This window comes from Streptomyces sp. NPDC031474, from assembly GCF_055581185.1.
In genome coordinates this window covers 1-55,834 of record NZ_JBVIJX010000021.1, presented here as the reverse complement: position 1 = coordinate 55,834, position 55,834 = coordinate 1, and the positions used below count along the sequence as shown (strand labels likewise).

53 protein-coding genes, 1 rRNA gene and 1 pseudogene (1 of these 55 cut by a window edge) are annotated in these 55,834 nt (G+C 70.5%); 32 read left to right on the top strand and 23 right to left on the bottom strand.

The genetic code is table 11. The features are described from left to right. The 5 genes from ACZ5SK_RS37470 to ACZ5SK_RS37450 form a co-directional block, all read left to right on the top strand. Positions 1–293, top strand: partial view of a LacI family DNA-binding transcriptional regulator gene (locus ACZ5SK_RS37470; RefSeq protein ID WP_079661410.1) — the 3' end only. 730 nt of this gene lie to the left of the window's left edge; 293 of the gene's 1,023 nt are visible here — the last part of the coding sequence; the start codon falls outside the window, past its left edge; the stop codon is at positions 291–293. Between the two features lie 151 nt (positions 294–444). Further along, entirely contained in the window at positions 445–1,569 is a 1,125-nt protein-coding gene (locus tag ACZ5SK_RS37465; protein WP_334578866.1) for a S1C family serine protease, read from the top strand. A gap of 48 nt (positions 1,570–1,617) precedes the next feature. Beyond that, entirely contained in the window at positions 1,618–1,878 is a 261-nt protein-coding gene (locus ACZ5SK_RS37460; protein ID WP_334578865.1) for a hypothetical protein, read from the top strand. 118 nt (positions 1,879–1,996) lie between these two features. Beyond that, the gene (locus ACZ5SK_RS37455) at positions 1,997–2,734 is read left to right on the top strand and encodes a response regulator transcription factor (RefSeq protein WP_334578864.1); all 738 of its coding nucleotides are present in this window, start codon (positions 1,997–1,999) and stop codon (positions 2,732–2,734) included. Continuing rightward, positions 2,731–4,182 carry a HAMP domain-containing sensor histidine kinase gene (locus ACZ5SK_RS37450; RefSeq protein ID WP_334578863.1) on the top strand — a complete coding sequence of 484 codons (1,452 nt, stop codon included), beginning with the start codon at positions 2,731–2,733 and terminating at the stop codon, positions 4,180–4,182. Before ACZ5SK_RS37455 ends, ACZ5SK_RS37450 begins: the two co-directional genes overlap by 4 nt. Here ACZ5SK_RS37450 and ACZ5SK_RS37445 read toward each other — a convergent pair. The 4 genes from ACZ5SK_RS37445 to ACZ5SK_RS37430 form a co-directional block, all read right to left on the bottom strand. Continuing rightward, complete coding sequence (locus tag ACZ5SK_RS37445) at positions 4,157–4,516, bottom strand: hypothetical protein (RefSeq protein ID WP_334578862.1); 360 nt, start codon at positions 4,514–4,516, stop codon at positions 4,157–4,159. The genes ACZ5SK_RS37450 and ACZ5SK_RS37445 overlap by 26 nt on opposite strands. Further along, positions 4,513–4,860 carry a DUF6247 family protein gene (locus ACZ5SK_RS37440; protein WP_334578861.1) on the bottom strand — a complete coding sequence of 116 codons (348 nt, stop codon included), beginning with the start codon at positions 4,858–4,860 and terminating at the stop codon, positions 4,513–4,515. Before ACZ5SK_RS37440 ends, ACZ5SK_RS37445 begins: the two co-directional genes overlap by 4 nt. Before the next feature lie 136 nt (positions 4,861–4,996). After that, positions 4,997–5,221, bottom strand: coding sequence for a DUF397 domain-containing protein (locus ACZ5SK_RS37435; RefSeq protein ID WP_457495351.1), 225 nt, complete (start codon positions 5,219–5,221; stop codon positions 4,997–4,999). Next, positions 5,202–6,044, bottom strand: coding sequence for a helix-turn-helix domain-containing protein (locus ACZ5SK_RS37430; RefSeq protein WP_334578859.1), 843 nt, complete (start codon positions 6,042–6,044; stop codon positions 5,202–5,204). Before ACZ5SK_RS37430 ends, ACZ5SK_RS37435 begins: the two co-directional genes overlap by 20 nt. A gap of 192 nt (positions 6,045–6,236) precedes the next feature. Here ACZ5SK_RS37430 and ACZ5SK_RS37425 point away from each other — a divergent pair, with 192 nt between their 5' ends. The 3 genes from ACZ5SK_RS37425 to ACZ5SK_RS37415 all read left to right on the top strand — a co-directional run bounded on the left by ACZ5SK_RS37425 (position 6,237) and on the right by ACZ5SK_RS37415 (position 9,049). After that, positions 6,237–6,488 carry a hypothetical protein gene (locus ACZ5SK_RS37425; protein ID WP_468577105.1) on the top strand — a complete coding sequence of 84 codons (252 nt, stop codon included), beginning with the start codon at positions 6,237–6,239 and terminating at the stop codon, positions 6,486–6,488. After that, complete coding sequence (locus ACZ5SK_RS37420; protein ID WP_334578857.1) at positions 6,485–6,787, top strand: hypothetical protein; 303 nt, start codon at positions 6,485–6,487, stop codon at positions 6,785–6,787. The genes ACZ5SK_RS37425 and ACZ5SK_RS37420 overlap by 4 nt, the downstream gene beginning before the upstream one ends. A gap of 126 nt (positions 6,788–6,913) precedes the next feature. Continuing rightward, positions 6,914–9,049, top strand: coding sequence for a pectinesterase family protein (locus tag ACZ5SK_RS37415; RefSeq protein ID WP_468577104.1), 2,136 nt, complete (start codon positions 6,914–6,916; stop codon positions 9,047–9,049). Positions 9,050–9,222: 173 nt separating this feature from the next. Here the strand turns inward: ACZ5SK_RS37415 and ACZ5SK_RS37410 are convergent, their stop codons facing one another. The 4 genes from ACZ5SK_RS37410 to ACZ5SK_RS37395 all read right to left on the bottom strand — a co-directional run bounded on the left by ACZ5SK_RS37410 (position 9,223) and on the right by ACZ5SK_RS37395 (position 16,188). Then, positions 9,223–9,669, bottom strand: coding sequence for a hypothetical protein (locus tag ACZ5SK_RS37410; RefSeq protein WP_468577102.1), 447 nt, complete (start codon positions 9,667–9,669; stop codon positions 9,223–9,225). 152 nt (positions 9,670–9,821) lie between these two features. Further along, complete coding sequence (locus tag ACZ5SK_RS37405) at positions 9,822–13,931, bottom strand: trypsin-like peptidase domain-containing protein (protein WP_468577101.1); 4,110 nt, start codon at positions 13,929–13,931, stop codon at positions 9,822–9,824. A gap of 5 nt (positions 13,932–13,936) precedes the next feature. Next, positions 13,937–14,245, bottom strand: a complete 309-nt coding sequence (locus ACZ5SK_RS37400; RefSeq protein ID WP_334578854.1) for a trypco2 family protein — start codon at positions 14,243–14,245, stop codon at positions 13,937–13,939. Positions 14,246–14,385: 140 nt separating this feature from the next. Beyond that, positions 14,386–16,188, bottom strand: a complete 1,803-nt coding sequence (locus ACZ5SK_RS37395; protein WP_468418350.1) for a bifunctional metallophosphatase/5'-nucleotidase — start codon at positions 16,186–16,188, stop codon at positions 14,386–14,388. Positions 16,189–16,369: 181 nt separating this feature from the next. On the opposite strand from ACZ5SK_RS37395, the gene mshD reads away from it, so the two are divergent. Beyond that, positions 16,370–17,296: a mycothiol synthase gene (gene mshD, locus ACZ5SK_RS37390; protein ID WP_334578852.1), complete on the top strand. Its 927-nt coding sequence runs from the start codon at positions 16,370–16,372 to the stop codon at positions 17,294–17,296. A 42-nt stretch (positions 17,297–17,338) separates the two neighbouring features. On the opposite strand, the gene ACZ5SK_RS37385 is transcribed toward mshD, so the two are convergent. The 5 genes from ACZ5SK_RS37385 to ACZ5SK_RS37365 form a co-directional block, all read right to left on the bottom strand. After that, positions 17,339–18,052: an ABC transporter gene (locus ACZ5SK_RS37385; RefSeq protein ID WP_468577098.1), complete on the bottom strand. Its 714-nt coding sequence runs from the start codon at positions 18,050–18,052 to the stop codon at positions 17,339–17,341. Then, positions 18,040–19,599, bottom strand: coding sequence for an ABC transporter permease (locus tag ACZ5SK_RS37380; RefSeq protein ID WP_334578850.1), 1,560 nt, complete (start codon positions 19,597–19,599; stop codon positions 18,040–18,042). Before ACZ5SK_RS37380 ends, ACZ5SK_RS37385 begins: the two co-directional genes overlap by 13 nt. Then, a complete protein-coding gene (locus ACZ5SK_RS37375; protein WP_334578849.1) occupies positions 19,596–20,501 on the bottom strand; it encodes an ABC transporter ATP-binding protein in 906 nt (301 codons plus the stop codon). Before ACZ5SK_RS37375 ends, ACZ5SK_RS37380 begins: the two co-directional genes overlap by 4 nt. Before the next feature lie 202 nt (positions 20,502–20,703). Further along, complete coding sequence (locus ACZ5SK_RS37370; protein WP_334578848.1) at positions 20,704–21,546, bottom strand: anti-sigma factor family protein; 843 nt, start codon at positions 21,544–21,546, stop codon at positions 20,704–20,706. A gap of 67 nt (positions 21,547–21,613) precedes the next feature. Beyond that, positions 21,614–22,165, bottom strand: a complete 552-nt coding sequence (locus ACZ5SK_RS37365; protein ID WP_334578847.1) for an RNA polymerase sigma factor — start codon at positions 22,163–22,165, stop codon at positions 21,614–21,616. 208 nt (positions 22,166–22,373) lie between these two features. Here ACZ5SK_RS37365 and ACZ5SK_RS37360 point away from each other — a divergent pair, with 208 nt between their 5' ends. From ACZ5SK_RS37360 to pstB, 11 genes and pseudogenes are all read left to right on the top strand, one after another. Next, positions 22,374–22,841, top strand: coding sequence for a GntR family transcriptional regulator (locus ACZ5SK_RS37360; protein WP_468577095.1), 468 nt, complete (start codon positions 22,374–22,376; stop codon positions 22,839–22,841). After that, the gene (locus ACZ5SK_RS37355) at positions 22,838–23,758 is read left to right on the top strand and encodes an ABC transporter ATP-binding protein (RefSeq protein WP_361702105.1); all 921 of its coding nucleotides are present in this window, start codon (positions 22,838–22,840) and stop codon (positions 23,756–23,758) included. The genes ACZ5SK_RS37360 and ACZ5SK_RS37355 overlap by 4 nt, the downstream gene beginning before the upstream one ends. After that, positions 23,755–24,789, top strand: a complete 1,035-nt coding sequence (locus tag ACZ5SK_RS37350; protein ID WP_468577094.1) for an ABC transporter permease — start codon at positions 23,755–23,757, stop codon at positions 24,787–24,789. Before ACZ5SK_RS37355 ends, ACZ5SK_RS37350 begins: the two co-directional genes overlap by 4 nt. Beyond that, the gene (locus ACZ5SK_RS37345; protein ID WP_468158115.1) at positions 24,786–25,793 is read left to right on the top strand and encodes a hypothetical protein; all 1,008 of its coding nucleotides are present in this window, start codon (positions 24,786–24,788) and stop codon (positions 25,791–25,793) included. The genes ACZ5SK_RS37350 and ACZ5SK_RS37345 overlap by 4 nt, the downstream gene beginning before the upstream one ends. A gap of 205 nt (positions 25,794–25,998) precedes the next feature. Then, complete coding sequence (locus tag ACZ5SK_RS37340; RefSeq protein ID WP_443041264.1) at positions 25,999–28,356, top strand: RNA degradosome polyphosphate kinase; 2,358 nt, start codon at positions 25,999–26,001, stop codon at positions 28,354–28,356. After that, a complete protein-coding gene (locus tag ACZ5SK_RS37335; RefSeq protein WP_334578841.1) occupies positions 28,337–29,482 on the top strand; it encodes a CHAD domain-containing protein in 1,146 nt (381 codons plus the stop codon). The genes ACZ5SK_RS37340 and ACZ5SK_RS37335 overlap by 20 nt, the downstream gene beginning before the upstream one ends. A gap of 190 nt (positions 29,483–29,672) precedes the next feature. After that, positions 29,673–30,080: pseudogene (locus tag ACZ5SK_RS37330) on the top strand (NUDIX hydrolase); the annotation flags it as partial. Between the two features lie 278 nt (positions 30,081–30,358). Beyond that, positions 30,359–31,492 (top strand): phosphate ABC transporter substrate-binding protein PstS, encoded by a 1,134-nt coding sequence (gene pstS / locus ACZ5SK_RS37325; protein ID WP_361702100.1) that lies wholly within the window; start codon positions 30,359–30,361, stop codon positions 31,490–31,492. 144 nt (positions 31,493–31,636) lie between these two features. After that, complete coding sequence (pstC, locus tag ACZ5SK_RS37320) at positions 31,637–32,656, top strand: phosphate ABC transporter permease subunit PstC (protein WP_334578838.1); 1,020 nt, start codon at positions 31,637–31,639, stop codon at positions 32,654–32,656. Continuing rightward, positions 32,653–33,717, top strand: a complete 1,065-nt coding sequence (gene pstA / locus ACZ5SK_RS37315) for a phosphate ABC transporter permease PstA (RefSeq protein WP_334578837.1) — start codon at positions 32,653–32,655, stop codon at positions 33,715–33,717. Before pstC ends, pstA begins: the two co-directional genes overlap by 4 nt. Positions 33,718–33,758: 41 nt before the next feature. Further along, positions 33,759–34,535: a phosphate ABC transporter ATP-binding protein PstB gene (gene pstB / locus ACZ5SK_RS37310; RefSeq protein WP_079661380.1), complete on the top strand. Its 777-nt coding sequence runs from the start codon at positions 33,759–33,761 to the stop codon at positions 34,533–34,535. Positions 34,536–35,612: 1,077 nt separating this feature from the next. Here pstB and ACZ5SK_RS37305 read toward each other — a convergent pair. After that, entirely contained in the window at positions 35,613–36,611 is a 999-nt protein-coding gene (locus ACZ5SK_RS37305) for an inorganic phosphate transporter (protein WP_334578835.1), read from the bottom strand. Between the two features lie 7 nt (positions 36,612–36,618). After that, positions 36,619–37,239, bottom strand: coding sequence for a DUF47 domain-containing protein (locus ACZ5SK_RS37300; RefSeq protein ID WP_079661378.1), 621 nt, complete (start codon positions 37,237–37,239; stop codon positions 36,619–36,621). Between the two features lie 215 nt (positions 37,240–37,454). Between ACZ5SK_RS37300 and ACZ5SK_RS37295 the strand changes: the two genes are divergently transcribed. Then, positions 37,455–37,787: a metal-sensitive transcriptional regulator gene (locus ACZ5SK_RS37295; RefSeq protein WP_334578834.1), complete on the top strand. Its 333-nt coding sequence runs from the start codon at positions 37,455–37,457 to the stop codon at positions 37,785–37,787. Positions 37,788–37,853: 66 nt separating this feature from the next. Here the strand turns inward: ACZ5SK_RS37295 and ACZ5SK_RS37290 are convergent, their stop codons facing one another. Together ACZ5SK_RS37290 and ACZ5SK_RS37285 are read right to left on the bottom strand one after the other, a co-directional pair. Then, positions 37,854–38,048 (bottom strand): hypothetical protein, encoded by a 195-nt coding sequence (locus ACZ5SK_RS37290; protein ID WP_468577091.1) that lies wholly within the window; start codon positions 38,046–38,048, stop codon positions 37,854–37,856. 121 nt (positions 38,049–38,169) lie between these two features. Beyond that, entirely contained in the window at positions 38,170–39,006 is an 837-nt protein-coding gene (locus ACZ5SK_RS37285) for an SCO4651 family lipoprotein (protein ID WP_334578833.1), read from the bottom strand. Between the two features lie 165 nt (positions 39,007–39,171). On the opposite strand from ACZ5SK_RS37285, the gene ACZ5SK_RS37280 reads away from it, so the two are divergent. Continuing rightward, positions 39,172–39,342 carry a hypothetical protein gene (locus tag ACZ5SK_RS37280; RefSeq protein WP_334578832.1) on the top strand — a complete coding sequence of 57 codons (171 nt, stop codon included), beginning with the start codon at positions 39,172–39,174 and terminating at the stop codon, positions 39,340–39,342. 175 nt (positions 39,343–39,517) lie between these two features. Then, complete coding sequence (locus tag ACZ5SK_RS37275) at positions 39,518–41,083, top strand: FAD-binding oxidoreductase (protein ID WP_334578831.1); 1,566 nt, start codon at positions 39,518–39,520, stop codon at positions 41,081–41,083. 50 nt (positions 41,084–41,133) lie between these two features. Here ACZ5SK_RS37275 and ACZ5SK_RS37270 read toward each other — a convergent pair whose 3' ends face one another. Beyond that, the gene (locus ACZ5SK_RS37270) at positions 41,134–41,844 is read right to left on the bottom strand and encodes a phosphatase PAP2 family protein (RefSeq protein WP_334578830.1); all 711 of its coding nucleotides are present in this window, start codon (positions 41,842–41,844) and stop codon (positions 41,134–41,136) included. A 169-nt stretch (positions 41,845–42,013) separates the two neighbouring features. Then, a complete protein-coding gene (locus tag ACZ5SK_RS37265) occupies positions 42,014–43,021 on the bottom strand; it encodes an NlpC/P60 family protein (protein WP_334581273.1) in 1,008 nt (335 codons plus the stop codon). Between the two features lie 237 nt (positions 43,022–43,258). Between ACZ5SK_RS37265 and ACZ5SK_RS37260 the strand changes: the two genes are divergently transcribed. Next, the gene (locus ACZ5SK_RS37260) at positions 43,259–44,005 is read left to right on the top strand and encodes a carbonic anhydrase (RefSeq protein ID WP_334578829.1); all 747 of its coding nucleotides are present in this window, start codon (positions 43,259–43,261) and stop codon (positions 44,003–44,005) included. 16 nt (positions 44,006–44,021) lie between these two features. Here the strand turns inward: ACZ5SK_RS37260 and ACZ5SK_RS37255 are convergent, their stop codons facing one another. Continuing rightward, entirely contained in the window at positions 44,022–44,771 is a 750-nt protein-coding gene (locus ACZ5SK_RS37255) for a trypsin-like peptidase domain-containing protein (protein WP_334578828.1), read from the bottom strand. 134 nt (positions 44,772–44,905) lie between these two features. On the opposite strand from ACZ5SK_RS37255, the gene ACZ5SK_RS37250 reads away from it, so the two are divergent. Then, complete coding sequence (locus ACZ5SK_RS37250) at positions 44,906–45,148, top strand: DUF397 domain-containing protein (RefSeq protein WP_334578827.1); 243 nt, start codon at positions 44,906–44,908, stop codon at positions 45,146–45,148. Positions 45,149–45,235: 87 nt separating this feature from the next. Here ACZ5SK_RS37250 and ACZ5SK_RS37245 read toward each other — a convergent pair whose 3' ends face one another. Further along, on the bottom strand, positions 45,236–45,790 hold the full coding sequence (locus tag ACZ5SK_RS37245; protein WP_334581272.1) for a GNAT family N-acetyltransferase: 555 nt from the start codon (positions 45,788–45,790) through the stop codon (positions 45,236–45,238). A 309-nt stretch (positions 45,791–46,099) separates the two neighbouring features. Between ACZ5SK_RS37245 and ACZ5SK_RS37240 the strand changes: the two genes are divergently transcribed. From ACZ5SK_RS37240 to ACZ5SK_RS37210, 7 genes are all read left to right on the top strand, one after another. Next, positions 46,100–47,461, top strand: a complete 1,362-nt coding sequence (locus ACZ5SK_RS37240; protein ID WP_334578826.1) for a S53 family peptidase — start codon at positions 46,100–46,102, stop codon at positions 47,459–47,461. Between the two features lie 417 nt (positions 47,462–47,878). Then, entirely contained in the window at positions 47,879–48,187 is a 309-nt protein-coding gene (locus ACZ5SK_RS37235) for a hypothetical protein (protein ID WP_004000049.1), read from the top strand. Positions 48,188–48,388: 201 nt separating this feature from the next. Next, positions 48,389–49,213 (top strand): DUF8175 domain-containg protein, encoded by an 825-nt coding sequence (locus ACZ5SK_RS37230; protein ID WP_361702092.1) that lies wholly within the window; start codon positions 48,389–48,391, stop codon positions 49,211–49,213. Continuing rightward, positions 49,203–50,558 (top strand): hypothetical protein, encoded by a 1,356-nt coding sequence (locus tag ACZ5SK_RS37225; RefSeq protein WP_361702090.1) that lies wholly within the window; start codon positions 49,203–49,205, stop codon positions 50,556–50,558. The genes ACZ5SK_RS37230 and ACZ5SK_RS37225 overlap by 11 nt, the downstream gene beginning before the upstream one ends. A gap of 23 nt (positions 50,559–50,581) precedes the next feature. Beyond that, positions 50,582–52,114 (top strand): SCO6880 family protein, encoded by a 1,533-nt coding sequence (locus tag ACZ5SK_RS37220; protein ID WP_443041343.1) that lies wholly within the window; start codon positions 50,582–50,584, stop codon positions 52,112–52,114. A gap of 14 nt (positions 52,115–52,128) precedes the next feature. Beyond that, complete coding sequence (locus ACZ5SK_RS37215; RefSeq protein ID WP_334578822.1) at positions 52,129–53,559, top strand: ATP-binding protein; 1,431 nt, start codon at positions 52,129–52,131, stop codon at positions 53,557–53,559. A gap of 15 nt (positions 53,560–53,574) precedes the next feature. Next, a complete protein-coding gene (locus tag ACZ5SK_RS37210; protein ID WP_468577087.1) occupies positions 53,575–55,122 on the top strand; it encodes a type IV secretory system conjugative DNA transfer family protein in 1,548 nt (515 codons plus the stop codon). Between the two features lie 5 nt (positions 55,123–55,127). On the opposite strand, the gene ACZ5SK_RS37205 is transcribed toward ACZ5SK_RS37210, so the two are convergent. After that, the gene (locus ACZ5SK_RS37205; protein WP_334578821.1) at positions 55,128–55,679 is read right to left on the bottom strand and encodes a GNAT family N-acetyltransferase; all 552 of its coding nucleotides are present in this window, start codon (positions 55,677–55,679) and stop codon (positions 55,128–55,130) included. Between the two features lie 69 nt (positions 55,680–55,748). After that, positions 55,749–55,834 (bottom strand): 5S ribosomal RNA (rrf, locus tag ACZ5SK_RS37200); the annotation flags it as partial.

Here is a 55,834-nt window from a genome sequence, read left to right as displayed (position 1 = left end):
CGCCCGCGATCTTCTGCTCCACCGACGACCAGGCGATCGGCATGCTGCGCGCGGCGCGCGAACTGCGCATCGACGTGCCGGGCGAGCTGGCGGTCATCGGCTTCGACGACATCAAGGAAGCGGGCCTCGCGGACCCGCCGATGACAACGATCGCATCGGACCGCCCGGCGATGGCCCGCGCGGCGGTCGACCTCGTCCTGGACGACGGGCTGCGGGTCGTGGGCTCGCGGCGCGAGCGGCTGAAGGTGTTCCCGTCGCGGCTGGTGATCCGCCGGTCCTGCGGCTGTCAGTAGCCTCCGGCGGCCTGTGGGCAGGCTTTATGAGGCTTGTCTGAGAGCGCTGCGCAGACGCGCGGAGCCGTCTTTATTTCGGACGAACGAGGTTCTGGCGGCGTTCTCAGGGAGCGCTCAGGAACCTCTCATGGTTGAGCGGGAAGCTTCTTCCATGACCGAGAGCATCCGCCGCAGCGGCGAGTACGAGAACTTCGAGAACCCGTACCAGGCCCCGTACGAGGGCGCGAACGCTTCTCCGGTGAACCCGGAGTGGCCGCCTCCGCCGGCTCACCAGCCCGCCGGGGGCGACGGTCACGGCGGCTACGGCAACCACGACGGCTACAGCGGCCATGGCGGCTACGGCGGCCACGGCGGAACCGGTCACCAGATTCCGGTCGCCGCCGAACCCGGCCCCCGCAAGAAGCGCACCCGCGGTCCGCTCGCGCTGCTCGCCGCCGTGGCGATCGTCGCGGCGGCGATAGGCGGCGGCACGGCCTACGGCATCCAGGAGCTGACCGGCAAGGACGAGGTGGTCTCCTCGTCCACCACCACCAACGTGGTGCCCTCCAGCAAGACGGGTGACGTGGCGACCATCGCGGCGGCGGTCAGCCCGAGCGTCGTCGAGGTCAGCGCCACGCTCAGCAACGGGACGTCCACCGGCTCCGGTGTGATCATCACCAGCGGCGGCGAGGTCGTCACCAACAACCACGTCATCTCGGGCGCGAACTCGATCAAGGTGACGACCAGCGACGGCAAGTCGTACACCGCGAAGGTCGTCGGCACCGACAGCAAGAAGGACCTCGCGCTGATCAAGCTGGAGAACGCCGCCGGCCTGAAGGCGGCGACCCTCGGCAACTCCGACGGCGTCAAGGTCGGGGACACGGTCGTGGCGATCGGCTCCCCCGAGGGCCTGACCGGCACCGTCACCAGCGGCATCATCTCCGCGCTGAGCCGTGACGTGACCGTCTCGACCGACGAGAGCCAGGGCCAGCAGCAGGGCGGCGGGGACGGCAACTGGCCGTTCCAGTTCGGCGGCCAGCAGTTCAACGGCGACACGGGCACGTCCACGACGACGTACAAGGCCCTCCAGACGGACGCCTCCCTCAACCCCGGCAACTCGGGCGGCGCGCTCATCGACGCGGGCGGCAACATCATCGGCATCAACTCCGCGATGTACTCCGCCGCGGCCGACTCGTCCTCCTCCGACGCCGGCAGCGTCGGCCTCGGCTTCGCCATCCCGATCAACACCGTCAAGGCCGACCTCGCCACGCTGCGGGCCGGCGGCTCCGACAGCTGACAAGGGCTCCGACAGCTGAGAACCCACCACCCAGTCAGGGAGTACGTCATGATCCAGCAGATCCAGCAGATCCAGCAGATCAAGCAGGTTTCGCACACGGTGACCGGTTTCGGTGCGGCCGACCTCGGCCTGGCCCTCGACGTGGCGTACGAGCTGCACCCGCCGGTCGCGCCGACCCGCGCGCCGGAGGTGGCGGTCCCGCAGCTCACGATCCCCACGGTCCCGCAGCTGATGGGCCTGCGCACCACGGCCGCCCGCCCGCACCTGCGCAAGGTTCAGCTGAACCGGCTCGCGTCACTGCGCGGCTGACCCCACCCCGACCCGCTCTCTACGCGCCCACGGGGAAGCGTGCGAGGCTGAGGACACTCAGGCACGATCAGCAGGTCCAGCCTCCCGTCGTCCCACCGCACCCGAGGAATCCACGCCCATGAGCCCCGCCGAAGGCGACCGTGACACCCAGCGCATCCTGATCGTCGACGACGAGCCGGCGGTGCGCGAAGCACTCCAGCGCAGCCTCGCCTTCGAGGGCTACGACACGGAGGTCGCCGTGGACGGAGCGGACGCGCTGGAGAAGGCCGCGGCCTACCGGCCCGACCTGGTGGTCCTCGACATCCAGATGCCCCGCATGGACGGCCTCACCGCGGCCCGCCGCATCCGCGGCGCGGGCGACACCACCCCCATCCTGATGCTGACGGCCCGCGACACCGTCGGCGACCGCGTCACGGGACTGGACGCCGGCGCGGACGACTACCTGGTCAAGCCGTTCGAACTGGACGAGCTGTTCGCCCGGGTGCGTGCGTTGCTCCGCCGCAGCTCCTACGCGGCGGCGGCCGGCGGGGTCGCGGTCGAGGAGGACGAGGCCCTCACCTTCGGCGACCTGCGCATGGACCTCGCGACGCGGGAAGTGACGCGGGGCGGGCGCGCGGTCGAACTGACCCGCACGGAGTTCACCCTCCTGGAGATGTTCATGGCACACCCGCGCCAGGTCCTCACCCGGGAGCAGATCCTGAAGGCGGTCTGGGGCTTCGACTTCGAGCCGTCGTCCAACTCGCTGGACGTGTACGTGATGTACCTGCGCCGAAAGACGGAAGCGGGAGGTGAGCCGCGTCTCGTGCACACCGTGCGGGGCGTGGGTTATGTCCTGCGACAGGGCGGCGCGGAGTGAACAAGGTCCTACGACGGCTGCGGACCCTCCCCATTCGGGCCCGGCTGTCGATGCTGGTCGCTGCCGCTGTGGCGTTCGCGGTGGCGGCGGTTTCGGTGACGTGCTGGTTCATCGTGCAGGGGAAGCTGTACGACCAGGTGGACGAGGATCTGACGCAGTCGAGGATGAAGGGGCCGGGGCAGTTCGCCCAGATGCAGAACGCGCTCGCCAACTGCACCCAGACTCCACGGCCGAGCAACAACCCGTTCCGGAACGACCTCTACACCCAGGTGGTCCCAGCCGACGGAACCCCTTGTGTCATCCAGGACTCCGAGGGCTCGATCAAGGTCACCCAGGCCGACAAGGATGTGATCAGGAACGCAAGCAGCGGCAAGTCCCTCATCCGCAACGGTACCGACGGGAACGGCAATTCCGTACGCGTGATGACCACGCCGGTCACCCTCGAGAACACCACGACCGGGGAGCAGTCCTACGGGGCAGTCATGGTCGCCGTCCCTCTGAAGGGCACCGAGTCGACCCTCAACGACCTGGCCCTCATCCTTCTCCTCGTTTCCGGTATCGGAGTCCTCGGCGCGGGAGCCGCCGGTCTGGCAGTCGCCCGTGCGGGTCTCCGACCGGTCGACAAGCTCACGGAAGCCGTGGAGCACGTCGCCCGCACCGAAGACCTGAGCGTCCGCATCCCCGTCGAGGACGACAGCGAAGACGAGGTGGCCCGGCTCTCCCGGTCCTTCAACTCGATGACCGCCTCCCTCGCCAACTCCCGCGAGCTGCAACAGCAGTTGATCGCGGACGCCGGGCACGAGCTCCGCACGCCCCTCACTTCCCTGCGTACCAACATCGAGCTCCTCACCCGCAGCGAGGAGACCGGCCGGCCGCTCCCCGAGGCGGACCGCAAGGCGCTGCTCGCCTCCGTGAAGGCGCAGATGACGGAGCTGGCGGCCCTCATAGGCGATCTGCAGGAACTCTCCCGCTCGGAAGGCCAGCACGGCGAACGCGTGCAGGTGGTCTCACTGGAGGACACGGTCGAGTCCGCCCTGCGCCGGGCACGGCTCCGCGGCCCGGAGCTCACCATCACCGCCGATCTACAGCCCTGGTACGTCCGGGCGGAGCCCTCCGCCCTGGAGCGGGCGGTCGTCAACATCCTCGACAACGCCGTGAAGTTCAGCCCCGAGGGCGGCACGATCGAGGTGGAACTCGGCAGCGGCATCCTGACCGTCCGCGACCACGGACCCGGCATCCCCACCGAGGAACTACCGCACGTCTTCGACCGCTTCTGGCGCAGCCCCAGCGCGCGGGCCCTGCCGGGCTCGGGCCTGGGCCTGTCGATCGTCGCGCGGACGGTGCAGCAGGCGGGCGGCGAGATCACCCTGGCCCGCGCGGAGGGCGGCGGCACGGTGGCGACGGTACGACTACCGGGGGCTCCTACCCCTCCGCCGGAGGTTCCTTAGGAAGTTCGTAAACCTGCCAGAAGACCTCCATCACCAGGATCTGCGGATCCGCAGAGCGTGGAACGAAGGTATAGACCAGCCAGCCATAGTGGTTGTCGAAGTACACGATGCGCGGTCCCTTGGGATCGCTGGACCGTACCGGCTCGACGTACATGGTCTCCGGCAGGTCGCGATCGGTGTCGATCCCGCGGAAATACGGGTCCTTCGCGATGACCAGCTCGGCGCGAACTTCGTCGACCATCTTCCGTACATGCTCCGGCAGTGCATCACGGCTGGCGAGCGCATCGAGCCGCCAGTCCATCTGCCAGGGCGGCCCCATGAACTCGTCGGTCACTCGCCGGGCTCCAAATCCCGCACGCTGTAGCGAATCTTCGCCACCTCTTCTAGGAGAGCCTTCGCCTCAGCGATGTCGGTCGCCTCTGCCGCACGGTGCTGAAGTTCGGTCACATGAGCGTCGAGCTTCGGATCACGTGCAATTGCGTATTCGCACCACCAGCGGGCCAGGAACGCGGACACGGGACCAACGTCGTAGGTGTCACCGATCGCCCGCTTCCAGTGCGCGTCGAAGTCGGGGAGAAGGCCGGGGGCGTCTTCAGCGATGGCCCTGCGCAGCGCCATCGGCGTCCGCTCGGGCATGGAGGGGACGGCCGAATCGGATTCCGCAGCGTGGGCAACCATGCTCGATGTCCTCCTTCGACACTCTGTGTCTACGACCATAGCCGCCTCGCACTCCGTGGATCAGTCGTTCGTGTCGTGGTCACGAGATCCAGCGTGTCGGCGGCGACGGCTCGAACATCAGCACTTCCGGCATATGTCACCCGAATGTGCGCAGACCGGCCTCCCCCTTGACCGCTGCCACGAACCGGGACCAGGACGGGCCCGAGAAGACCAGCGGGCGGGTCGTCGGGGTCTTGCTGTCCCGGACGGGGACTATGCCGGGGTAGCCGTCGGCGATCTCGACGCAGTCGTTGGCTCCCCCTTCGCTGTAGCTCGACTTGCGCCACATGGCGGTGTTGAGATCAGGGGTGTGCGTCTTCATGGTGTCCGTGCTCCTCAAGTACGTCCCTGATGAACGCGAGCGAGTCCGACGGGGACAGCGCCAGGTCGCGGAGCCGATCGTAGGACAAGCGCTGCCGCAGAACCTCGTCCGGATCATCGATCAACCGACTGCAACCGTTGCCTTCCTTGTAGGCAACGGCACTCCCGTCTCCTTGCCAGAGCAGGGTCAGCGACCCATTCATATGGTGGTGGACACCCGCTGAGAACGGGAGTACCTGCAACGCCACGTTGGGCCACGTCGCAGCGGCTTCAAGATGCAGCAGCTGGTCGTGCCAGGTCTTGCCCCGGGCCGCGGGACGCCGAAGCGCGAACTCGTCCATGATGACGCGGACGTCGGGCTGGGGCTTCTGCCCCAGGAGGTACTGCCGCCCGAGCCGTGCCGCCACCTGCTCCTCGACAGCCTCGTCGCCGCCAGGTGTTGTCTGAGCCCCAGACAACACCTCCCGCGCGAAATCCTCGGTCTGAAGAAGCCCCGGCACCCCTGGCGTGAACAGCCACATGATCCGCGCCGTCGACTCCCGCTTCATGTACTCCTTGTACTGGTCCCTGAACGCATCCAGCCGCGCCGCGCGCCAGTGCCGAACCAGCAGGTCACCGGCGCCGAAGTACCCGTCCAGGTCCTCCATGACGGTCACCTTGGACAGTCGCTCACCCGACTCCAGGCGGCTCAGATAGCTCTTGTCGTAGCCGGTGTCGTCGGCCAGCTGGCCCAGCGACTTGCCGGCCTTCTCGCGGAGGAACTTCAGTGTTCGGCCCAGTACGGCCCGGCCCGACTCCCGTTCTCCGTCAACCACTTCGGCCACGTCACCCCTCCCCGTTGCCTGGCGCTCCAGGCAACACCGAACCTCTTCCGCAGAGTACGTCGCACCTGTGACGATCAGGGCACGAACGGTAATCACCGCTCGTCAGGCCAGCCACGACAGACGACAGAAACCCCCGCGGCCGACTGCATTCGACCCGGGGGCGTGGCCGACGTACTCAGAAGGACCGCCAGCATGAGGGAACGTATCGCGGGTTTTCGCGAGTCGCTACTGCGCACACTTGCGCGAATCCTGCTGCCCACCCGGCACCCGCACCCGCACCCGCACCCGCACCATGACGTCCGGCCCGAACCACCCAGCCAGGAGCTGCTGCCGACGGCCCCGGTCGACGCGCGGCCCCCACGGATCCCGCATCTCCTCAGCTTCGAAAGGGTGCAAGAGCTCTACGAGCTCGAGAGGCGCAGGGAAGAGGAGGCCTCCGCGTGAGCGGCCTCCGGCTCCTGCCCTGGACCAGCCTCGACGGCAAGCCCTGCTACCTCGACACCGACAACGACCACAGCCGTCTCTCCCTCCTCGCCGACAACGTCGAAACCGCTCAACTCGCCTCTGCGGAACACGTACTCGGCGGTGCCAGAGCCGTGCTGGCCGACTGCGGGGCGGGGGAACCGGCCGTGCGCTTCGCGTTGACCAGGGCCATCGAGTCCCTGGGAGACGTACTGCGGATCGCGGTCAGCCGGGGCGGATGCGAGCGAGGGCGGGTGCGAGGGGACGACGGCGGCACGTGACAGCGCGGGCGCGGCGGGGGGCGCGCCCATCCCCCCGATACTTTCCCTGAGTTGGGCAACCTTTCTTCAACGTGCGGCGACTGTGCAGCGGATCGAGTCCCCCGCCCCGCACGGAAGGCACCCCCCATGAGCGACCACCGCCGCAAGTCGCCCGAGTCGACCGAGTCGGCCAAGTCGACGGCCAAGCCCCGGCACCGGAGAAGCAGGAGGGCTCTGGCCGTCGGCGTCCCCCTCGCCCTCACCGCCGCCGGCACCCTCGCCTACGGCACGGACCTCGGGCTGTTCGGTGCGGACGCGCAGGCGAACGCCTCGGCCGCGACCGCCGCCGCGCCCGCCTGGGCGACCGCCACCGCCGACGGCTTCGCCTCCGTCAACGCGCTGGGCCAGAACGGCACTTACGGTGGCCGGGACGGCAAGACCGTCACCGTGAAGACCCTCGCCGATCTCGAGAAGTACGCGACCGCCAGTGAGCCGTACGTCATCGTCGTGGCGGCCACGATCAACATGAACCCGGTCGGGAAGGAGATCAAGGTCCAGTCGAACAAGACGATCGTCGGGTCCGGAACGTCCGGGCAGATCGTCGCCGGCGGCTTCTTCCTCGGGCAGGGCGTCCACAACGTCATCATCCGGAACCTGACCATCCGGGATGCGTACCAGGGCACCTGGAACGACAAGGAACACGACTACGACGGCATCCAGATGGACGGCGCGCACCACGTCTGGATCGACCACAACGACATCCGCCACATGGCCGACGGCCTCATCGACAGCCGCAAGGACACCACCTATCTGACCGTCTCCTGGAACAAGCTGAGCCAGGAGAACAAGGCGTTCGGCATCGGCTGGACCGACAACGTCACCGCCGACATCACGATCCACCACAACTGGATCCGCGAGACCGAGCAGCGCAACCCCTCCACGGACAACGTCGCCCACGCGCACCTGTACAACAACTTCCTGGAGGACGTGGCGGGGACGGACATCAAGTCGTCCTACGGCAACTACTCGCGCGGCAAGACGAACATGGTCCTGGAGAACTCCTACTTCCAGGGCATGACCAACCCCGTCGTCCGGGACGCCACCGCCACCCTCGTCCAGCGCGGCAACGTGTTCTCCGGGACCAGCGGGAAGAACGAGAGCGGCGGCAGCGGCGCGGCCTGGGACCCGAAGACGTACTACGGCTACACCCTCGACAAGGCCGCGGACGTGCCCGCGCTTCTCAAGTCGGGTGCCGGACCGCGCAGTTCGATCGGCACGGCGACCGCCACCACGACGACCCCCACGACCACGACGCCGAAGGCCGCCGCCGTCACCACCCTCACCGTCGCCAAGGACGGCAGCGGGCAGTACTCGACCGTGCAGGCCGCCGTGAACGCCGTACCGGCGAACAACCCCTCGCGCGTCGTGATCGCCGTCAAGCCGGGAACGTACCGCGAGCTGGTCAAGGTCCCGGCGAACAAGCCGCACGTCACCATCCAGGGCACCGGCGGCAGCCGCAAGGACACCACGATCGTCTACAACAACGCGTCGGGTACGCCGAAGCCCGGCGGGGGCACGTACGGCACCGGCGGCAGCGCCACCGTGGCCGTCGACGCGGACGACTTCCAGGCCCGCAACCTGACCATCTCCAACGACTTCGACGAGGCCGCCCACCAGGACATCGCCCAGCAGGCGGTGGCCCTGCGCACCTCCGCCGACCGGATCTTCCTCGACGGCGTCATCGTCAGCGGCGACCAGGACACCCTGCTGGTGGACACCGCGTCCAAGGACAGGCTGGGCCGTGTCTACATCACCAACTCCTACGTCGTCGGCAACACCGACTTCATCTTCGGCCGCGCCACCGCGGTGATCGACAAGTCCGTCATCACCCTGAAGAAGCGCTGGAACGGCACCTCGGCCGGCTATGTCACGGCCCCCAGCACGGCCGCGAACCGCAAGGGCATCCTGATCGCCAACTCCACGGTGAGCGGTGACGTGTCCGACCGCAGCTTCTACCTCGGCCGCAACTGGCACGCGGGCGGCGACGCGAGCCTCGACCCGCAGGCCACCGTCCGCAACACCTCCCTCAGCGCCGCGATCAAGACCACCCCCTGGTCCGACATGGGCGGCTTCTCCTGGAAGGACGACCGCTTCGCCGAGTACAAGAACACCGGCGCCGGGGCCGGGGCCGCGAGCGGCGACCGCCCCCAGCTGACCGACTCCCAGGCCACCGGCCAGGAGGTCGCGGACTGGCTGGGCGACTGGACCCCCACGGCTTCCTGACATCCCCCTGCCCGCTGCTCCGTCTCGAGGTCTACGAGACCGTACTCGCCTCCCGCCCCGTCCTCGACCACGGTTCGGCCAGGCGGGTGTAGGCGGGGCAGCGGGTCATCAGTTCGTCGTGGGTTCCGGTGTCCAGACGAGTTTCCAGGCGGATTCGGGAACCAACCGCGTACTCACACAGGCCATATGAAGGCGAGGAGTCGCTCCGCGCTCTGCTTCGCCGCAGTGCTGAAGTCGTCACCGTCGACCACCGTGCGGAGGGCGTCGACGGCCGTCTGACGGAACTCCTCGCCGAGACCGATCAACGCCGAGGTGGCCCTGCCGCGGTCGGCGTCGGCGGACCACCTGTTGGCGACGACGGTCACGAGATGTTCGACGGCCAGTGGCCGGTACAGGTCCGCGAAACCTGTCAGGAACAGGGCCAGCTCCAGGTGGGCGGCAGGATCCGTCGTCGGGCCGCTGCACGCGGCCCGAAATGCCGCCACCGCCTGGTGGGCGTAGGAGTCGCCGAAGCCGGCCAGCACGTCCGCCGCCTCCCTGCGAACGATGGCGGACGTCCCGCCGCGTCCGATGACGCGCCGCAGCATTCGTGCGGCGGCCGGCTTGTGACTCTCGCCCATCCTCGCCGTGTGTACGGCCAACCTGATGCGGTCCTGGGAGGACAGGAACAGGCCTCCGAAGGCGTCGCGAAGGCCTGCCGCACTCTCGGAGCAGGTGTAGACGGCAGCTGCCCACGTGGACAGCTGGGCAGCCTCCCGAGGGGGAATGCTCCTCAGCACAGCCTTGGCGGCGGTCGACCAGTGCTCAGCTCCCAGCTCGTGGAGCGACTGCGCCGCGGTATGACGGTCTCGTGCGTCGGTCCTGCGTGCCGTGGCGACAGCGCGCAGAGCCCGGGTGGCCTCGTTGACGTGCTCTGTGCCGACGCAGAGCAGGGCACGGGCGGCCAGGAGCCTCTCTCTTCCGCCGCGGGGTCGCGGGCAAGCCGGCACAGGATCTCTGGTTCCGTGGGCACATGGCCGCCGCCGAGTGCCAACAGGCCGCGCGCCGTGCTCCATCCCGGCCGCCCGCTGTCGGCGCGCGGTCCGGTGTCGGCGCGCAGTGCCGCGGCGACCTGATCCACCCAGGCCTCACCGAGCGCGTGAAGCGTCGCGGCGACCGCCCGCCGGCCCTTGGCTCCCACCGCGGGGTCCATCAGGCTCCGGCACATCCAGGCCAGGACGGTCTCACGCGCACCGCCGCGGGTCCCGCGCAGCGCCTCGATCACCGGTCCCGAGCCCTGCGGCTCGGCCTCCGCGTCGAGGATCAGCGCTCGCAGCAGTGTCGCGTCGAGCGGGACGGGTTCACTGAGGACGACCAACGCGCGAGCCGCGGCGACAGACAGGTTCCGGCCCCCCTTCGCACCTCGGAGCGTGCTCCGGAGAACCGCGGCCGCCCTCTCCAGGTGTGGTGCGCCCAGTGCTCGCAACTCCGCCGCGGCCCTGGCCCGTTCGTATGCGTGGCTGCGCGGATCGGTCAGGACGCCGCACAGGGCATCCACCGCCTCGTCCGCCGCGGAGCCGCCGTACGCGGCCATCCGGATCCCGGCGCGCAGCCGGACCGCGGGAAAGGCCCCGCCAGTCCTCAGCACCTCTCGCCAGGCCTCCACCTCCTCGGCCGGTGTCTCCCGGGGCGCCCAGTCCAGGATCGCCTTCGCGTTTCTGCGGGCGTCCCTGCTGCTGTCGCGGGCTTCGAGTATGTCCTGGGCCCGGCGCCGCGCCTCCTGTGCGTAGGCCCCGCCGAGCCGCGCCAGATACTGCCCGGCATACGCGCGGTTACCGGAGTCCAGGGTCGCGTCGTCCATGATCGCGCGACTCGCCGCGGCGGCCGTGTCGGCGGCCTCGGAGCCGAGGTGGGTCAGCTCCATCGCGGCTCGGATCCGGTCCCGGTAGAGATCGGCGGTCGAGTCGGCTGCCATGGCTTTCAGGACGTCGGCGGCCTCCCCGACGTATGCCCTGCCGAGCGAGGCCATGAGCCAGGCAGCGTTCCGCCGGAGGTACGCCGCCGTCAGCGGGACGGCCACCAGGTCTCGCAGTGCGCTCGCCGCCATCGGCCGGTACGGCTCGCCGAGTTCGGCCAGCGCACCCACGGCGGACAGACGCTCGTGGCCGTCCTTCAAGGGGTCGGCCGCGATCCGGCCGAGCCGGATCGCGGCCTCGTGCGCATGCTCCTCCCCGAGCCCGAGGAGGGCCTCGGCCGCCTCCCGCCGCACGTAGTCGGCGGAGCGCCGATCGCAGACGGCTCTCAGCAGGAGGGCCGCTGCCTCCGTCTCGTGCTCGGGATGCGAGTCGGCCAGCACCCTGGCCGCCTTCACCAGTTCGGAATCCATCTGCCGGTCCAGGGAGGCCGCCGCCAGAATCCGCGCCGCGCTCGCCGGATCGTGGCCGATCAGGGCCCGGCCGGCCGCCACCCGGCGCCAGTCGCCGGACCGCTGTGCCGTCTCGGCCAGATACTCCGTCACCTCGGGATGCCGGATGCGGGCCAGCAGCTGCCAGGTGGGGGCGAAGGCGCGCGGGCGGCGCACCTCGGAAGTCCCGAGGAACCTCCGGTAGTGCCCGTCCTCCGCCGGACACCCCTCCGCCAGCAGCTCCCCCGCCAGCATCTGGTTCCCGTGCCCCTCCTCCAACAGCCGATCCAGCAACTCCCGCCCACCCGCGCGATACCGGTGGCAGTAGTGGACCAGCGCGGCGACATACAGATCCCGCAGCGGATGCTCCGTGAGCCCCGACGCGGCCAGCAGCGCCGCCCGCCACTCCTCGCGCCCGAGGTCGAAGTCCTGCGGAAGCCCCGCGACCAGCTTCTCCGCCGCCAGATGCTCGGCGAAGGTCGTGTGCAGGAACGCGACGCCGCCCCCCTCCCGTACGCCATCCCCCTCTCGTACCAGCAGACCCGTGGCGAGAAGGGCGTCGAGCACGACGTTGCGCCAGCCGTCCAGCGGTGGGACCGCGCCGAAGCGGCGGCCCATGTCGTCGGTGGCCGTCTCCTCCCACCAGCGCAGGGCCTCCCGGAGAAGGTCCTGCGCGCCCGTGGCGACCTGGGCGTGGGCGAGGTGGCGTACCAGCTCTTCCAGGTGGGCCCTCAGGTGGGCCACGGCTGCGGGCCCGCGGTGGATCCCTTCGGCGGACAGGGTCAGCCGGCGCCAGCGGTCGTCCGTCTGGTCGCGTTTGGCGGCCAGCAGCTGGACGCGGCACTGCTCGTACAGAGCCCAGCGGTTGTCGGGAAGCGGTGACGCGGGCGCGCTCTCGAAGACGAGGGCCGTGACGGTCGCGAGCAGCGGGTTGCGCAGGAGATCGCCCAGTCCGGCCGCGTCCACCTGCGCGAGGAAGCGCGCCGCGCCTTCCGGGCGGCCCGAGTCCTGGCAACCCGAGTCGTTGCAGCCCGCGTCCTTGCAGCCCGCGTCCTTGAACCAGGCGTGGGCGAACTGCTGCAGCCGCTGCCGGGTGAAGGGGGCGAGGAGGTACTGGTGGAAGCCGGACTCCTCGAACGCCTTGACGGCCTCTGGGTCGCGGCGCGTGGTGAGCAGTATCCGCAGGGGCGTCGACGCGGAGGCGGCCCCCTCGCGGGCGTGGTCGGTGAGGCGATGGATCAGCCGGTTGCGGCGGTCGAGGGGCACCTCGTCCAGGGCGTCGATCAGCACGAGCCAGGTGGCCCCCGGCGGCAGCCGCGGCAGGGTGCCGTCCTGCGTACCCAGGCCGGTGGCCGTGGCCACCGCGTTGTCCAGCAAGTCTTCGAACTCAGCCAGCGCGGGGGCCGTGACCAGCAGGGGAACCAGCCCTCCGGCCGCGGCCGGCGCCGCGAGGGCCGCGCGCCCCAGATCGAGACAGCACCTGTGCAGGAGCGTGGACTTCCCCTCCCCTGGCCCGGCCACGACGACCAGATGCCCGCCGTCGTCGGGGGCGAGCGCCTCGTCCAGGACGTCCTCCAGCCGCCGCGAACGCCCGGCCCGTGGCGTGTGCCCACCCGGTACGGTGCCGGCTCCGCCGTTCCTCGAGGGCTCCGCGCCCTCCTGGGGTGGTTCCGCCGGGCTGTCGAGGACCTGCCGGACATGGACGTCGGTCAGTCGGCGGGGCCTTCGGTCCTGACGGAAGCGGTAGGGGAGTTCGTCCGCGGCGTTCAGCTGCCGGCGCAGCACCCTGCGGACGGCAGGCGGGATCCAGTGCGCGGGCTCGGTCATCGCGGGGGTGCCGGCGGTCGCCTGCCGCACGGGGAGGGGCGTCGGCTCGAGGCCGTGCTCGCTCAGCAGCGCGACGAAGTCCGGGTCCCGCAGGTCGCACAGGTCCGTACCGGTGAGGTTTCTGCGGTCGCCGGTGGGCCGGTGACTGGTGACGACCCCGGCCAGCAGTCCTTCATGGACGGTGAGGATGCCCGCGCCCGAGTATCCGGCCCACGGCGACTGCTGCGGTCCCCGCGGCGGAGGGTCGCTGGTGGCGACTGACACCTGTAGCTGATGATCAGTGCGGTCCGACCCGAGTTGGATCGTGCCGTCCATCTGGTGGCCGCGCGGCCGGCCCCCTTCCAGCGTGAACCACGGGAAGCCGACCGCGTGCACGTCGATCCGCCCCAGGTCGTGGGGCAGGTCCGCGAACCCGATCGGCGGGAGTGAGGCGCGGTCCGCGTCCAGCGCCAGCAGGGCGATGTCCCGCCCCGCATGGGCCACCACCCGGCGAACCGCTGTGCGTCCGGCGGATCGCGCGGTCCGTACCTCGTAGCGCGCGGCCGGGTCTCGCACCGCGTGAGACGCGGTGATCGCCAGATCGCCCACCAGCAGCAACCCCGACGCCACGGCACGACGCCGACCGTCCGAACCGGTGGCGACGACCTGGACGACGCGATCGGCCCTGCTCATCGCCGTCAGTCTGCGAGCAGTACGGCGTCCGCCTCGCCGAGTCCGGTGAGCACCCGTCCGCCGTCGGCCGTCTCGGCCTTCAGCTGGAGCGACACCGTGTGGGTGGCGCTGATGGTCTGCGAGGCCTTCCCGTCGGCCGACACGACCCAGAACTTGACCCCGCCGCCGCCCTCCTCGGCCTGGGTGACGGCCACTTGGAGGTCGAGGTTGACCGTCTCCACCTGCAGCCGGACAGGGTGCCCGGCAGACTCCCGCATCGCCTCGGCCAGCTCGTCCCGGAGCGCCTTCAGGGCGTCCGCAAGCCCGATCTCCATCTCGTCCTCCCCCTTCGGCCCTGTGCGCGGCCGATCCCGGCATCGTAGTGGGCGGACGCATCGCGGCAGGCGAGTTGCGGCAGCCGGGCAGATCTCCTGCACGGCTGCCGCGGGTCTGCCCCGGAACAAGCGCGGTTCGGCTAGCCGACGATCGTGATCCGGTTCGCGACCGGCGGGGCGATCGGGGCCGTGGCCGAGGAGCTCGCCGTGAGGTACTGCTGCAGGGCCGTCAGGTCGTCGGTGCCGACGAGGTCGTTCGTGCCCTGGCCCAGGGTGGTGAAGCCGTCGCCGCCGCCCGCGAGGAAGCTGTTCGTCGAGACGCGGTAGGTCGCGGCCGGGTCGATCGCCGCGCCGTTCAGCCGGATGGAGTCCGTGACGACGCGGTCGGCGCCGCTCTTCGTCAGATCCAGCGTGTACGTCAGGTTGGCGGACGGCTGGAGGATCTTCGGCGCGCTCGCGTTCGTGCCGCTCACCTGCTCCTTGAGTACCTGGATCAGCTGGGCGCCGGTGAAGTTCTGCAGGTTCACCGTGTTGGAGAACGGCTGCACGGTGAAGCCCTCGGCGTAGGTGACCACGCCGTCGCCCTCACTGCCCTTGGCCGCGTAGGTGAGGCCGGCCCGGACGCCTCCCGGGTTCATCAGCGCGAGGTCCGTCTCCGGGTCGAGCTCACGGCCGTACCAGAGCTGGGCGTCCGCGATCAGGTCGCCCATCGGGGACTCGGTGCCCGTGTTGGGAACGTCCGCGGATATGTAGCCGATCGCGCGGTTGCCGACCGGCGCCGCCAGCGTGTTCCACTTGGTGATCAGCTCGGTCATGTCGGGCGCCTTGGCGACGGTCCGGGTGACCACGTGGTTCGCCGACTTGACCGCCGTGCGGGCGATGTCGCCGGTGAAACGGTCGTACGTCAGCGTGGTGTCCGTGTACAGACGGCCGAAGGACGCGGCCGAGGTCACCGTGCGCGGCTTGCCCGACGGGTCCGGGATCGTGCAGGCGTAAGCGGCGTGCGTGTGGCCCGTCACCAGCGCGTCCACCGCCGGCGTGATGTTCTTCGCGATGTCGACGATCGGGCCGGAGATGCCGGCGCCCGCGCCCGGGGAGTCGCAGTTGTAGTTGTACGCGCCCGAGGCCGGGAGGCCGCCCTCGTGGATGAGCGCCACGATCGACTTCACGCCCTGCTTCTGCAGCACCTTGGCGTACTTGTTGATCGTCTCGACCTCGTCCTTGAACTTCAGGCCCTTGACGCCCTCGGCGGAGACGACACCGGGAGTGTCCTCCAGCGTCACACCGATGAAGCCGATCTTGACGTCCTTCTTCTTCCAGACGTAGTACGGCCTCAGGATCGGCTTGTTCGTCTTCTCGTCCAGGACGTTCGCCGCCAGGTACGGGAAGTCGGCGCCCTGGAACTTCTTGTCGGTGTAGCAGCCGGCCGTCGGGTGGCAGCCGCCGTTCTGCAGGCGGGCCAGCTCCTTGGCCCCCTCGTCGAACTCGTGGTTGCCGACGCTCGTGACATCCAGGTCGAGCTTGTTCAGCGCCTCGATGGTGGGCTCGTCGTGGAACAGGCCCGAGATCAGCGGGGACGCGCCGACCATGTCACCGCCGGCCGCGGTGATCGAGTACGGGTTGCCCTTGCGCGCCTCGCGCAGATGGGTCGCGAGGTACTCGACACCGCCCGCGTCGATCGTCTTCGTCGTGCCGTCCGGCTGCAGTTCGGTGACCCGGCCGGAGGAACCCGACGGGGGCTCCAGGTTGCCGTGCAGGTCGTTGAAGGACAGCAGCTGCACGTCCTGGTAGCGGCTCGGCAGCGGCTTGCCGTGCCTGCCGTCGTGGGCGTCCGCCGGGAGGGCGGCGGCCAGGGCGCCGACGGTGGCGAGCGTGGCAGCGGTCGCGAGCAGACGGTACGTACGACGTCTGCGGCCGGGGTTCGGCTGGGATGTGGCTGGCATGCGCCCCCCTGTGAATCGACTGAGGTAAGTGGCAGGTAAGTGGCCCCGTTCGGGCGCAGCCTAGAGTCAACGCGCGTAGCGCGACAGGGGGTTCAGGGTTACATCCTGGTTTCCCTTTGCCCTCTCCTTTGCCCCCTCCTGTGCGCCCACTTTGCGGCGCCCTCCCCTTACCCTCGTACGCATGACCAGCGACGACACCGCACGGATCCCCGGCTCCCGATCCATCGAGACCCACTCCGAGCTCACCCCCGAACAGGTCGAGGCCGTCCTCGACCTGCTCGCGGAGGCCGCCCGGACGGACGGCCAGCAGGCGGTGTCCGAACAGGGCCGGCTGCAGCTGCGCGGAGGCGCCCGCGAGGGCGTCTCCCACCTCGTCCTCACCCTTGGCGACGAACTCGTCGGCTACGCCCAACTGGAGGACACCGATCCGGTCGAGGCGCCCGCCGCCGAACTGGTCGTCCACCCCTCCCACCGCGGTCACGGGCACGGGCGGGCGCTCGGCTCCGCCCTCCTCGCCGCCTCCGGCAAGCGACTTCGCGTGTGGGCCCACGGCGGGCACTCCGCCGCCCGGCACCTCGCCCAGGTGCTGGGCCTGTCGCTGTTCCGCGAACTGCGCCAGATGCGGCGGACCCTGACCGACCTGGAGCTGCCCGAGCCGGGGCTGCCCGAGGGCGTCACCGTCCGCACCTTCGTGCCCGGCCAGGACGACACCGCGTGGCTCGCCGTCAACGCCGCCTCCTTCGCCCACCACCCCGAACAGGGCTCCCTCACCCAGCGCGACCTCGACGACCGCAAGGCCCAGCCCTGGTTCGACCCCGCCGGCTTCTTCCTCGCCTTCCGCGGTGAGCAGCTCATCGGCTTCCACTGGACGAAGGTCCACGCCGAGGAGCAGCTCGGCGAGGTGTACGTCCTCGGCGTCGCACCCGGGGTGCAGGGCGGCGGCCTCGGCAAGGCCCTCACCACGATCGGCCTGCGGCATCTCGCGGGGCAGGGGTTGCCCACGGCGATGCTGTATGTCGACGCCGACAACAAGGCGGCGGTGTCGGTGTACGAGAGGTTGGGGTTCACCACGTACGAGACGGATCTGATGTACCGGACGGAGACGTGAGCGTTCGTTGTTCGGCCCTGAAGGGGCTTCCTCGCCTCGTCCTCAAACGCGGGACGGGCTGAAGAACCAGCGCCCCTTCACAGGCTCCGGTGTCCATATCGCGCTCAGTGTCACCGTCGTGCCCAGCACCACCGCCCATCTCAGCTGGGTCGCCACCCAGTAGGGGTCGTGGGGCGTTCCCAGCAGGCCCCACCTGTTGGGGACCAGCAGTGTCAGTCCGGCCGCCACTGCCAGCCAGATCGCCGTGCCTCTGCCCACTTGCGCCGTTTCGGTGAAGCGGACGGCGATCGTCGCGAGGGCGAGGGCGACGCCGGCCATCGCCGCCGCTTCCAGAGTGGCCGGGCCGAGTTCGGGGCGGGTCGGGGCGGGGATGAGGAGCAGGGCCGTCGCCCACCAGAGGAAGGTGAGCGGGACCACGAGGGCCAGGCGCAGGACGGTTCGCCAGGCGCGGCCCACCGGTGTCGCCGCGGTCGTGTTGCGGGCGGGGTCGTCCAGGAGAAAGGCCAGGCCCAGAGCTCCGGTGAGCGCGGTGAGGCGCAGCACCAGCCGGCCCAGGTCGGCGTCCGGCGCGTGCTCCGGCAGACGTACCGTCGCCGCCAGCAACAGGCCCATCCCACCGGTCGTGGCCAGCGCCGGCCAGGGGAGACTGCGCCACACCGGCGGCAGCAAGGACCGGAGCAGGGCCGCGGTGACCCGCCTCGCTTCCGGTTCGGCTTCTGGTTCGACTTCCGCTTCTCGTCCTCCTACTCCTCGCACTTCTCCGCCTCCTTCGGCACCGCGACGCCCAGCAGCTTCGCGGCCTGGGCGGTCGTCGTGCTCGCGGACGTCAGTTGCGCCCAGTGGGCCTTGACGCGGGCCGTCATCTCGGCGCGCGGGCCGGCAAGAAGTTCGCGGACCACCGCCGTCTGCGTCGCCGTCATGCTCAGTCCGTTCGTCGGGGCCAGGACCTGGCCCGAACCGCTGGTGGTGTCGTCCAGCCGCACGTGCTGGAACGTGGCCATCGGAGTGGGGTCGGCGCCCAGCACCAGCCACATGACGGTCACCGTGCGGGCGTCACACATCTCCTGAAGCGTCACGTTCTCCGAGCCGCCCACCAGGACCGAGGCGGCACCGACCGCGAACTCGGGGACGCGGTTGCCGCCCCACCGTGTGCCGACGGTCACCTCGCCCGGGGTGGCGGAGGGGTCCAGGGCGGCGTCGACCTCCTCACCGTTGTAGATGCGCTGGCGGACCGTCAGTGGAACCTGCGCCGCCGAACCTCCCGCCAGGGACTGGAGCCGGTCGACGACCTCGGCCCATTCCGGCCGCACGCCCTTCCACTCGGGGAACGAGCAGTACGTCGAGCCGCCGTACCGCGTGCACGACTGGACCTTCTGCGGGGTCTCGGACGCCGTCTTACGGGCCGCGTCCAGGTCCGCCGTGTCGCGCGGGATCTGGCCGATCGCGCCGGCCGCGGTGGCCGCGAGGGCGAGGGCGGTCGCCGCCTTGACCGCCCGGGTACGCCCGCCCGAGAGCAGGAGGGCCGCGCAGGCCAGCAGGACGCACGCCGCCGTCACATACAGCGCGTGCCAGCCGGCGGGGCGGCCGAGGAGGTCGGCCGGCACCGGGTCGCCGCCGCTGGAATCGGAGAACAGGATCGGGGAGAGCCAGCCCACCCACTTGCCCTCGATGCCGAGGAGGGCGGAGGCCAAGGTGATCAGCACATACAGGGCGATGACGAAGAGTATGGGGATGAAGGGGGAGGGCAGCAGGCGCGCCAGCAGCACGCCCGTGATGCCCGCCATCAGGACGCTCAGCGGCCCGACGGCCAGTTCCCCGAGGGAGCCGTGGCCGATCGCGCCGGGCTTCAGGGCCTCCCGGGTGAACTCGGCCGCGACGACGAGTGCGGTGAGTGCCGCGTAGGGGATCACGGACAGCACATGGGCGAGGGTGCGCCGCCAGGGTTCCATGGGCAGCACGCCGAACTGCTGGACCGTGCCGTGCTTGCGCGAGCGCAGTGCGGCGGAATTGGTGCAGATGAGCAGGGCGACGGCGAAGAGGAGGGGTGCCACCTGCGTCCGGCGGTCGACCGTGTTGAGGACGGGGAAGTCGTCCATGCCGTCTTTGCTCATCAGCCGCAGGACGACGAAGCCGACGTAGAGGGCGAAGAAGAACAGCACCGGGACCTGTTGGAGCAGTTCGCGGGTCTCGAAGCGGGCAAGGGCGAGGACCGCTCCGGCGTGGTGGCCCTCGCCTGGGGACTCGGTGCGCGTGGGGGCCGGCTCGCCGGCCGTCTGGGTGCTGGTGTTCAGGCCGGCGCTCATGCCGACGCCTCCGCGCTCTCGCCGTCGAGGGCGAGCAGATAGCCGTCCTCCAGGGTGGGTTCGAGGAGGTCGGCGCCGGTCGGCGGCTCGCCGATGTTGCGGAAGGCGCCGGTGCCGGTGCGCCAGCCTGCCAGGGCCTTCGGGTCGCGTTGCGCGCTGCTCCAGACCCGGCCGGCCGCGCGGGCCGTCAGGTCGGCCGGGGTGCCCTCGAAGCGGACCCGGCCGCCGGCCAGGACCACGACACGGTGGCAGAGCATCGCCACGTCCTCGGTCTGGTGGGTGGACAGCAGCACCGTGCGACCCTCGCCCGCCTGAGCGATCAACTCACGGAATCTCATGCGCTGTTCGGGGTCGAGGCCGACGGTCGGCTCGTCCAGCACGAGGAAGCCGGGGTCGCCGACGAGGGCGGCGGCCAGGGCGACGCGCTGCCGCATGCCGCCGGACAACCGCTTGATGCGCTTGCCGCGCACTTCCGAGAGGTCGACGGCCTCCAGCACGCGCCGCACCTCACGCAGCCGGGCGGCGCGGTCGGTGAGCTCCTTCAGGATGGCCACGTAGTCGACGAACTCGAAGGCGGTGAAGTCAGGGTGGAATCCCGGGCTTTGGGGGAGGTAGCCGAGGGTGCGACGCAGGTTGAGGCGGCCGGTGGCGGTGCCCGGGTCGTGGCCGAGGGCCGTGAACGAGCCCCCGTCGGGCGGCGCGGCCGTGGCCAGCACGCGCAACAGGGTGGTCTTTCCTGCGCCGTTGGGTCCGAGCAGCCCGGTGACACCAGGACCCAGCCGCAGCGACACCCCGTCGAGGGCGCGGGTGCCGCCGAAACGCAGGGAGAGGTCGGTGACCGTCACCGTGGTGGAGCCGGAGCCGGAGCCGGAGCCGGAGCCGGAGGCGGAGGCCGTGGTCATGGGGAACTCCTGAAAGTCGAACGGGCAGCCTGAGCCAGGAAGGCCCGGCCGGGGACCGGCGCCTGCGAGGCGGGAGCCCCCGAGGCGGGGACGGCGCTTGCGGGGCCGACGGCGGCGGGGCCGGCCGGGCCGAGAGACGCCGGAACCGAGGTCATGGGAACGCGGGCCGCGCGGGTGGGGGGTGTCGGGGTTGGGGGGCGGGTCATCGTGTGCCGCCTTCTGGGAAGCCGGCCAGGGGGCGGGCGTCGAAGCGGTCTCGGGACTGGTAGAGCAGCAGGGCGGCCAGGGCCGCCACCGCTGCCGCGGCCGACTGGCCCGCCGCGGTGAAGGGGGCGAGTGTGTCGTGCTCGGGCGTCCGGGCCGTCGCCACCACCAGCAGGGTCAGCCAGCCACCGCCGACCAGGGCGGCCGCGACGACCGGGCCCAGCCGCGCGGTCAGCGCGAGGCCCGTCGCGGTCAGGGCGAGCGCGGGCAACAGCCAGGCCAGGGCCAGCAGCCCGTATCCCGGAAGGGCCAGCGTCGCCAGCCCGTTGAAGACCAGGCCCGCGGTGAGCACCGCGACCGTACGGATCATCAGCAGCCGGAAGCCGTGCAGCGGGGCGACGACGGCCATCTCGTACGTCGGGTCCAGGGACGGTCCGTAGGACAGGGCGACGCCTGCGAGCGGGAGCAGCGGGGCGAGTGCGAGGAACAGCGCGGGCTGGTCCGCCACGCGCACCGCCAGCACCGTCATGACCAGCAGGAACAGCACCGACAGCAGCCAGGAGCGGCGCAGTACCGGCGTCGCCGCGAGCAGCCGCGCGGTGTGGTCGGCCACGCCGAGCCGCACCAGCAGCCGTTCGAGCAGGCTCGGGCGCGGCGCGTCCAGCTCGGCGTCCAGCCGCTCCCAGCCGGCGTCCAGAGCGACCGGGTCGGTGGTCGCCGCCAGCCGGGCCCGGCACTGCGCGCACCCGGTGAGGTGGGTGTCGGCGGACCACAGCAGGGGGGGCGCCAACTCGCCGTGCGCGTAGGCGCGCAGGTCTTCTTCCGCCACGTGCCACGTCATGCCAGGTCCTCCCTCGACTGCTCGCCGCCCACGCGAACGCGCGAGCCCACTCCGCACACGTACCGCCTCATGCCAGCGCCTCCCGCAGTTGCTTGCGGGCACGCTGGGCCCGCGTCTTGACGGTGCCGGGCGGGATGCCGAGCAGAACGGCCGCCTCCCGGGTGGTGAGCCCGTCGATGACGGTCGCCTGCAAAACGGCCCGCAGCTCCGGCGAGAGCCGGACGAGGGCCCCGGCGAGGTCTCCGTGCTCCACCCCCGCGAGCACGCGTTCCTCCGCCGAGGCCTCGTCACGGTGGCGCAGACGGGTCAGTGCCTGGCGCAGCCGGCCGCGCGCTCCGTCACCGCGCACGGCGTCGACGAGGCGGCGTGCGCCGATGCGCCACAGCCAGCCGGCGGCGTCGCCGGAGGCGCTCTCCTCGCGGTAGCGGGCGGTGCCGCGCCACACCGCGAGGAACGTCTCCTGAACGACGTCGTCGACTATCCCGGCGTCGGCACAGCGGCCGCGCAGGCGCGCGGTAAGCCACGGTGCGTACCGCCGGTACAGCTCCTCGAAGGCGTGACGGTCCCGGTCCGCCGCGATGGCCCGCAGCAGCTCCCCGTCGCTTGTCGTTTCGCTCACAACCCCTCATCGGACGAGCCCCGCCGATCGGTTCACGATTCCCCACACGATTTTTTCGGACCCACCGGCACCGCCCCCACATCCCCCAACGCCCCCACTGCCCCCGCCTGCCCCGCCAGCCCCCACCAGCCCCCACCAGCCGATCTTGACTTCCGTGCTCCGTTCCACCACCCTTTCACTACTCAATTAGTGAAAGGGTGGTTGTCCAGTGGTCGAATACCGCATCGACCGGCACAGCGGCGTCGCCACCTACGTCCAGATCGTCCAGCAGACGAAGCAGGCGCTGCGCCTGGGCATGCTGCAGGCCGGCGACAAGCTGCCCACCGCACGCGAGGTCGTCGAGGCGACCGCCATCAACCCGAACACCGTGTTGAAGGCGTACCGCGAGCTGGAGCGCGACGGGCTGGTGGAGGCCCGGCGCGGCCTCGGCACCTTCGTGCGGCGCGGGCTGAGCACCGCCCCGGCCGACTCGCCCCTGCGCACCGAACTGGACGACTGGGCGGTCCGGGCCCGAGCGGCCGGACTGGACCGCGACGACGTCTCCGCGCTCTTCACAGCCGTACTCGACGAACAGTTCGCCGTACCCACGGCACCCGCCGTATCCACCGAGCCCGCCGTATCCGACACCCTCACCGCCCGTGTAGAGCGAGAGCACCCCCAGGGAGACCCCTCATGACCGACACCGCCATGGCGGCAACCGCGCTCGGCAAGCGCTTCGGCCGACGCGGGGGCTGGGCGTTGCGCGACTGCACGTTCCGGCTCCCCGCCGGGCGCGTCTGTGCCGTCGTCGGGCCCAACGGCGCGGGCAAGTCCACGCTCCTCGCCCTCGCCGCCGGTCTGCTGGCCCCCACCGAGGGCCGGATCACCGTCCTCGGGACGGACCCGGCGTCCGCACGCGCGCGTGTCGCTTACGTCGCCCAGGACAAGCCGCTGTACCCGCAGCTCACCGTCGCCGAGACGCTGCTCGTGGGCGCCGACCTCAACCCGGGCCGGTGGGACGCCGGCACCGCCGAGCGGATCGTTTCCGCGGGCGATCTCGACCGGAAGCAGAAGATCCGTTCCCTCTCCGGCGGCCAGCGCACCCGCGTCGCACTCGCCCTGGCCCTGGCCAAGCAGCCCGAACTGCTCCTCCTCGACGAGCCGATGGCCGACCTCGACCCGCTGGCCCGGCACGAGCTGATGGGCACCCTGATGGCCTGCGCGGCGCAGTACGGCACGACGATCGTGATGTCGTCGCACGTGGTGGCCGAACTGGAGGACTCCTGCGACCACCTGCTGCTGGTGGGCGGCGGTCGGGTGCGCCTCGCCGGTGAGATCGACGACCTGCTCGCCGCCCACACGCGCGTGAGCGCACCGACGCAGTCCAGCGCCTCGGACCTCGCCCGGGACCCCGGCCGGGATCTCGCCCCGCACACGGTCGTCGAGTCGCGGATCACGGGCCGTCAGCTCTCCGCCCTGGTGCGGCCCGCGGGCCCGCTCGCCGACGACTGGCGCACCTCGACGCCCTCCCTGGAGGACCTCGTCCTCGCCTACCTGCGCAACCCGCAGGCCGCTCCGCTCACCCCGGCCATGCCCGAGGAGGCCGCCGTATGACCGCACTCGCCCTCTCCCCGGCCGCCTCCAAGGGCGCCCTCGAACGCCGTCCCGGACCGCGCTGGCTGCTGCGGCTGCACCGGGGCGCCCTGTACGCCTGGACCGGCCTCGTCGTCGTCCTCGCCGTCGCCCTGGTGTGGCTGTGGGGGCCGCTCACCGACAGTGCGGCCGACGCCTGGCGGCAGTACCGCGCCTGCCCCGACGACGGCCTCTGCCAGTACGACCAGGACGCCATCGTCCGCTTCAAGAGCGTGTACATGTACACGACCGGTGCGCTGACCGCACTCCCCTTCGCGGTCGCCGCCTGGGCGGGCGCCTCGCTGTTCGGCCGCGAGCTGGAGCACGGCACCGCACAGCTCGCCTGGACGCAGGGGGTGTCCCCGACCCGCTGGCTGGCCACCAAGCTCGCCGTGCCGACCGTCCTGGTCGCCGCGGGCACCGGCCTGCTGGTGGCGCTGCACCACCTGATGTGGTCGGCGGGCGTCCACCGCATCGACACCACCAAGAGCTGGTACGACAACCTCACCCTGCACACCAACGGCCCCACCACGGTCGCGTTCGCCCTGCTCGGCCTGGCCGGCGGCGCCCTGGCCGGTCTGCTGGTGCGCCGCACCCTGCCCGCGCTGGTCCTCGCCCTCGGCTTCGTCGGCGCCGCGCGCGTGCTCGCCGACCAGGCCCTGCCGCACCTGTGGCCGGGCGTCACCAAGATCTCCAGCCTCAGCACCGGCCCCGACGGGGCCGGCATCACCATCGACTCGGGCCTGGTCACCTCCACCGGCGCGCACATCCCCGACTCCGGCTGCGCGTCGACCCTCCCGGACGGCTGTGCCGCGGTCTACGAAAAGCTCGACGCGACCGGCTACTACGCCACCTACCACCCCGAGTCGCACTACTGGCCTCTCCAGCTGACCACGACCGCCCTCCTCCTGACGGTCGCCGCCGCCCTCGCAGTGGCCGCGTTCATCCTCCTCAGGCGCACCACCGCCACCACCGCGCGCGCGGGCGAGGCAGCCAAGGAGACCGCCGTATGACCACCGTCGCCGACGCCAGTCCCCAGGCCGCAATCGACCGCCCCGGCCCACGCCCCGGTACGTGGGGCACCGCCCGCGCGGTGCTGCGCGTGCACCGCGCGGCCCTCGTCGTCTGGGCCGGCCTCGTGGTGGTCCTGGGCGGGTGGCTGGTGTGGATCACCGAGGCCACCGGCGAGGACGCGCGCGCGGCCGCGGAAACCTGTGACCGTATGGGCCCGGACCTGTGCGACACGACCATCAGCTGGACCGGCTACAGCGTGACGGTCGACTGGATCGGCCTGCTGATCTCGTACCTCTTCCTCGCCGTGGCCGCGTACGCGGGCGGCGCGCTGATCGGGCGCGAGCTGGAGAGCGGTACCGCGCGGTTCGCCTGGACCCAGGGCGTCTCCCCCACCCGCTGGCTGGCCGCCAAGCTGGCCGTGCCCGCGCTCGTCGTGACCGTCGGCGCCACCGCCCTGGTCCCCGTGTACCGCTGGGCCTGGAGCGCCAACCAGGACCCTCAGTACCACGGCTGGATGTCCGACGACGCGTACCTCTCCCGCGGCCCGGCCACCGTCGCGTACGCCCTGTGCGCCCTCGCGATCGGCGCCGTCACCGCGCTCCTGCTGCGCCGCGCGCTGCCCGCCCTCGCGGTCTCCGTCGTCGCGACCGGGCTGCTCGGCTACGTCGTGGCGCAGCTGCGCGCGTCCTTCTGGCCCACGGTGACCGTCACCGCCGGCCAGAGCGGGGTACTCGACCCGCCCATGTCCGCGTGGGAGGTGGAGAGCGGCGTCCTGGTCCACGGCAGCCGGGTCCCGTCCCTCGACGTCACCAAGTGCTACGGCGGCTCGACCGCCCGGACCCGGGGCTGCTTCGACGACCTGGGCGTCACCGGCTTCTACACCACCTACCACCCCGAGTCCCACTACTGGCCGCTCCACCTCGTGGAAACCGGCATCGTGCTCGCCGTCACGGCCGCCGTGACCGCCGCCGCCTTCTGGCTGCTGCGCCGCCGCACGGCCTGAACCCGCGCGACCAGGGGTGCGTACGTCCCTCCACGGGGGGAAGGACGTACGCACCCCTTGCGTTTCCCGGCCGGCCGCCACCCCGCGAGCACCCTCCGCGCCACCCACGGGACACCCGCGAGCCACCCCCGCGAGCCGCCCCCCGATATCCCGCACGCCATGTCGCCGTAACCGTCGGTTCAGATGACCTTGCGACGCTCGGTGAATGAACCCCGCCGTGCCCGAGCATTCGCCGCCCCCCGAAGGGGATCAGCCCCCCAAAGGGACCGCCGCGATCCCGCCCGCACGTTCCGACGCGCCTGTCACGCTGCTGGCGCGGAAGAATGGGTTTATGAGCCAGTCAGACGCCACGGCACAGGTCCAGCACGCACAGCCCTCAGTGGGCTCCATAGCCGCGCACCGCCCGCACACCGTGTCGGCCGCGGTCTCCGACCTGGAACCCGACATCGACGCGGACCTCGACGCCTACGAGGAGTCGCCGTACGACGGGCCCGAGCTGCCCCAGGGTCGTTTCCTCGACCGGGAGCGCAGCTGGCTCGCGTTCAACGAGCGGGTCCTGGAGCTCGCCGAGGACCCGAACACCCCCCTCCTCGAACGCGCGAACTTCCTCGCCATCTTCGCCAGCAACCTGGACGAGTTCTTCATGGTCCGGGTGGCCGGACTGAAGCGCCGCATCGCCACCGGCGTCGCCACCCGCTCCGCCTCCGGTCTCCAGCCGCGCGAGGTGCTGGAGATGATCTGGGCCCGCTCGCGCGAGCTCATGGCCCGGCACGCCGCGACGTACCACGAGGACATCGCTCCCGCCCTCGCGGAGGAGGGCATCCACCTGGTCCGCTGGAGCGAGCTGACGGAGAAGGAGCAGGCCCGCCTCTTCACGCTGTTCCGGCACCAGATCTTCCCCGTCCTCACCCCCCTCGCCGTGGACCCCGCGCACCCCTTCCCGTACATCTCGGGGCTCTCCCTGAACCTCGCGGTCGTCGTGCGCAACCCGGTCAGCGGCCACCCGCACTTCGCGCGCGTCAAGGTGCCGCCGCTGCTCTCCCGCTTCCTGGAGAGCTCTCCCGGCCGCTACGTCCCCATCGAGGACGTCATCGCCGCGCACCTGGAAGAGCTCTTCCCGGGCATGGAGGTGCTGGAGCACCACGCCTTCCGGCTCACCCGCAACGAGGACCTCGAGGTCGAGGAGGACGACGCCGAGAACCTCCTGCAGGCCCTGGAGAAGGAACTCATGCGGCGCCGCTTCGGGCCGCCGGTGCGCCTGGAGGTCGAGGAGTCCATCAACCGCGAGGTGCTGGACCTGCTGGTGCGCGAGCTGAAGATCTCCGAGGCCGAGGTCTACCCGCTGCCCGGCCCCCTCGACCTCACCGGTCTCTTCCGCATCCACGGCCTCGACCGTCCCGAGCTGAAGTACAAGAAGTTCATCGCCGGCACCCACCGCGACCTCGCCGAGGTCGAGTCGGCGTCCGCGCCCGACGTCTTCGCGGCGCTGCGCTCCCGGGACGTGCTCCTGCACCACCCCTACGACAGCTTCTCCACCTCCGTCCAGGCCTTCCTGGAGCAGGCGGCCGCCGACCCGGACGTCCTCGCCATCAAGCAGACCCTGTACCGGACCTCGGGCGACTCCCCGATCGTCGACGCGCTCATCGAGGCCGCCGAGGCCGGCAAGCAGGTCCTCGTCCTGGTCGAGATCAAGGCCCGCTTCGACGAGCACGCCAACATCAAGTGGGCGCGCAAACTGGAGGAGGCCGGCTGCCACGTCGTCTACGGCCTGGTCGGCCTGAAGACGCACTGCAAGCTGTCGCTGGTGGTCCGGCAGGAAGGCGACACCCTGCGCCGCTACTGCCACGTCGGCACCGGCAACTACCACCCGAAGACGGCCCGGCTCTACGAGGACCTCGGTCTGCTCACCTCGGACCCGCAGGTCGGCGCGGACCTCTCCGACCTGTTCAACCGGCTGTCCGGCTACTCCCGCCGCGAGACCTACCGCCGGCTGCTCGTCGCCCCCAAGTCCCTGCGCGACGGCCTGATCTCGCGCGTCGACAAGGAAGTCCAGCACCACCGCGCCGGACGTCCCGCGCACATCCGCATCAAGGTCAACTCGATCGTCGACGAAGCGCTCATCGACTCCCTCTACCGCGCGTCCCAGGCGGGCGTGCCGGTCGACGTGTGGGTGCGCGGCATCTGCGCGGTGCGCCCGGGCGTGCCGGGGCTGTCGGAGAACATCCGGGTCCGCTCGATACTGGGCCGCTTCCTCGAACACTCCCGTGTCTTCGGCTTCGGCAACGGCGGTGAGCCCGAGGTGTGGATCGGCAGCGCCGACATGATGCACCGCAACCTCGACCGGCGTATCGAGGCCCTGGTCAGGGTCACCGACCCGGCCCACCGAGCGTCCCTGAACCGGATGCTGGAGACCGGTATGTCCGACTCCACCTCCTCCTGGCACCTCGGCCCGGACGGCGACTGGATCCGGCACGCGACGGACACGGACGGCGCGCCCCTGCGCAACATCCAGGAGATGCTCATAGACGCGCGGAGGCGCCGGCGTGGCACAGCGACACCATGACCTGACGGACCCCCAGGCCGGGCCCGTGACCACGGGGGACGCCCTCGCGGGCTACCTCCGTGACCAGGCCACGGAATTCCTGCGCGCCCTGCGCCTGCACCGCGAGAGCGGGGGCGCGACGGCGAACGGCTCGTCGAGCGGCGCGGCGAACGGCGCCGCGGGCGGCGCGGAGGAGCGCGTCGACGCGGTGCGCGCCCTGCGCCGCTCGGCCCGCCGCATCAGCGGCAGTCTGCACACCTTCCGGCCGCTCCTCGACGCCGAGTGGTCGGAGGGCATCCGCCCCGAACTGGCGTGGCTGTCGGGCACGTTGGCCCTGGAGCACGCGTACGGGGCCCGGCTGGAGCGGCTGCTGCTGGCGCTGAACCGGCTGTCGGGCACCGCCCCGACGCCCGCACCGCCGCCCGTCCCGGCCCAGCCGGCCGGCCGGAGCGCGGGTGACCGGGCCGCCGACCGGGTGGTCGACCGGGCCGCCGCCCACCGGCCGACGGCGGTCCCGGACCGCGGCAACCTGACCGTGGGCGCGGCGAAGGCGGGCGCCCTGCTGGACCGTCAGCTCACCCTCGCCCGCACCCGGGCCCACTCCACCGCCCTGCAAGCCCTCGGCTCCTCCCGTTTCCACGCCGTCGCGGATCAGGTGGCCGTCCTCGCCAGCGAGGTCCCCCTCACCCCCGTCGCCCCCACGACCGACCTGCGCCCGCTCGCCCGGGCGGCCGAGGAGCGCCTGTCCGACGCGGTCGCCGCGCTCCCGCTGCTGACCGCGGGCAGCCCGTACAACGCGGAGGCCCTGATCCACGGCCTCTCCCCGGAGCCGGCCCCGCATCCGCAGGACGCGCCCTGGCACCAGGTCCGGCTGCTGCTGCGCCTGCACCGGTACGCCTGCGAGGTCGTGCACGGCCGCGGCGTTCCACTGGACGTCCGCCTGCTCTCGGCCGGCCAGGCCCTCGACCGGCACCGCGACGCCTCGGAGGCGGCGTCCGCGGCGGCCCAGGCGGCCCGTACGCCCCGGATCGCGCCGGCGACGGCGTACGCGCTCGGCGTGCTGCACGCCGACCAGCGGCATGAGGTGGAGGCGGCGCGGTACGCGTTCCAGCGTTCCTGGCAGAAGCAGACGATCGGCACACCCTGAGCCACCAGGCGGTGAGTACCGGATGAGCACGGCGAAGAATCCCGATGGCACCACCGACACCACTGGCCCCACCGACTCGCGCCACACCAGCAACACCACTGGCACCACGGACCCGAGCCGCACCAGCAACACCAGCAACACGACTGACACTGCCGACACTGCCGACACCGCCGACGCCACTGACCCCACCGACACCGTCGTCCGGGCCGCCGGCTGCGTGCTGTGGCGGCGCTCCCGGTCTGGGGGTGAACTGGAGGTGTGCCTCGTTCACCGCCCCAAGTACGACGACTGGTCGCACCCCAAGGGGAAGCTGAAACGTGGTGAGGAACCGCTCGCGGGCGCGCTGCGGGAGGTCGAGGAGGAGACGGGCCACCGAGCCGCGCCCGGCGCCCGGCTGCCCACCATGGAGTACGAGGCGAACGGCCGTCCCAAGCAGGTCCACTACTGGGCGGCCGAGGCCGTCTCCGGCACGTTCACGCCGAACCACGAGGTCGACCGAGTCCTCTGGCTCGCGCCGCAGGCTGCCCGCGACCGGCTGACCCAGCCGAGGGACCGCATGCTCGTCGACGCCCTGCTGGACGTCCTCCACCTGGCATAACGGAGGCGGACGACCCGGCATGACAGGGACGGAGGACCGGGTGGCCGCCGGAACCGGGCCGTGTCCTCGACGTAAGCGTTCCGTGACCTAACCGCACCGTCCCCAGGGGTTCACCCGCCGTTCACCCGTGCCCGTAAGCGCCTTCACCTGATCTGCCTAATTTCGGCCTTACGCGGTGCGGTGCGCGACCCAGGCGGTCACGTCCGTTCCGACCAGACTTCGCACACTCCGCACGCCGCCGAATTCAGGACGGCGGCTCCAGGAAGGATCTTCCCCAAGTGAAGCTTCAGCGCATGAACCGGCGGGCTCTCTCCCTCGGTGCTCTCGCCGTCTCCGGCGCCCTGGCCCTCACGGCGTGCGGCTCCGACGACAACGGCTCCAGCAGTGGCAGCAGCAGCTCGTCCTCCGCCACCGCCGCCGCCGGGTCCATCAAGTGCGACGACGCCAAGGGCCAGCTCCTCGCCGACGGCTCCTCCGCGCAGAAGAACGCGATCGACGCCTGGGTGAAGAACTTCACGCAGGCCTGCAACGGCGTCCAGGTCAACTACAAGGGTTCCGGCTCCGGCGCGGGCGTCACCGCGTTCACGCAGGGCCAGATCGCCTTCGCCGGCTCCGACTCCGCCCTGAAGGACGACGCCGTCGCCGCGTCGAAGTCGGTCTGCTCCGGCGGCCAGGGCATCGACCTGCCGATGGTCGCGGGCCCGATCGCCGTCGCCTACAACGTCGAGGGCGTCGACAACCTCGTCCTGGACGCCTCCACGATCGCCAAGATCTTCAACGGCAAGATCACCAACTGGAACGACGAGGCGATCAAGAAGCTGAACCCGACCGCCAAGCTGCCCGACCAGAAGATCCAGCCGTACCACCGCTCGGACGAGTCCGGCACCACGGACAACTTCACCAAGTACCTGATCGCCACCGCCAAGGCCGACTGGCCCTACTCCGGCGGCAAGGCCTGGCAGGCCAAGGGCGGCCAGTCCGCGGCCGGTTCCTCCGGTGTCGCCCAGGGCGTCAAGTCGACCCCCGGCGCGATCGGCTACATGGAGCTGTCGTACGCCAAGGACGGTCTGGGCACCGTCGCCGTCAACACCGGTGCCGCGGCCCCGGTGAAGGCCTCCTCCGACGGCGCCACCAAGGCCGTCGCCGCCGCGCAGGTCGTCGGCACCGGCAGCGACCTGTCGCTGAAGCTGGACTACAACACCAAGGCCGACGGCGCCTACCCGCTCACCCTCGTCACGTACGAGATCGTCTGCGACAAGGGCAACAAGGCCGCCACCCTGCCCGCCACCAAGGCGTTCCTGCGCTACATCGCCAGCACGGACGGCCAGGGCATCCTCTCGGGCATCGACTACGCGCCGATCCCCGACGCCATCATCTCCAAGGTCCGCACCACCATCGAGGGCCTGAGCTGATCTGAGCGGTGCGGTCCGGTGCCGGGGAGCCCCCGGTCCGGACCGCACCCGTCCGGTGCACCGCCGCCAGGGGCCGTCCACAAACCCGGCCCCACCCGAGCCGCCCACACAGACCGCAGGCGGCTCCGCAGACCGGAGACCCCCATGGACATATCGACGCAGAAGTCAGACACAGACGACACCCCGCCACCCACGAACCCGTCGACGGAGACCGCCGAGCAGAAGCGCGCGGCCCGCGGCGCCACCCGACCCGGTGACCGCATCTTCCTGGCGCTCTCCCGCGGCTCGGGCATCTTCCTGTTGGTGATCATGGCCGCCATCGCGGCCTTCCTCACCTACCGGGCCTACCTCGCCATCAGCAAGGACGACGCCAACTTCCTCACCACCTTCGAGTGGAACACCGGTCTCGTCCCGCCGAAGTTCGGCATCGCGGTCCTGGCCTTCGGCACGGTGGTCTCGTCGATCATCGCCATGGTCATCGCCGTTCCGATCGCGGTGGCCATCGCCCTGTTCGTCACGCACTACGCCCCGCGCAGGCTGAGCAGCCCGATCGCCTACGTGATCGACCTGCTCGCCGCCGTGCCGTCCATCGTGTACGGCCTGTGGGGCGCCCTGGTCCTCGTACCGCACATGGACGGTCTGTTCGGCTGGCTCAACGACTACTTCGGCTGGACCGGCGTCTTCTCCTGGGACGAGGGCGCCCCGCGCTCGATGCTGACGGTGGGCATCCTGCTGGCCGTGATGGTCCTGCCGGTCATCACCAACGTCAGCCGCGAGGTGTTCCGTCAGGTCCCGCAGATGCACGAGGAGGCGGCCCTGGCGCTCGGCGCCACCCGCTGGGAGGTCATCCGCATGTCGGTGATCCCCTTCGGCCGCTCCGGAGTGATCTCGGCGTCGATGCTGGGCCTCGGCCGCGCACTGGGCGAGACGATGGCGGTGGCCACGGTCCTCTCCCCCGACTTCGACATCCACGCCAGCCTGCTCAACCCGGGCGGCGGCACCTTCGCCCAGAACATCGCCAGCAAGTTCAACGAGGCGACGGAGTTCGGCCGTGACGCGCTCATCGCCTCCGGTCTGGTCCTGTTCGTCATCACCTTGCTGGTCAATGGCGCGGCGCGCATGATCATCGCCCGGCGCGCGGAGTACTCGGGGGCCAACGCATGAGCCACACAGCAGCAGTAGCAGACAAGGCCCCCAGCACGCTGCGAGCGGCCAGCCTGCCGAAGTGGTCCCCCTGGGCCATCGCCGGCGGCTCCCTCGTCCTCGCGGTCCTCATCGGCCTCGTCGGCGGCCTGGACAGCAAGGTCCAGTGGGGTCTGATCGCCGGCCTGCTCTTCGTCTTCGGCACCTACGGCATCGCCGCGAAGGTGGAGGGCCGCCGCCAGGCGAAGGACCGGGTCGCGACCAGCCTGGTCTGGGTGGCGTTCATCCTGGCGGTCATCCCGCTGGTGTCCCTGCTGTGGACGACGATCCAGCGCGGCACGAAGGTCCTCGACGTCTACTTCCTCACCCACTCGATGGGCGTGGTCGCCGACTCCGAGCCCGGCGGCGGCATCTACCACGCCATCATCGGCAGCCTGGAGCAGGTGGGCCTCGCCACGGCGATCGGCGCCCCGGTCGGCATCCTGACGGCGATCTACCTGGTCGAGTACGGGCGCGGCAAGCTGGCGAAGGCCGTCACGTTCTTCGTGGACGTCATGACCGGCATCCCGTCCATCGTCGCGGGCCTGTTCATCCTCAGCCTCATGCTGATGCTGGACATGCAGCCGTTCGGCTTCGCCGGCTCGCTGGCGCTGGCGATCCTGATGATGCCGGTCGTCGTACGCTCGACAGAGGAAATGCTGAAGCTGGTCCCGAACGAGCTGCGCGAGGCGTCTCTCGCCCTGGGCGTCCCGAAGTGGCGCACGATCCTCAAGGTGGTAGTCCCGACGTCGATCGGAGGCATCATCACGGGCGTGATGCTGGCGATCGCCCGTATCGCGGGCGAGACGGCTCCGGTGCTGCTGCTGGTCTTCGGCAACCCGTTCATCAACAACAACCCCTTCGAGGGTGCGCAGGCGTCGCTCCCGCTGTACATCTACCAGCAGTACTCGCAGAGCGCGGGTTCGACGGCGGCCTACGACCGTGCCTGGGCGGCGTCGCTCACGCTGATCGCCTTCGTGATGATCCTGAACCTGGTGGCCCGCGGCATCGCCCGCTGGAAGGCCCCGAAGACCGGTCGCTGACGCGGCCATACAGCGACTGATCGGGAAGTGAAGTAGAAAACATGGCCAAGCGAATCGACGTAAGCGGACTGACCGCCTACTACGGCGCCCACAAGGCGATCGAGGACATCTCGATGACGGTCGAACCGCGCTCGGTGACGGCCTTCATCGGCCCCTCCGGCTGCGGCAAGTCGACGTTCCTGCGCACGCTGAACCGTATGCACGAGGTGACGTCCGGCGGCCGGGTCGAGGGCAAGGTGCTCCTGGACGACGAGGACCTGTACGGCCCGGGCGTGGACCCGGTGTCCGTCCGCCGCGAGGTCGGCATGGTCTTCCAGCGCCCCAACCCCTTCCCCACGATGTCGATCTTCGACAACGTGGCCGCGGGTCTCCGCCTGAACGGCAGCTACAAGAAGAGCGAGCTCGCGGACGTGGTCGAGAAGTCCCTCAAGGGCGCGAACCTCTGGAACGAGGTCAAGGACCGCCTGAACAAGCCCGGCTCGGGCCTGTCCGGCGGCCAGCAGCAGCGGCTGTGCATCGCGCGGGCGATCGCGGTGGAACCGAAGGTCCTGCTGATGGACGAGCCCTGCTCGGCCCTCGACCCCATCTCCACCCTCGCCATCGAGGACCTGATCGGCGAGCTGAAGGAACGCTTCACGATCGTCATCGTGACGCACAACATGCAGCAGGCGGCGCGTGTCTCGGACCGCACGGCCTTCTTCAACCTGGCCGCGGTCGGCCAGCCCGGCAAGCTGATCGAGATCGACGAGACGGAGCGCATCTTCTCCAACCCGTCGGTCCAGGCCACGGAGGACTACATCTCCGGCCGCTTCGGCTAAACCCCCAAACCCCTCGCGGTGCTGCATGGCGGTGCCACCGCGAGGACGCAAAGAGCCCGCCCCCCGGCTCCCGGGGGGCGGGCTCACGTCTACCCCCGGCGGATGGCCGAGGGGTGGAAATCTCTCACCGGGTGACGAGAGGGGCCGGCTCCGCCGGGCGCAAGGAACAGCAAGACGAGGGCATTTGCACCGAGCGCAGGCCAGAGGGGACCGGCTCCGCCGGAGATACGGGGGCCAGAGGGGGGACCGGCTCCGCCACGGCCAAGGCACAGCGAGGCGAGGACGGCCCGGCCGGCCAGGGCGAGAGCACGGAGATGGCTCCGCCGGGGTGGAAACACGGCCCCCACAAGGGACGCAGGGGACGAAGTCCCCGCCAGGGGACTGGAGCGGAGCCGCAGAACGAGGACACCCCGGGGACACACAAACGGAGCCCCGCAACAGCCGCAGGGGACGAAGCCCCCGCCAGGGGACCGGGGCAGAACCCCAGAACGAGGACACCCCGGGGACACACAAACGGAGCCCCGCAACAGCCGCAGGGGACGAAGTCCCCGCCGAGGGACCGGGGCAGAGCCCCAGGAAGAGGACACCCCGGGGACACACAAGCAGAGCGCCGCAACAGCCGCAGGGGACGAAGTCCCCGCCGAGGGACCGGGGCGGAACCCCAGAACGAGGACACCCCCGGGGGGGCACACAGGCCACCTGGGTGGGGGCATGGCCCCCGCGCAAGGGGTGCAGGGGACGAAGTCCCCGCCGGGGGACCGGGGCAGAGCCCCAGGAAGAGGACATCCCGGGGCGCACACAAGCGGAGACCCGCAACAGGTGTGGGCGACGCAGTCCCCGCCGGGGGGCCGGGGCGGAGTCCCAAGGCGCGGGCAACACACCAACCCACCAACACACCAACCCACCAACCAGCTGGACCAATGCGCGCACCGCTCCCGCCGGGGTGCGCAGGGTGAAGCCCCGCGCAGCCCGCGCAGGGGGCAGGGGACGCAGTCCCCGCCGGGGGTCGGGGCGGAGCCCCGGGGTGTTGGGGGACCCTTCGACTTACCGAGTCGGGTGGGTGGGTGGGCAGGACGGCTACAGGAACGCCAAGTTCACTACCCAGAACGCGCATGCCGCGACCACCGCAGCCGCCGGCATGGTGACGAACCACCCCAGGACAATGTTCTTCGCGACTCCCCACCTCACGGCATTGACCCGCTTCGTCGCCCCCACACCCATGATCGCCGACGTGATCACATGCGTCGTGGAAATCGGCGCCTTGAACAGAAACGCCGTGGTGAACATGATCGACGCACCGGTCGTCTCCGCCGCGAACCCCTGCGGCGGATCAAGCTCAATGATCTTCCGCCCAAGCGTGCGCATGATGCGCCACCCACCCGCATACGTCCCCAGCGACAACATCACCGCACAAGCGATCTTCACCCACACCGGAATCGGATCGTCGGCCCCCTGAACATCACCGATGACCAACGCCATCACCACGATGCCCATCGTCTTCTGCGCGTCCTGCAGACCGTGCCCCAGCGCCATCCCCGCCGCAGAAACGGTCTGAGCTATCCGAAAGCCCCGCTTCGCCTTGTGCGGATTGGCCCGCCGGAACAACCACAAAATAGCCGTCATCACCAGATAACCGACGACAAGCCCCACCACCGGCGAGACGAACATCGGAATGACGATCTTCTCCAGCACCCCGGACCAGATGACATCCGTGCCCCCGGCGAGCGCGGCGCCCACCATGCCCCCGAACAGCGCGTGGGACGACGACGAGGGCAACCCGAAGTACCACGTGACGAGATTCCACACGATCGCCCCGATCAACGCGGCGAACAGGATCCCCATCCCCTTCGCCCCGTCAGGAGTCTCGATCAGCCCGCTGCTGACGGTGTGCGCAACGCCACTCCCCAGAAAGGCGCCGGCGAGGTTCATCACAGCGGCCATGGCCAGCGCGGCGCGCGGCGTCAGCGCCCGCGTCGAAACCGACGTGGCAATGGCGTTCGCCGAGTCGTGGAAGCCGTTCGTATAAGTGAATCCGAGCGCGACGACAATGGTCACGACCAGAGCAAAGGTGTCCATGAAGTGCTCAGGACTCCTTGACCGCGATGGTCTCCACCGTGTTGGCCACGTGCTCGAAGGCGTCGGCGGCCTCCTCCAGCACATCCACGATCTGCTTCAGCTTGAGCACCTCGATGGCCTCGTACTTGCCGTTGAACAGATGCGCGAGCAGCTTCCGGTGGATCTGGTCGGCCTGGTTCTCGAGCCGGTTGACCTCGATCCAGTACTCGGTGAGGTTCTCCATGGTCCGCAGGTTCGGCATGGCCTCGGCCGTCAGCTCCGCCGCCCGCGCCAGCACCTCGATCTGCTGCTCGACCCCCTTGGGCAGCTCCTCCACGTTGTAGAGGACGACCAGGTCGACGGCCTCCTCCATGAAGTCCATGATGTCGTCGAGGGAGGATGCGAGGTTGTAGATGTCCTCACGGTCGAACGGCGTGATGAACGAGGAGTTCAGCTGGTGGAAGATCGCATGCGTGGCATCGTCACCTGCGTGTTCCGCGGCCCTCATACGCTCTGCGATCTCGGCCCGGCTGGCGGGGTCCGCCCCGAGCAGTTCCATCAGGAGTTTCGAGCCCGTGACGATGTTGTCCGCGGATGCGGCGAACATGTCGTAGAAGCTCGTCTCCCTGGGGGTCAGACGAAAGCGCACGTGGGGTCCTCAAGATGCATCGGTTTCGGTCAGGCTGATGCTAGGCGCATCATCCGGCCACGGCTAACGGGCCGCCCCCCAGTGTCACCCATGAAGGAGAGCGACCGGCAGGGGGGCGACCGACGAAGTCCCTGCTGGGGCCGTATACCCGCCGAAGTTCGGTACCATATACCCAGTAGGGGTATGGGTCTGGAGCTGGAGCGCTGGAGGACAGGATGACGACCACCGAGGCCGGCGCGGAAGCCCCCGCCCCCGAAACGGGACAGGTCCACGGCTACCACAAGCAGAAGGACGAGCACCTCAAGCGCCTGCGCCGCATCGAGGGCCAGATCCGCGGCCTGCAGCGCATGGTCGACGAGGACACCTACTGCATCGACATACTCACCCAGGTGTCCGCCTCCACCAAGGCCCTGCAGTCCTTCGCGCTGCAGCTCCTGGAGGAGCACCTGCGCCACTGCGTCGCCGACGCGGCCGTCAAGGGCGGCGACGAGATCGACGCAAAGGTGGAGGAAGCGACCAAGGCGATCGGCCGCCTACTGCGCACCTGACCCACCGGACCCGGGCTCCCCACGCGCCGCCCGACCGCGCTCCCTCTCCCCTGCCCGCGCCCGCCCCTACTCCCTCACCCCTGCCCGCGCCCGCTCCTCGACCTGCTCCTCCCCCACCCGCAGCACCTGATCGATGCTCTCCAGACTGAGCCGTTCCTCACCTGCGGCCGAGGCCGCGATGATCAGCTCTCCGCACAGCTCGATCTCGGCGAGGGCCACGTGGTCCTGAACTGCCGTACCGCCGCCCGGAGCCACGCGCATCACCTCGTCTCTGCCGTCACCGACTTCCTAGAGTAGGGAGCGCTATACACCGCGCGCATGGCACGGACGGGCTAGTCCTTGTGCCCACCCTGTGGCTGAATCTGTCCGCTCCGAGCGAGGTTCATTCCTGCGCGATCCGCCCCGCGTAGATGTCCCCGGCGGCCGGCAACCGCACATCGACGGGAGCGCCGAAGTCGTACAGCAGCGTCGTGGAGGCGACCGCGACGGCCTCCTTCTGCTTCCCGTTGACGAAACTGAACCGGTGCCGGACCTTCCGGATGCGCCCTTCGTCGTCGAGGTAGACGTCGAACGGCACCCGAGCCGTGGCGAACCCTTTCGCCGCCGCCCGCAGCGCATCCCGTCCCCCCGCGGACGCGTCCTCGGCGGCCACCGCCAGATCGGCCGTCCCGCGATAGTGCCGCACCGCCGTCCCGGCCACCTCGGTCCTTCCGACGTACGTCGCCGTCCGTGTCCCCCGCAGCACCTCGGCGGCGGCGAACGGATCGGTGGCCCCGCCGGTCACCAGGTTCCCGTCGGACAGGGTCGCCGTCGCCACCCGTACCCACTTGTCGTCCGGCACGCCGGCCCCACGGTTCTTCATGAACAGGGCCCCGGGCGCGAGGAGTTCGGTGATCGGCCGGTGCTCGCTCGCCCCGGCCGGGTCCTGCGGCAGCAGCACCCTCAGCTGCCCGAGCTGCTTGCGGTAGTCGTAGACCCCCTGGCCCCGGATGGTCACCCGGGTCCCGCCGGTGGCCATCTCCATCGACGTACGGGCCTTCGACGTGCCCGCCGCGACGAGGGTGTCGGCAGCCCGGTGCAGTGTGGCCACGGGATCGGCCGCCCGGCCGTCCTCGGCGGCGGCCCCGCCCCCGGAGCATCCGGCGGCGCCCGCACAGATCCCCGCCACGATCCCCGAAAGAACCGCCGCACCCACGTGCCTGCGCTGCCGCTCCGCCATGGCCTGCCTACCCCCAGCCGGTACGTCCGTCACGGGCCCCCTGTCGTTCCGGTTAACGACGGGTAGGTGCCCCCGTCACGCGGAGCCCTGAGGCTTGTGGCCGGATTGCGTGCGGCTTGCGACCGCCATACGGGTCTTTTACCGAGCCTGGGTACCGTTGTCTGCGTGACACAGCAAGACGGCCCGGACCCTTCCCGCACCGACGGGAACCACAGCACCACGACCGTCGAACAGGGCCGCTTCTGCCTGGCCCGCTGCACCTGCGGCTGGCGCGGCCCGGCCCGCCGCGCGAGAAGCCTGGCCAGATCGGATGCGGAGAGCCACCTCCACGGCTGACCGGCTGACGTCACGGACGACCGGCTGATGCCACGGACGACCGGCTGACCGACTGACCGGCTGATGTCACGGACGTCACTGTTCCGTCACCGCCGACGCCCGCCGGAACCCGTGGTCCCATGGTCCCCGTCTCGCTGCATGAAGCCGACAGGCGGTCGAGGGAAGGCGCAAGAACATGGAACGGCGTACGTTCATCGCAGGCGGCACGGCAGCGGTCGCAGCGACAGTGACCGCCTGCAAGGCGACCGGGGGCAGCGCACACGCCGCCACCTCGGCCACCGGGAGCGCCGACGGCACCGGGCCGAACAGCCCCCTCACCACCACCAGCGTCTCCGCCCCCGCCAACTGGACCGCGCTGGCCCGCGATCTGGACGGCGCCCTCGTCCGCCCCGGCGACGCCTCGTGGGCGACGGCCCGCCAGCTCTACAACACCCGCTTCGACGGCCTCAAACCGGCGGCGGTGGCGTACGTCGCCCACGCCGACGACGTCCGCACGGCCCTGGCGTACGCCCGCGCCCACCGGACGAAGGTCGCGATCCGCAACGGCGGCCACTCCTACGGCGGCTGGTCCTCGGGCGACGGCCGGCTGATCATCGACGTCTCCAAGCTGAACCGGGTCCGCGCGAGCGGCACCACGGCCGTGGTCGGCGCGGGCTCCAAGCTGATCGACGTCTACCGGGCGCTCGCCGCGAAGGGCGTGACGATCCCGGCGGGCTCCTGCCCCACGGTCGGCGTCTCCGGTCTGGTCCTCGGCGGCGGCCACGGCGTCGTCTCCCGCGCCTACGGCCTGACCTGCGACAGCCTCACCCAGGCCACGATCATCACCGCGGACGGCAGGCAGCTCACCGCCAACGCGACGACGAACAAGGACCTGTTCTGGGCGCTGCGCGGCGCCGGCAACGGCAACTTCGGCGTCGTCACGGAGCTGCAGTTCAAGACCCACCCCGCGCCCCAGGCGGTGACGGCCTACCTCACCTGGCCCTGGGCGAAGGCGGCCGCGGTGATAAAGGCCTGGCAGGAGTGGGGTCCGTCGCAGCCCGACGAGATCTGGTCCTCCCTGCACCTGGAGAACGGCAGCGGCACCCCCACCGTCTCGGTGGCCGCGTTCTGCATCGGCACCTACGGCCAGCTCCAGAACGCGGTGGACCGCCTCGCCGACCAGGTGGGCGCCCGGGCGTCGTCCGTGTCCCTGCGCCGCCGCGGCTACAAGGAGGCGATGGAGGCGTACGCCGGCTGCTCCTCCTTCACCACCGACCCCCAGTGCCACCTCCCGGGCTCCACCCCCGGCCGCGCCGCGCAGGGCAAACTGGGCCGGGAGACGTACACGGCCCGCTCGGACTTCTTCGACCGCTCGCTGACGGCGGCCGGCATCCAGACCCTGCTGAAGCAGATGAGGACGGTCCAGGGCGGCGCCGGCAGCATCGCCCTCATCGCCCTCGGCGGCGCGGTCAACCGGGTCTCCCCCACGGCGACGGCGTTCGTCCACCGCCGCTCGCGGATGCTGGCCCAGTACATCGTGTCGTGGAAGGCGGGCACGGCCGGTACGACGGCCCAGTCCTGGCTGAACACGGCCCACAAGGCGATGACCCCGTACGCCTCGGGCGCGGCCTACCAGAACTACGCGGACCCGACGCTCACGAACTGGCGCAAGGCGTACTACGGCGAAGCGCTCCCGCGCCTGACCCAACTGAAGAAGCAGTACGACCCGACCGGCTTCTTCACCTACCCGCAGGCACTCTGACCACCGCCACTCCGACCGCAGGCACTCCGACCGCAGGCAATGAGCTAGGCCTAGGCGGCGAGGTCCCGTTCCTCCGCGGCGACCTCGCTCCGCGCGCCCGGGATGAGCCCCTCCCGGTCGCCGGTCCGAGCGGCCCGGCTGCGCACGATCCACCCGACACGGGGCGAGCGGTCGACGGCCTTCAGCACGGGCGTGAGCATCATGGAGGCGACGGGCGACAGCAGCAGGGCGACGGCGGTCCCGAGCGCGAACCCGCCGACGACGTCCGTCGGATAGTGCACCCCCATGAAGACCCGGCAGAACCCTTCGAGCAGGGCGATCCCTATCCCCGCGAGCCCGAACTTCCTGTTGGCGACGAACAGTCCGACGGCCATCGCCATGGTGAGGGTGGCGTGGTCGCTGACGAAGGAGTAGTCGGTCTTGCCGGAGACGAGCACCTCCAGCCCCTGATGGTCACGGAAGGGCCGGGGCCGCTCCACGAACCCCCGTATCGGCACGTTCACCAGCACGGCGATCCCGGCGGCGAGCGGCGCCCACACGAGCGCGGCGACGGAGCCCGCGGCCTCCTCGGCCCCGCCGGGCCTGCGCCGCACGCCCCACCAGCACCACACGATCAGCAGCACCATGGCGAGCAGCAGCCCGTACTCGCCCACGAACTCGACGGCCCGGTCGAGCCAGTGCGGGGCGTCCTTGGCCAGGCCGTTGATGTCATAGAGCAGGTCGACGTCGGGGTTCGACCCGGATTCGGCGAGTCCAGCCATGGTGCTGCGGCCCCTTCGTCGTGTGCTGCCCGGCGCACCTCACATGCGCCCGCCTCAACAGGAACGCACGGCCCCGGTTGATACGTTCCACTCTCCACTGAATGATCACTCAGACGTTATCGAAGAGAGACAGATCCCCGCAGCTCAGAGGCCGGGTCCGGGGCCTGTCTCAGACCGTCGTGGGGAGCGCTTTCGCGCCATCTTCGGTGACCCGGGTGGCCCCGAAGTACTCGGCCGTGTCGATGGGGTCGAACCGGATGACCGCCCCCGTGTAGGGCGCGTCGATCATGTAGCCGCCCCCCACGTAGATCCCCACGTGGTGGATGGCCCGCGAATTGCCGAGGTCGGTCGAGAAGAACACCAGGTCCCCCGGCAGCAGCTCGCTGCGCTTGGGGTGCGGGCCGGCGTTGTACTGGTCGTTGGCGACCCGGGGCAGGGTGATCCCGACGCTTTCGTAGGCGGCCTTGGTCAGCCCGGAGCAGTCGAACCGTCCTCCCTGGTCAGCGGTGCCGTTCCCACCCCAGAGATAGGGCGTGCCGAGCTTCTTCTGGGCGAAGTAGATGGCCCCCGCGGCCTGCTTGGAGGGATCCACCCGGCTGACGGGCGCGGCGAAGGACTCCTCCAGCGTCGTGATCGTCTTCACATAGTTCTGGGTCTCCTTGTACGGCGGTACGCCGCCGTACTTGATGACCGCGTCCGGCCCCGCGTTGTAGGCCGCGAGCATGTTCTTCGTGATGTCGCCGCGGACGGACTTCACATACGACGCGAGCTGGCAGTCGTACGACGCGGCCGACGGAATCGCGTCATTCGGGTCCCAGACGTCGCGGTCGCCGTCCCCGTCTCCGTCGACTCCGTGCGTGGCCCAGGTGCCCGGGATGAACTGCGCTATCCCCTGCGCGGCAGCGGCGCTCTGCGCTCTCGGGTTGAACCCGCTCTCCTGGTAGAGCTGGGCGGCGAGCAGTGCGGGGTTGATGGCGGCGCAGAGGTTGCCCCACTTCTGAACCAGCGTCTGATAGGCGGCGGGCACGGCCCCCTTGGCCAGCGACCGGGACGCCCCGCCCACGCCGTTCACCATGTTCCCGCCGACGACGTACACCCCGATGACGAGCGCCATCATGAAGGCGGCTCCGGCGCCGACGGCAGCGGTCGCCACGATCCACGTCCTACGCACCGTCAACCGCCCCTCGCCGCCCGGGAGTCCGCCCACGCCAGTGTAGAGGCGGCCTCCGCGCCACGGGGTGATCACACGGTAGGACGGCTCGATCCATGGATCCCGCATGCCGGGGCAGGCGGGTCAACGGCAGCCCCGGGCCGCGTCAAGCATCGCCCAACGTTCGCTCCCGCCTTCCCCATTCATGCCCATGATTCGGCAACAGCAGCGATCATTTTCGGCCTCGGTCCTACGTTCCACCCCGTGAACTCTGAGGACACCCCCCGAAGCACCCCCCACGGAACCGCCCGTCGCGCCCTTCTGCGCGGCGGCATGGCCGGCGCCCTCGCCGTCGGCGGCGCGGCCCTCGCCACCGCCCCCGCGTCCGCCTCCACGCCCGCCACCGGCCCCCGGACCGCCACCCGTCCCGGCACGGCCGACGAAGTCCTGCGGGAACTGGCCGCGGGCAACCGCCGCTGGCGCACCTTCTGCGAGCGGCACCCGGACGAAACCCCCGCTGTACGGCAGAGCCTGACAGCAGGTCAGCATCCGTTCGCCGTCGTCCTCGGCTGCATCGACTCCCGCGTGCCGCCGGAGCTGGTCTTCGACCAGGGCCTCGGCGACCTGATGACCGTCCGCACAGCGGGCGAGGTGCTCGACGAGGCCGTACTCGGCAGCGTTGCCTACGGCGTGCTCGAACTGGGGATCCCGCTGCTCATGGTGCTCGGTCACCAGTCGTGCGGCGCGGTCAAGGCGGCCGTACAGGCGGACCTGACCGGCGACGAGCTGCCCGCCCACATCCAGTACCTGGCCGACCAGATCATCCCGTCCATAGACCGCACGCAGCAGGGCGACGCCCGCGTCGACTCCACCATCGACGCCAACGTCCGGGCCGTCCGCGCACGCCTGGCCGCCGTGCCGGACCTCGCCGCGAAGATATCCGCCGGCGAGCTCGCGGTCGTCGGCGCCCGCTACGAGCTGACCACCCAGCTCGTCCACACCCTCGCGTAGCCCCTTGGGACCTGCCCTAGGGGGCGGAGGTCGCGTCCTTGTACAGTTCCCCGGCCTCCGCCCCCAGGACCACGCTGTACGAGATGTCGGGCGTGGCACCGCCCTGCTCGTGACCGCCCAGGACGCCCACGACCTCGTCGTAGCCGTTCACCCAGGGGCTGCCGCTGGTGCCGCCGGTGAAGGCGGGGCAGGTGATGCGCTGCTGGGTGGCGCTGTGGGCGGTGGGCCGGTTCGTACAGCGGATCGGCGCCTCGACGGAGTCGGGGTAGCCGGTGACGGTGACGGCGGTGGCCCCGGTTGTGGTGCGCGTCACAAAACGATTGCCGCCGACAACGTCCTCGACGTTTTTGCCGTCCTTCTCCACGAGGACGGCAAAGGCCACGTCACTGTCCTCGTCCTGCCCCTTGTTCCACCCGTCGGGCATGAAGGACCGCTTGATCTTCCAGACCCCGTAGGGGGCCTGTCCGGCCCGGTAGCCGGGGACGAACGCCAGTTCGCCGGACACGCTGCTGAGGCAGTGCGCCGCGGTGGCGATGAGGTCGTGCTGCGGACTGTGCACGACGGACGCGGTGCAGAAGTGCTCGCCGGTGAGTCTGCCGGCGACCGCGTCGTCGGCGCTGAACAACGCGCCGACCCGTGCGAACTTCGGGGTCGCCACCGCGACGGCCGTGACCCCCAGGGGGCCGGGCGCGCCGTCGGCAGTCGCTTCGGAGGCGGAGGTGACGGCCAGCATGACGACCGCACCGAGCAGGGCGTTTCGCTTCATCGGGTTCACTGTGTCCCACGAAGGTGAGAGAAACGTCAGAGACATGCATTCCCATACGACGCTACCCGCACTTGGCCCTCAAAACCTCCCGGCTTTGTCTGCCGGGCCTCATCACCCCCTGAAGGACACTCTCCGTGGCTGAAATCCCCCCCGACCTCATCTGGACCCGTGCCGCCCCGCCGGACGCGACCGGACCCGGCCCGTGGATCGAGATCGCCTTCGGCCCGGGGGACGACGGCGAGGCGCCCGTCTACCTGCGGGAGACCAGCGACCCGGACACCGTCGTCACCACGAACCGGCGCAAGTGGGACGCGTTCGTGCTGGGCGTCCAGGCAGGCGAATTCGACCACTTCGTGGAAGGCGTCGAGCTCGACTGACCTCACGCCCCACCCGGCGCCCCTTGCAACAGCACCCCTTGCACAGCACGCCTCGCACAGCAAGTTCTCACAGCCCACGCCTCAGACTCAGACATCGCCCCGCACCACCGCGTGCAAGTGCTGGTCGTGCCACCCGTCCGCGTGCAGCAGGGCGCTGCGCATGGTGCCCTCGTACGCGTACTGCGCCTTTCGCGCCACTCGGCACGACGCCTCGTTGGCGACCGCGTGGCACAGGCGCAGGCGGTGCAGGCCGAGGTCGTCGAACGCCCACCGGGTGAGCCCGCCGACCGCCTCGACGGCGACGCCGCCGCCCCGGGCGGCCGGCAGCAGCCAGTAGACGATCTCCGCGCTGCCGCCGTCGAGATCGACGTCGTTCCAGCCGGCCAGCCCGACGACCTCACCGCCGTCGGCACGGGACCGGGCGATCGCCCAGATCGCGCCGGTCTCCGCCCGCCAGCGCTCCCGCATCCGCTCGATCCGCCGTACCGCGGCCTCCCCGTCGGGCACGGCGAGCAGGTTCCACTGCCGGATCGCCGGATCGCCCGCGGCCGCCACCAACGCGGACGCGTCCCCCGCCTCCCAGGGCCGCAGCTCCAGCCCGGCGCGCGGGAGCGCGAGCACCGGCTGCTCGGCACGGGCCATCCGACCTGCGGGGACGACAGGAGGCACGGCGGACACGGGGGCGTTCACCGCGGCATCGTGCCACAGGCGTCCCGTGCCGGGGATCGGCACCCCGAGGTCAAGTTCCGGCCATCCTCGCACCATCGCCCCGCCATTGATCAGCAATCCCCCAAGCCCCTTCAGTAAGGCGGAAGTCAGGATTCCACCGCCTGTCTTGTTGTCGCGTACTCAACAAGGGAACGTCGTCCGCGGGCCGCCGCCCCCACCGGCAACCACGCCGGTGGTCCCCCACCCGCAGGCCTCTGTCCACCTCACGCAGGAGGCTGTACGTTGCGTACGCCCACCCCCAACACCCCCCACATACGCGGCAGATGGCACCGAATAGGCTCCGCCGCCGCAGCCACCGCCGCCCTCGTCATCGCCGGTCTCGGCACCGCGGCCCACGCCGACGCCGCCACCCCGACGCCTTCCAAGGTCAGCGCCGGCGCCATCGCCGCCCAGGTCGCGAAGGCCCACGTGACCTACACCCAGCAGTGCGACCAGACCCCGAAGAAGGGGTTCGCGTCCTGCAACGCGCTGCGCGTCACCGGCGGCACCACCGCCTTCCAGGAGGAGCAGGCCGCCAAGAAGGGCATCGCGCCCAAGACGGTCTCGCCGAACGCCGCCACCGACTCCCCCAGCGGCTACGGCCCCTCCGACCTCCAGTCGGCCTACGGCCTGACCGACGCCGCGTCCTCGGGCGGCTCCGACGAGACCATCGCGATCGTCGACGCGTACGACGACCCCAACGCGGAGTCCGACCTGGCCACCTACCGCGACTACTACGGCCTCTCCGCCTGCACGACCTCCAACGGCTGCTTCAAGAAGGTCAGCCAGACGGGCTCCACGACCTCCCTCCCCACCGCGAACAGCGGCTGGGCCGGTGAGATCTCGCTCGACCTCGACATGGCCTCCGCCGTCTGCCCGAACTGCAACATCCTGCTCGTCGAGGCCAAGTCCTCCTCGATGGCCAACCTCGGCACCGCGGTGAACCGCGCCGTCACCCTGGGCGCGAAGTTCGTCTCCAACAGCTACGGCGGCTCCGAGTCCTCCTCCGACACCAGCTACGACTCCTCGTACTTCAACCACCCGGGCGTCGCCATCACCGTCAGCGCGGGCGACGAGGCGTACGGCGCCGAGTACCCGGCGGCCTCCAAGTACGTGACCTCCGTCGGCGGCACCAAGCTGTCCACCAGCTCCAACAGCCGCGGCTGGACCGAGTCGGTCTGGAAGACCAGCAGCACCGAGGGCACCGGCTCGGGCTGCTCCTCCTACGACGCCAAGCCGACCTGGCAGACCGACACCGGCTGCTCGAAGCGCATGATCTCCGACGTCTCGGCCGTCGCCGACCCGGCGACCGGCGTCTCGGTCTACGACACCTACGGCGCCGACGGCACCGGCTGGAACACCTACGGCGGCACCAGCGCCTCGGCCCCGATCATCGCGAGCGTCTACGCCCTCGCCGGCACCCCGGGCAGCAGCGACTACCCGGCCTCCTACCCCTACGCCGCGGCCGGCACGTCCGCCCTCAACGACGTGACCAGCGGCAACAACGGCACCTGCTCGACGAGCTACTTCTGCACCGCCAAGTCCGGCTACGACGGCCCGACCGGCTGGGGCACCCCGCAGGGCACCGACGCCTTCACCGGCTGACCCTGATCCTCCGTCACACATTTCCCCGTCACACAGAGCAGCCACAGTGGGCCGTGGGGGCCACACGTGGCGCAAGGCGAGCGGGCCGCGGCATCCAGCCGCGGCCCGCTCGCCGTTCGTCATGAGACCATCGATGAGAACATCGAAACGTACGCTCACCCGACCAGCCGTCAGAAACGGTACGGGGCCGTGAAGTGGGCTAACGACGGAACCACACCACAGGTTCCGCTCCGGCCTCATTGCCCGGCGTAACGTGCCGTGATACACAGAGTGACCGTACGAGTCAATCGTACGAATCCTGACCGACAATGACGCCAAGTCGACATACGGACGGCGACTTCGTCGGCGACAATGAGGCGTGACCTCTGCACACCGGCAGGGGAACTGCGGAACTACCCACCAGGGGCGGTGACTTACATGCTGTTTGCGGCCGACAAGGGCGATATCAACACCATCATCGGCGGGATCGCTCCGGACTGGGGGCCCTTCGGCAGCCTGGGCAACGAGGCCAAGGTGATGATCGAGGTCGTGATGGCGGTCGCCATCCTCATCTGCCTCGGCATCGCCATCTGGGGCGCGGCCAAGCAACGCATCGGCGCGACGGCCCTGCGGGACACCTTCAGTGCGGAACAGGGCAAGGGCCTCATCATCGCGGGCCTGACAGGCGTCTTCATCATCGGCTCACTCGGGACACTGTTCACGATCGTGTACGGCATGGCCGTGTAACGGCGTCCCCCGCACCACCCCCAGTCCCGTCCGGGCGCGCCCGGCCCGCCGTCCCCACCCACCTGTCGTGCCCACCGGCTGAGGTTGCGTTTCCCTGATGTCCCTGATGTCGAGTCACCACACCGCGCCCGCGCGGGAACCAGCACGGCTACCGTCGTACTTCTACGCGGTCCGCAACGGCAGCGAGGGGGCGTACGCGGCATGACTCCCGGCGACGAACACGACTACGGCGAACCCGCGGGCACCCGCGTCCGCCTACCCGAGACCGACCCCTACGGCGGCGCCCGCAGAGGCCCCCGCTCCTCCTCCCGGAGCCTGGTCACGGTGGTCGGCGTCGTCGTCGTCCTCATCGCGGCAATCGCCTTCGCGAACCGCGGAGGAGACGATTCCTCTTCAACGACGACCGACGGCCCCGCCGGCACCAACAACCCCAAGTCCTCCAGCACAGCAGCCAGCGGAACAAAACCGGTGAAGTCGAAGACCAACGGCATCCCCTCGGGGTTCGCCCACACCCAGCAGGGCGCCCAGTCCGCCGCCGCCAACTACGCCGTCGCGCTCGGCTCGACCGGCATGTTCCAGAAGAACAGCCGGCACGCCCTCGTCGACAACCTCTACACCACCGCGGCCGCGACCAAGCTGCAGGGCGCCATGGACCAGGCGTACTCGACCGACTTCCTCGCGAAGATGGGCCTCGACGCCGACGGCAACGCCCCGGACGGCAACACCTTCGTCTCCCGCGTGGTGCCCGTGGGCACGACGGCCCAGGCCTACTCCACCGGCACCGCCAAGGTCGCCGTCTGGTACCTGGGCCTCATCGGCATGTCCGGGACGACCTCCACCGACCCCGTCACCTCGTCGTGGAAGACCTGGACCTTCGACCTCCAGTGGACGGGCGGCGACTGGAAGATCGTCGACGACGAGCAGAAGGACGGCCCCGCTCCCGTCCCCGGCGACGACCCGGCCGCCACCTCCGACGAGATCAGCAAGGCCATCGAGGAGTACGGAGGGTTCACGTATGCCCGCTAACCCGCGCCGCCTGCTCACGCTCGCCGGAGCGGTGACGGCCGTCCAGACGTCGGCCGTGCTGCTGGCCACCCGCGTCTTCGCGGCCCCCTCGCCCGACCCGACGCCGTCGGGGACACCCTCGCCGACGCCGTCACCGTCCGACAGCGTGGACTGCGGTCTCATCTCCGGCGAGGCCAAGAAGTACTGCGAGAAGGGCAACGGAGGCTCCCTCACCACCAACCCCGGCGTCTCCGACACCCTCGACCCCCTCTCCTCCCTCGCCAAGGGCTGTGCCGACGCCGCCGCGTGGACCGTCGACAAGCTCAGCGACGCCGTGAAGGACACAGCGAACGTCGACTTCACCAACGACAGGTTCCTCAAGCAGTACGCCGTCGTCTTCGCCGCCTCGACCGTCCTGACCCTCCTGCTGTGGCTGCTGGCGGTAGCCAAGCGCGCGGTGCGCGGAGTCCCCCTCACCACCGCCATCGGCGAAGCCGTCGGCTTCCTCTGGCTGACCGTCCTCGCCTCCGCCTTCACCCCCCTCATCCTCTACACCGTCGTCTCCGCCACCGACGGCATCACCGACGTCCTCGCGAAGACCACCGGCAACCAGACCGACACGTTCTTCGGCACCTTCTCCGCCGCCCTCGCCAAGGGCGAGAACATCGGCGGCGGCCCGATCATGCTGATCGTCGTCTCGCTCGTGTCGATCCTCGCCGCCGGAGTGCTCTGGCTGGAGCTGGTCATCAGGGCCGCCCTCCTCTACGTCGGCGCGCTGCTCGGCACCGTCGTCTACGCGGGCCTGGTCGACAAGAACCTGTGGAGCCACGTCCGCCGCTGGGCCGGCATCATGATCGCCGTCATCCTGGTCAAACCGGTCATCGTGATAGTGCTCGGCCTCGCCGGCGCACTGTCCTCGGACGACGGCCCCAACGCCTTCTCCGCCGTCGTCTCCGGCCTCTCGATCATCCTGCTCGCCATCTTCGCCAGCGCGATGATCTACCGCTTCGTCCCCGGCTTCGGCGACGAGATCGCCGGCGGCCGCAACAACCGCATCATGCAGGGCGCCGAAGGCAAGGCCGCCGCCGTCATCAGCTCCCCGGCGACCCTCGTCGCCCAGGGCATCAAGACGCACAGCACCCGTGCGGACAACAACGGCGGCGGCCAGTCCGGTTCCTCCGGCGCCCGCCCCTCCAACCCCGCCAGTGGCGGAGTGGCCGCGCACAGCTCGCGCTCCTCGAACGGGGGCGGCGGATCTGTCCCCTCCGCCGCACCCGCGCCCCGCGCGAGCAGCCCGGTCAACACCCCGCACGCCGGCAACAACCGCAACAGCAGCAACAACCGCACGGGAGGTGAAGGGCGTTGACGACCGAGTCCCATGTGTCCCACATGGTCGCGCCCCGCCGTACATATCTGATCGGCCGCGCCCGGCCGAACGCGATCGTCGGCCGCAACCGCGAGACCGGCGAGATCGCGCTCATCGTCATCGGCGCGTTCCTCGGCATGATGTGCGGCCTCCTCGTCCCCGTCCTCGCCCTGCGCATCGTCCTGCTGAGCGGCTTCCCCGTGATCGCGCTGGCCGCCGTCTACGTGCCGTACAAGCACCGCACGTTCTACAAGTGGTTCGAGATCAACCGCAGCTACAAGCGCACCCTCCGCCAGGGGACCACATACCGCTCCACCGCCATGGAGGCCGGCACCCGGCTCGACGGCCAGGAGATCGAGATCGGCCCGCCCCCGGGCATCGGCCGCATCAGCTGGCTGGCCGCCCCCTTCGGCCCCGACGAGATCGCCGTCCTCCTGCACGCCGACCGCCGTACGGTGACGGCGGCCATCGAGATCGAGGGCCCCGGCGTCGGCCTGCGCGACAGCGAGGACCAGGAGGCCCTCGTCGACCGCTTCGGCACCCTCCTCAAGCACGTGGCGAACGGCGACGGCTTCGTCACCCGGCTGCAGATACTCGCCCGCACCCTCCCCGCCGACCCCGACGCCCACGCCAAGGACGTCGCCGTACGCGGGGACGAGAAGGCCCCCGACTGGCTGGCCCGCTCCTACGACCAGCTCCAGTCCATGGTGTCCACCAGCAGCGAGCAGCACCGCGCCTACCTCGTCGCCTGCATGCACTACACGCGTGAGCTCTCCGCCGAGGCGCACGCCATGGCCCGCGCCGCCCGCCCCCAGTCCGGCCGCAAACTCGACCGCGACGCCGGCCTCGCCGTCGTCATGGCCCGCGAGCTGACGGACATCTGCTCCCGCCTCCAGGAGGCGGACATCCGCGTCCGCCAGCCCCTCGGGCAGGGCCGGCTCGCCTCCCTCGTCCACTCCATGTACGACCCGGACCACCCCATCGACCACATCCAGGCGATGACCAAGCGCAACGCCTGGCCGGCCGAGCTGGACGCCATGGAACCGACGTTCCTCCAGGCCAAGACCCGCGAGTCGACCACCCGGGCCCCCTGGTGCCACGCCACGGCCTGGGTGAAGGAGTGGCCGATGACCCCGGTCGGCGTCAACTTCCTGGCCCCGCTCCTCGTCCACACCCCGGACGTCATCCGCACGGTCGCCGTCACGATGGACCTCGAACCCACCGAGGTCGCCATCGAACGCATGCTCACGGAGAAGACGAACGACGAGGCCGAAGCCAGCCGCGCCGCCAAGATGAACCGCACCGTCGACCCCCGCGACGTCGCCGCCCACTCCCGCCTCGACCAGCGCGGCGAGGACCTGGCGTCCGGCGCGGCCGGCGTGAACCTGGTCGGCTACATCACCGTCTCCAGCCGCAACCCCGAGGCCCTCGCCCGCGACAAACGGACGATAAGGGCCTCGGCGGGCAAGTCGTACCTGAAGCTGGAGTGGTGCGACCGAGAGCACCACCGGGCGTTCGTGAACACCCTCCCGTTCGCCACCGGAATCCGAAGGTAGGGGCTGATGAGCTGATGCGGGATCCGCTGTCCGTCCTCACGGACGCCTTCACCTCCTTCCTCTTCGGCAAGGTCGAGACGACCCGGCTGCCGGTCCGCACCTCCACCGGCCAGGCCCAGGCCGTCTACCTGCCCACGGCCGCCCCCGGCCTCGGCGACTCCGGCGTCATCATCGGCCGCGAGGTCTACTCCGGGAAGGGCTACATCTACGACCCCTTCCAGCTGTACGGTCAGCAGCTCCCCGCCCCGCACTGGCTGGTCCTCGGCGAGTCCGGAAACGGCAAGTCGGCGCTGGAGAAGACCTACGTCATGCGCCAGCTCCGCTTCCGCGACCGCCAGGTCGTCGTCCTGGACGCCCAGGGCGAGGACGGCGTCGGCGAATGGAACCTCATCGCGCAGGCGCTGGGAATAACCCCCATCCGCCTGGACCCGACGGCCGCCCTGGACATGGGGATCCGCCTCAACCCCCTGGACCCGTCGATCACCACGACGGGCCAGCTCGCACTGCTCCGCACCATCATCGAAGTGGCGATGGGCCACGGCCTGGACGAACGCTCCGGCTTCGCCCTCAAGGTCGCCCACGCCTACGTCAACGAGACGATCGTCGAACGCCAGCCCGTCCTGATGGACATCGTCGAACAGCTCCGCCACCCCGAACCGGAGTCGGCGGAGGCGATGAACGTCGCCATAGACGACGTACGGGCCTGGGGCCTGGACGTCGCACTGGTCCTGGACCGCCTGGTCGACGGCGACCTGCGGGGCATGTTCGACGGTCCGACGACGGTCGGCATCGACCTGGACGCCCCGCTCATCGTGTTCGATCTGTCCCACATCGACCGCAACTCCATCGCCATGCCGATCCTGATGGCGATCGTCGGCGTCTGGCTGGAGCACACCTGGATCCGCCCCGACCGGAAGAAGCGCATCTTCCTGGTCGAGGAGGCCTGGCACATCATCAACAGCCCGTTCGTGGCCCAGCTCTTCCAGCGCCTGCTGAAGTTCGGCCGACGCCTCGGCCTGTCCTTCGTGGCGGTCGTCCACCACTTGTCGGACGTGGTGGACGGAGCGGCGGCGAAGGAGGCGGCCGCGATCCTGAAGATGGCCTCGACCAGAACGATCTACGCCCAGAAAGCGGACGAGGCGAGGGCGACGGGCCGAGTCCTCGGCCTCCCGCGGTGGGCGGTGGAGATCATCCCCACCCTCACCCCCGGCATCGCGGTGTGGGATGTCAACGGCAATGTCCAGGTGGTGAAACACCTGGTCACGGAGACGGAACGCCCCCTGGTCTTCACCGACCGCGCGATGACGGAGACCTCCGCCGAACAGGCGGCCGCAGCCGACGACGCCCTGCTCGCCGCCGAACTGGAACAGGAACGCCGAGCGGCGGCCTTCATGGAACAGCACATGGCCGACCTGGACGGCTCGTCCGAGTCGACGGTGGCGTAGAGGGGCGGGGTGGTCATGAGACCGGGTGACGAGCAGCGCCGCGACAGCCGGGCCGACAGCCAAGGAGGCATCCCGGACGGCCTCCTGGTCGGCATACTCGCGTTCCTGCTCGGCATGACCCTCCTGGTCTGGACGGCGACGGGCCTGGCAGCCCTCTTCTCCCACGGCTCCTGGCCCGCCGGCGTCGCCTTCACCCGCACCCCCCTGGCCATGCGCCACCTCATCGCCCAACCCCACGACATCCCCGGCGCCTGGCCGGAGGCGGAGCCGACCCGACTCTCCGGCTACGGCCTCTTCTGGGGCCTGCTCATCGGCCAGCTGATGATCCTGTTCGTCCTCACCGTGTTCGTGATAGGGACGCTGGCGCGGTGGAGGGCGGTACGGGCACGCCGGAAGGCAGACCAGAGGGACCACCGGCACACCACGGGCCTCCCGCCCCAACACCACGAGGTACCGCACCACGAGGTGCCCACGCAGCGAACGGAAGCGACGCCCGAGGCCGACCCGAGGACACGGACAGAGCCGACTCCGCCGACGGACCCGATCCCTCTGACGGCATCACCATCGCCGTCGCCTCCCGCCCCGACACCGCGCCCCGCCGCCGAACCGACCTACGAATGGGAGAGCGGCCGCGTCGAAGGCGGGACGGCCCACTACGCGCCCCCCGCGCTCCGCTACGCCACCGCCTCCCAGGCCGTCCGGGACGCCGAGGGCCCCGCACTCGTCCTCACCTCCGACCCGGCCCTCTGGCAGGACACCAAGGACGCCAGGGCCAAGCTGGGCCCGATCCACCTCTACGACCCCGCCCACCGCTGCGACACCCCGGCCCGCCTCCACTGGTCCCCCACCGCCGGCTGCGAGGACAGACCGACCGCGGCCTCCCGCGCGGCGGCGCTCCTCACCCCCGTACGCCCCACCGCCCGCCTGGACCAGGCGGTGACCGACACGGCCGAGACCCTGCTCCGCAGCTATCTCCACGCCGCTGCGATCGACGGCCGCACCATCCGCCACGTCCACCGCTGGTCCCAGGGCACCGGCATCCAGGACGCGGTCCGTACCCTCCGCACCCACCCCAAGGCCGCCCCGGGCGCGGCCGGCGAGCTCGAAGCCGCCCTCACCGCCCACCCCGAACGCCGTGACATCGCCCAGGAACTGACGTCCCGCGCCCTCTCCGCCCTCTCCACGGTGAACATCCGCGAGGCATGCACTCCCAACCGAAGTGATGCCCTCGCCTTGGATTCCTTCGTGGACGAAGGGGGAACGCTTTATGTACTAGGCGAATCGATCGAGGATCCCAGGACGCACCCGGGCGCGATGCCGCTCCTGACGGCCCTCGTCTCCAGCGTGGTCGAGCGCGGCCGGCGCATGGCCGAACGGTCATCCTCCGGTCGCCTCGACCCACCACTCACCCTGGTCCTGGACGATGTGGCGGCCGTGGCCCCGATCTCCCAGCTCCCGGAGCTCCTGTCCACGGGAACGGACCGCGGCCTGCCCACCTTGGCCCTGCTCCGCTCCCGCGAACAGGCCAAGGCCCGCTGGCCGCACGACGAGCTACCGGTGTAGCACTTTCAGTCCCGGTCGCGCCCGAGCTCGAACTCCAGCTGGCTCTCCCCGGGTGTCTGCTCGAGCGGCACCACGACACCACTGGGTACGAACCCGGCCTTGCGGTAGAACCTCTGGGCCCGTGTGTTCTGCTCGTGCACGATCAGTCGCACCCGCTCGGCCCCGCTCGCCCAGGCCCACTCCACAGCGGCGTCGAAGAGCACCTCCGTCAGACCGATGCCCCGGGACTCGGGCTGCACGAACACTCCGACGACGTGCCCTTGCGTTCGCTCGACGGCAAAGCCGGCCCAGTCTTTCGTGCCGGCCTCCTCGACCAGCACAGTCAAGGTTGCGACCCACTCCCCGTCCGGCGCCTCGGCGATGATCTGCTGCGCTCCGGTCGCACCCTCCGCGACTCCCGCGACCCGTTCCCGCCAAAAGGAGTCCGGCTTGGCGACAGCCTCGTCGTACGTCTCCAGGAAGGCGAGGTGCGCCACCGGGTCCTGAAGCGCGGCGAGCCGCAGCTTCTTCGCCGCGGGCCACTCGTCGGCGCGTATGGAGCGGATGACGTAATTCATACGCATCACCCTAATGGCAAACGCAAAAAGGCCCACACCGATTTACGGTGTGGGCCTTTTTCAATATTTGTTCGGCGGTGTCCTACTCTCCCACAGGGTCCCCCCTGCAGTACCATCGGCGCTGTAAGGCTTAGCTTCCGGGTTCGGAATGTAAC

Excerpts from the sequence above, each read along its gene's own strand:
- ACZ5SK_RS37465 (WP_334578866.1), top strand. The coding sequence starts at position 445 with ATGACCGAGAGCATCCGCCGCAGCGGCGAGTACGAGAACTTCGAGAAC.
- ACZ5SK_RS37460 (WP_334578865.1), top strand. The coding sequence starts at position 1,618 with ATGATCCAGCAGATCCAGCAGATCCAGCAGATCAAGCAGGTTTCGCAC.
- ACZ5SK_RS37455 (WP_334578864.1), top strand. The coding sequence starts at position 1,997 with ATGAGCCCCGCCGAAGGCGACCGTGACACCCAGCGCATCCTGATCGTC.
- ACZ5SK_RS37440 (WP_334578861.1), bottom strand. The coding sequence starts at position 4,860 with ATGGTTGCCCACGCTGCGGAATCCGATTCGGCCGTCCCCTCCATGCCC.
- ACZ5SK_RS37435 (WP_457495351.1), bottom strand. The coding sequence starts at position 5,221 with ATGAAGACGCACACCCCTGATCTCAACACCGCCATGTGGCGCAAGTCG.
- ACZ5SK_RS37425 (WP_468577105.1), top strand. The coding sequence starts at position 6,237 with ATGAGGGAACGTATCGCGGGTTTTCGCGAGTCGCTACTGCGCACACTT.
- ACZ5SK_RS37415 (WP_468577104.1), top strand. The coding sequence starts at position 6,914 with ATGAGCGACCACCGCCGCAAGTCGCCCGAGTCGACCGAGTCGGCCAAG.
- ACZ5SK_RS37410 (WP_468577102.1), bottom strand. The coding sequence starts at position 9,669 with ATGGGCGAGAGTCACAAGCCGGCCGCCGCACGAATGCTGCGGCGCGTC.
- ACZ5SK_RS37405 (WP_468577101.1), bottom strand. The coding sequence starts at position 13,931 with ATGAGCAGGGCCGATCGCGTCGTCCAGGTCGTCGCCACCGGTTCGGAC.
- ACZ5SK_RS37400 (WP_334578854.1), bottom strand. The coding sequence starts at position 14,245 with ATGGAGATCGGGCTTGCGGACGCCCTGAAGGCGCTCCGGGACGAGCTG.
- ACZ5SK_RS37395 (WP_468418350.1), bottom strand. The coding sequence starts at position 16,188 with ATGCCAGCCACATCCCAGCCGAACCCCGGCCGCAGACGTCGTACGTAC.
- mshD (WP_334578852.1), top strand. The coding sequence starts at position 16,370 with ATGACCAGCGACGACACCGCACGGATCCCCGGCTCCCGATCCATCGAG.
- ACZ5SK_RS37380 (WP_334578850.1), bottom strand. The coding sequence starts at position 19,599 with ATGAGCGCCGGCCTGAACACCAGCACCCAGACGGCCGGCGAGCCGGCC.
- ACZ5SK_RS37375 (WP_334578849.1), bottom strand. The coding sequence starts at position 20,501 with ATGACCACGGCCTCCGCCTCCGGCTCCGGCTCCGGCTCCGGCTCCGGC.
- ACZ5SK_RS37370 (WP_334578848.1), bottom strand. The coding sequence starts at position 21,546 with ATGACGTGGCACGTGGCGGAAGAAGACCTGCGCGCCTACGCGCACGGC.
- ACZ5SK_RS37355 (WP_361702105.1), top strand. The coding sequence starts at position 22,838 with ATGACCGACACCGCCATGGCGGCAACCGCGCTCGGCAAGCGCTTCGGC.
- ACZ5SK_RS37350 (WP_468577094.1), top strand. The coding sequence starts at position 23,755 with ATGACCGCACTCGCCCTCTCCCCGGCCGCCTCCAAGGGCGCCCTCGAA.
- ACZ5SK_RS37345 (WP_468158115.1), top strand. The coding sequence starts at position 24,786 with ATGACCACCGTCGCCGACGCCAGTCCCCAGGCCGCAATCGACCGCCCC.
- ACZ5SK_RS37340 (WP_443041264.1), top strand. The coding sequence starts at position 25,999 with ATGAACCCCGCCGTGCCCGAGCATTCGCCGCCCCCCGAAGGGGATCAG.
- pstC (WP_334578838.1), top strand. The coding sequence starts at position 31,637 with ATGGACATATCGACGCAGAAGTCAGACACAGACGACACCCCGCCACCC.
- pstA (WP_334578837.1), top strand. The coding sequence starts at position 32,653 with ATGAGCCACACAGCAGCAGTAGCAGACAAGGCCCCCAGCACGCTGCGA.
- pstB (WP_079661380.1), top strand. The coding sequence starts at position 33,759 with ATGGCCAAGCGAATCGACGTAAGCGGACTGACCGCCTACTACGGCGCC.
- ACZ5SK_RS37305 (WP_334578835.1), bottom strand. The coding sequence starts at position 36,611 with ATGGACACCTTTGCTCTGGTCGTGACCATTGTCGTCGCGCTCGGATTC.
- ACZ5SK_RS37295 (WP_334578834.1), top strand. The coding sequence starts at position 37,455 with ATGACGACCACCGAGGCCGGCGCGGAAGCCCCCGCCCCCGAAACGGGA.
- ACZ5SK_RS37290 (WP_468577091.1), bottom strand. The coding sequence starts at position 38,048 with ATGCGCGTGGCTCCGGGCGGCGGTACGGCAGTTCAGGACCACGTGGCC.
- ACZ5SK_RS37285 (WP_334578833.1), bottom strand. The coding sequence starts at position 39,006 with ATGGCGGAGCGGCAGCGCAGGCACGTGGGTGCGGCGGTTCTTTCGGGG.
- ACZ5SK_RS37275 (WP_334578831.1), top strand. The coding sequence starts at position 39,518 with ATGGAACGGCGTACGTTCATCGCAGGCGGCACGGCAGCGGTCGCAGCG.
- ACZ5SK_RS37270 (WP_334578830.1), bottom strand. The coding sequence starts at position 41,844 with ATGGCTGGACTCGCCGAATCCGGGTCGAACCCCGACGTCGACCTGCTC.
- ACZ5SK_RS37255 (WP_334578828.1), bottom strand. The coding sequence starts at position 44,771 with ATGAAGCGAAACGCCCTGCTCGGTGCGGTCGTCATGCTGGCCGTCACC.
- ACZ5SK_RS37245 (WP_334581272.1), bottom strand. The coding sequence starts at position 45,790 with ATGGCCCGTGCCGAGCAGCCGGTGCTCGCGCTCCCGCGCGCCGGGCTG.
- ACZ5SK_RS37235 (WP_004000049.1), top strand. The coding sequence starts at position 47,879 with ATGCTGTTTGCGGCCGACAAGGGCGATATCAACACCATCATCGGCGGG.
- ACZ5SK_RS37230 (WP_361702092.1), top strand. The coding sequence starts at position 48,389 with ATGACTCCCGGCGACGAACACGACTACGGCGAACCCGCGGGCACCCGC.
- ACZ5SK_RS37225 (WP_361702090.1), top strand. The coding sequence starts at position 49,203 with ATGCCCGCTAACCCGCGCCGCCTGCTCACGCTCGCCGGAGCGGTGACG.
- ACZ5SK_RS37220 (WP_443041343.1), top strand. The coding sequence starts at position 50,582 with ATGGTCGCGCCCCGCCGTACATATCTGATCGGCCGCGCCCGGCCGAAC.
- ACZ5SK_RS37215 (WP_334578822.1), top strand. The coding sequence starts at position 52,129 with ATGCGGGATCCGCTGTCCGTCCTCACGGACGCCTTCACCTCCTTCCTC.
- ACZ5SK_RS37210 (WP_468577087.1), top strand. The coding sequence starts at position 53,575 with ATGAGACCGGGTGACGAGCAGCGCCGCGACAGCCGGGCCGACAGCCAA.
- ACZ5SK_RS37205 (WP_334578821.1), bottom strand. The coding sequence starts at position 55,679 with ATGAATTACGTCATCCGCTCCATACGCGCCGACGAGTGGCCCGCGGCG.